54 protein-coding genes (2 of these 54 only partly in view) are annotated in these 55,634 nt (G+C 67.3%); 24 read left to right on the top strand and 30 right to left on the bottom strand.

The annotated features are described in order from the left end of the window. Positions 1–386, bottom strand: the beginning of a protein-coding gene (mqo, locus tag C1926_RS18255; RefSeq protein ID WP_079221030.1) for a malate dehydrogenase (quinone). The gene continues 1,303 nt to the left of window position 1, outside the view; 386 of the gene's 1,689 nt are visible here — the first part of the coding sequence; its start codon is at positions 384–386; its stop codon lies off the left edge, out of view. A 216-nt stretch (positions 387–602) separates the two neighbouring features. Here mqo and C1926_RS18250 point away from each other — a divergent pair, with 216 nt between their 5' ends. Both C1926_RS18250 and C1926_RS18245 read left to right on the top strand, forming a co-directional pair. Beyond that, a complete protein-coding gene (locus C1926_RS18250; protein WP_254057324.1) occupies positions 603–1,724 on the top strand; it encodes a PAAR domain-containing protein in 1,122 nt (373 codons plus the stop codon). A 62-nt stretch (positions 1,725–1,786) separates the two neighbouring features. Beyond that, the gene (locus tag C1926_RS18245; protein WP_159095150.1) at positions 1,787–2,209 is read left to right on the top strand and encodes a hypothetical protein; all 423 of its coding nucleotides are present in this window, start codon (positions 1,787–1,789) and stop codon (positions 2,207–2,209) included. 48 nt (positions 2,210–2,257) lie between these two features. On the opposite strand, the gene C1926_RS18240 is transcribed toward C1926_RS18245, so the two are convergent. From C1926_RS18240 to C1926_RS18225, 4 genes are all read right to left on the bottom strand, one after another. Then, positions 2,258–2,752 carry a hypothetical protein gene (locus tag C1926_RS18240; protein ID WP_108760169.1) on the bottom strand — a complete coding sequence of 165 codons (495 nt, stop codon included), beginning with the start codon at positions 2,750–2,752 and terminating at the stop codon, positions 2,258–2,260. A 61-nt stretch (positions 2,753–2,813) separates the two neighbouring features. Continuing rightward, entirely contained in the window at positions 2,814–3,260 is a 447-nt protein-coding gene (locus C1926_RS18235) for a GNAT family N-acetyltransferase (RefSeq protein ID WP_108760168.1), read from the bottom strand. Positions 3,261–3,303: 43 nt separating this feature from the next. Further along, positions 3,304–3,888 (bottom strand): hypothetical protein, encoded by a 585-nt coding sequence (locus C1926_RS18230; protein ID WP_079221035.1) that lies wholly within the window; start codon positions 3,886–3,888, stop codon positions 3,304–3,306. Between the two features lie 82 nt (positions 3,889–3,970). After that, positions 3,971–4,876: a LysR family transcriptional regulator ArgP gene (locus tag C1926_RS18225; RefSeq protein ID WP_079221036.1), complete on the bottom strand. Its 906-nt coding sequence runs from the start codon at positions 4,874–4,876 to the stop codon at positions 3,971–3,973. Positions 4,877–5,013: 137 nt separating this feature from the next. Here C1926_RS18225 and C1926_RS18220 point away from each other — a divergent pair, with 137 nt between their 5' ends. The 3 genes from C1926_RS18220 (at position 5,014) to C1926_RS18210 (ending at position 9,880) form a co-directional block, all read left to right on the top strand. Beyond that, a complete protein-coding gene (locus C1926_RS18220) occupies positions 5,014–5,649 on the top strand; it encodes a LysE family transporter (RefSeq protein WP_079221037.1) in 636 nt (211 codons plus the stop codon). 195 nt (positions 5,650–5,844) lie between these two features. Beyond that, entirely contained in the window at positions 5,845–7,821 is a 1,977-nt protein-coding gene (locus tag C1926_RS18215; protein ID WP_254057323.1) for a S9 family peptidase, read from the top strand. A gap of 70 nt (positions 7,822–7,891) precedes the next feature. Further along, positions 7,892–9,880, top strand: a complete 1,989-nt coding sequence (locus C1926_RS18210) for a prolyl oligopeptidase family serine peptidase (protein ID WP_108760166.1) — start codon at positions 7,892–7,894, stop codon at positions 9,878–9,880. Between the two features lie 21 nt (positions 9,881–9,901). On the opposite strand, the gene C1926_RS18205 is transcribed toward C1926_RS18210, so the two are convergent. The 3 genes from C1926_RS18205 to C1926_RS18195 form a co-directional block, all read right to left on the bottom strand. After that, positions 9,902–11,656 carry an oligopeptide:H+ symporter gene (locus C1926_RS18205; protein ID WP_079225133.1) on the bottom strand — a complete coding sequence of 585 codons (1,755 nt, stop codon included), beginning with the start codon at positions 11,654–11,656 and terminating at the stop codon, positions 9,902–9,904. A 158-nt stretch (positions 11,657–11,814) separates the two neighbouring features. Next, positions 11,815–12,963 (bottom strand): heparan-alpha-glucosaminide N-acetyltransferase domain-containing protein, encoded by a 1,149-nt coding sequence (locus C1926_RS18200; protein ID WP_108760165.1) that lies wholly within the window; start codon positions 12,961–12,963, stop codon positions 11,815–11,817. Between the two features lie 56 nt (positions 12,964–13,019). Further along, positions 13,020–13,535: a hypothetical protein gene (locus C1926_RS18195; RefSeq protein ID WP_108760164.1), complete on the bottom strand. Its 516-nt coding sequence runs from the start codon at positions 13,533–13,535 to the stop codon at positions 13,020–13,022. Positions 13,536–13,836: 301 nt separating this feature from the next. Here C1926_RS18195 and C1926_RS18190 point away from each other — a divergent pair, with 301 nt between their 5' ends. From C1926_RS18190 to C1926_RS18180, 3 genes are all read left to right on the top strand, one after another. After that, positions 13,837–15,801 carry an oligopeptide transporter, OPT family gene (locus tag C1926_RS18190; protein ID WP_108760163.1) on the top strand — a complete coding sequence of 655 codons (1,965 nt, stop codon included), beginning with the start codon at positions 13,837–13,839 and terminating at the stop codon, positions 15,799–15,801. A gap of 253 nt (positions 15,802–16,054) precedes the next feature. Next, positions 16,055–18,133 (top strand): S9 family peptidase, encoded by a 2,079-nt coding sequence (locus tag C1926_RS18185; protein WP_108760162.1) that lies wholly within the window; start codon positions 16,055–16,057, stop codon positions 18,131–18,133. A 132-nt stretch (positions 18,134–18,265) separates the two neighbouring features. Continuing rightward, on the top strand, positions 18,266–19,489 hold the full coding sequence (locus tag C1926_RS18180) for a DUF819 family protein (protein WP_108760161.1): 1,224 nt from the start codon (positions 18,266–18,268) through the stop codon (positions 19,487–19,489). Between the two features lie 92 nt (positions 19,490–19,581). Here C1926_RS18180 and C1926_RS18175 read toward each other — a convergent pair whose 3' ends face one another. Genes C1926_RS18175 through C1926_RS18155 form a run of 5 tightly spaced genes read right to left on the bottom strand, consistent with a single transcriptional unit; the run spans position 19,582 to position 22,613 of the window. Continuing rightward, complete coding sequence (locus C1926_RS18175) at positions 19,582–20,061, bottom strand: hypothetical protein (protein WP_108746172.1); 480 nt, start codon at positions 20,059–20,061, stop codon at positions 19,582–19,584. Between the two features lie 47 nt (positions 20,062–20,108). Next, positions 20,109–20,369 carry a cell division topological specificity factor MinE gene (gene minE / locus C1926_RS18170; RefSeq protein WP_079221044.1) on the bottom strand — a complete coding sequence of 87 codons (261 nt, stop codon included), beginning with the start codon at positions 20,367–20,369 and terminating at the stop codon, positions 20,109–20,111. A 2-nt stretch (positions 20,370–20,371) separates the two neighbouring features. After that, a complete protein-coding gene (minD, locus tag C1926_RS18165; protein WP_108760160.1) occupies positions 20,372–21,181 on the bottom strand; it encodes a septum site-determining protein MinD in 810 nt (269 codons plus the stop codon). 35 nt (positions 21,182–21,216) lie between these two features. Further along, positions 21,217–22,008: a septum site-determining protein MinC gene (minC, locus tag C1926_RS18160; protein ID WP_174214104.1), complete on the bottom strand. Its 792-nt coding sequence runs from the start codon at positions 22,006–22,008 to the stop codon at positions 21,217–21,219. An 8-nt stretch (positions 22,009–22,016) separates the two neighbouring features. After that, positions 22,017–22,613, bottom strand: a complete 597-nt coding sequence (locus C1926_RS18155) for a GNAT family N-acetyltransferase (RefSeq protein ID WP_079221046.1) — start codon at positions 22,611–22,613, stop codon at positions 22,017–22,019. Positions 22,614–22,764: 151 nt separating this feature from the next. Here C1926_RS18155 and C1926_RS18150 point away from each other — a divergent pair, with 151 nt between their 5' ends. The 4 genes from C1926_RS18150 (at position 22,765) to C1926_RS18135 (ending at position 26,378) form a co-directional block, all read left to right on the top strand. Continuing rightward, positions 22,765–23,958, top strand: coding sequence for a sensor histidine kinase (locus C1926_RS18150; protein ID WP_108760158.1), 1,194 nt, complete (start codon positions 22,765–22,767; stop codon positions 23,956–23,958). Further along, positions 23,958–24,599, top strand: a complete 642-nt coding sequence (locus C1926_RS18145) for a response regulator transcription factor (RefSeq protein WP_108746175.1) — start codon at positions 23,958–23,960, stop codon at positions 24,597–24,599. The genes C1926_RS18150 and C1926_RS18145 overlap by 1 nt, the downstream gene beginning before the upstream one ends. Positions 24,600–24,830: 231 nt before the next feature. Then, positions 24,831–25,904: an SRPBCC family protein gene (locus C1926_RS18140; RefSeq protein ID WP_108760157.1), complete on the top strand. Its 1,074-nt coding sequence runs from the start codon at positions 24,831–24,833 to the stop codon at positions 25,902–25,904. A gap of 102 nt (positions 25,905–26,006) precedes the next feature. Next, complete coding sequence (locus C1926_RS18135; RefSeq protein WP_108746176.1) at positions 26,007–26,378, top strand: DUF423 domain-containing protein; 372 nt, start codon at positions 26,007–26,009, stop codon at positions 26,376–26,378. A 92-nt stretch (positions 26,379–26,470) separates the two neighbouring features. Here C1926_RS18135 and C1926_RS18130 read toward each other — a convergent pair whose 3' ends face one another. The 6 genes from C1926_RS18130 to C1926_RS18105 are packed head-to-tail and all read right to left on the bottom strand — an operon-like array spanning position 26,471 to position 30,450. Then, entirely contained in the window at positions 26,471–27,280 is an 810-nt protein-coding gene (locus C1926_RS18130) for a M15 family metallopeptidase (RefSeq protein ID WP_108760156.1), read from the bottom strand. Between the two features lie 9 nt (positions 27,281–27,289). Continuing rightward, entirely contained in the window at positions 27,290–27,883 is a 594-nt protein-coding gene (locus C1926_RS18125) for a PH domain-containing protein (protein WP_108760155.1), read from the bottom strand. Beyond that, positions 27,880–29,169 (bottom strand): alpha/beta fold hydrolase, encoded by a 1,290-nt coding sequence (locus C1926_RS18120; protein WP_108760154.1) that lies wholly within the window; start codon positions 29,167–29,169, stop codon positions 27,880–27,882. The genes C1926_RS18125 and C1926_RS18120 overlap by 4 nt, the downstream gene beginning before the upstream one ends. A 2-nt stretch (positions 29,170–29,171) precedes the next feature. Next, the gene (locus C1926_RS18115; RefSeq protein ID WP_079221054.1) at positions 29,172–29,351 is read right to left on the bottom strand and encodes a DUF4177 domain-containing protein; all 180 of its coding nucleotides are present in this window, start codon (positions 29,349–29,351) and stop codon (positions 29,172–29,174) included. After that, complete coding sequence (locus C1926_RS18110) at positions 29,348–29,527, bottom strand: Arc family DNA binding domain-containing protein (protein WP_079221055.1); 180 nt, start codon at positions 29,525–29,527, stop codon at positions 29,348–29,350. The genes C1926_RS18115 and C1926_RS18110 overlap by 4 nt, the downstream gene beginning before the upstream one ends. A gap of 41 nt (positions 29,528–29,568) precedes the next feature. Then, the gene (locus tag C1926_RS18105) at positions 29,569–30,450 is read right to left on the bottom strand and encodes an SPFH domain-containing protein (protein WP_079221056.1); all 882 of its coding nucleotides are present in this window, start codon (positions 30,448–30,450) and stop codon (positions 29,569–29,571) included. 132 nt (positions 30,451–30,582) lie between these two features. Between C1926_RS18105 and purT the strand changes: the two genes are divergently transcribed. Beyond that, a complete protein-coding gene (purT, locus tag C1926_RS18100; protein WP_108760153.1) occupies positions 30,583–31,770 on the top strand; it encodes a formate-dependent phosphoribosylglycinamide formyltransferase in 1,188 nt (395 codons plus the stop codon). A 107-nt stretch (positions 31,771–31,877) separates the two neighbouring features. On the opposite strand, the gene C1926_RS18095 is transcribed toward purT, so the two are convergent. Together C1926_RS18095 and C1926_RS18090 are read right to left on the bottom strand one after the other, a co-directional pair. Continuing rightward, positions 31,878–33,092, bottom strand: a complete 1,215-nt coding sequence (locus C1926_RS18095) for an endonuclease/exonuclease/phosphatase family protein (RefSeq protein WP_108760152.1) — start codon at positions 33,090–33,092, stop codon at positions 31,878–31,880. Between the two features lie 38 nt (positions 33,093–33,130). After that, positions 33,131–33,886, bottom strand: coding sequence for an arginyltransferase (locus C1926_RS18090; RefSeq protein ID WP_079221059.1), 756 nt, complete (start codon positions 33,884–33,886; stop codon positions 33,131–33,133). Positions 33,887–34,049: 163 nt separating this feature from the next. Here C1926_RS18090 and C1926_RS18085 point away from each other — a divergent pair, with 163 nt between their 5' ends. Then, entirely contained in the window at positions 34,050–34,625 is a 576-nt protein-coding gene (locus tag C1926_RS18085; protein WP_108760151.1) for an EF-hand domain-containing protein, read from the top strand. Between the two features lie 59 nt (positions 34,626–34,684). Here the strand turns inward: C1926_RS18085 and C1926_RS18080 are convergent, their stop codons facing one another. From C1926_RS18080 to C1926_RS18065, 4 genes are all read right to left on the bottom strand, one after another. After that, positions 34,685–35,905 (bottom strand): sigma-70 family RNA polymerase sigma factor, encoded by a 1,221-nt coding sequence (locus C1926_RS18080; RefSeq protein WP_108760150.1) that lies wholly within the window; start codon positions 35,903–35,905, stop codon positions 34,685–34,687. A gap of 144 nt (positions 35,906–36,049) precedes the next feature. After that, positions 36,050–36,559: a pathogenicity-like protein gene (locus tag C1926_RS18075; protein ID WP_108760149.1), complete on the bottom strand. Its 510-nt coding sequence runs from the start codon at positions 36,557–36,559 to the stop codon at positions 36,050–36,052. A 3-nt stretch (positions 36,560–36,562) separates the two neighbouring features. Further along, the gene (gene tesB / locus C1926_RS18070; RefSeq protein ID WP_079221063.1) at positions 36,563–37,471 is read right to left on the bottom strand and encodes an acyl-CoA thioesterase II; all 909 of its coding nucleotides are present in this window, start codon (positions 37,469–37,471) and stop codon (positions 36,563–36,565) included. A gap of 162 nt (positions 37,472–37,633) precedes the next feature. Continuing rightward, positions 37,634–38,410: an enoyl-CoA hydratase/isomerase family protein gene (locus C1926_RS18065; protein WP_108746185.1), complete on the bottom strand. Its 777-nt coding sequence runs from the start codon at positions 38,408–38,410 to the stop codon at positions 37,634–37,636. Positions 38,411–38,444: 34 nt separating this feature from the next. Here C1926_RS18065 and C1926_RS18060 point away from each other — a divergent pair, with 34 nt between their 5' ends. Further along, the gene (locus C1926_RS18060; protein ID WP_108760148.1) at positions 38,445–38,891 is read left to right on the top strand and encodes a copper chaperone PCu(A)C; all 447 of its coding nucleotides are present in this window, start codon (positions 38,445–38,447) and stop codon (positions 38,889–38,891) included. 92 nt (positions 38,892–38,983) lie between these two features. Here C1926_RS18060 and C1926_RS18055 read toward each other — a convergent pair whose 3' ends face one another. The 4 genes from C1926_RS18055 to uvrA all read right to left on the bottom strand — a co-directional run bounded on the left by C1926_RS18055 (position 38,984) and on the right by uvrA (position 44,042). Continuing rightward, the gene (locus tag C1926_RS18055) at positions 38,984–39,733 is read right to left on the bottom strand and encodes an enolase (RefSeq protein ID WP_108760147.1); all 750 of its coding nucleotides are present in this window, start codon (positions 39,731–39,733) and stop codon (positions 38,984–38,986) included. A gap of 58 nt (positions 39,734–39,791) precedes the next feature. Then, positions 39,792–40,517 (bottom strand): enolase, encoded by a 726-nt coding sequence (locus tag C1926_RS18050; protein ID WP_108760146.1) that lies wholly within the window; start codon positions 40,515–40,517, stop codon positions 39,792–39,794. 124 nt (positions 40,518–40,641) lie between these two features. Next, positions 40,642–41,049, bottom strand: coding sequence for a thioesterase family protein (locus C1926_RS18045; protein ID WP_079221068.1), 408 nt, complete (start codon positions 41,047–41,049; stop codon positions 40,642–40,644). After that, positions 41,049–44,042: an excinuclease ABC subunit UvrA gene (uvrA, locus tag C1926_RS18040; protein ID WP_108760145.1), complete on the bottom strand. Its 2,994-nt coding sequence runs from the start codon at positions 44,040–44,042 to the stop codon at positions 41,049–41,051. Before uvrA ends, C1926_RS18045 begins: the two co-directional genes overlap by 1 nt. A gap of 310 nt (positions 44,043–44,352) precedes the next feature. On the opposite strand from uvrA, the gene rplU reads away from it, so the two are divergent. The 3 genes from rplU to cgtA all read left to right on the top strand — a co-directional run bounded on the left by rplU (position 44,353) and on the right by cgtA (position 46,172). Next, positions 44,353–44,670 (top strand): 50S ribosomal protein L21, encoded by a 318-nt coding sequence (rplU, locus tag C1926_RS18035; RefSeq protein WP_004148331.1) that lies wholly within the window; start codon positions 44,353–44,355, stop codon positions 44,668–44,670. An 11-nt stretch (positions 44,671–44,681) separates the two neighbouring features. Beyond that, positions 44,682–44,945 (top strand): 50S ribosomal protein L27, encoded by a 264-nt coding sequence (rpmA, locus tag C1926_RS18030; RefSeq protein WP_004148333.1) that lies wholly within the window; start codon positions 44,682–44,684, stop codon positions 44,943–44,945. 174 nt (positions 44,946–45,119) lie between these two features. Then, positions 45,120–46,172: an Obg family GTPase CgtA gene (cgtA, locus tag C1926_RS18025; RefSeq protein ID WP_079221070.1), complete on the top strand. Its 1,053-nt coding sequence runs from the start codon at positions 45,120–45,122 to the stop codon at positions 46,170–46,172. Between the two features lie 196 nt (positions 46,173–46,368). Here the strand turns inward: cgtA and rpsT are convergent, their stop codons facing one another. Then, positions 46,369–46,638 carry a 30S ribosomal protein S20 gene (gene rpsT / locus C1926_RS18020; protein WP_025873851.1) on the bottom strand — a complete coding sequence of 90 codons (270 nt, stop codon included), beginning with the start codon at positions 46,636–46,638 and terminating at the stop codon, positions 46,369–46,371. A gap of 117 nt (positions 46,639–46,755) precedes the next feature. Here rpsT and murJ point away from each other — a divergent pair, with 117 nt between their 5' ends. The 6 genes from murJ to C1926_RS17990 form a co-directional block, all read left to right on the top strand. Then, positions 46,756–48,360, top strand: a complete 1,605-nt coding sequence (gene murJ, locus C1926_RS18015; protein WP_108760144.1) for a murein biosynthesis integral membrane protein MurJ — start codon at positions 46,756–46,758, stop codon at positions 48,358–48,360. 75 nt (positions 48,361–48,435) lie between these two features. Next, positions 48,436–49,383 carry a bifunctional riboflavin kinase/FAD synthetase gene (locus C1926_RS18010; RefSeq protein WP_079221073.1) on the top strand — a complete coding sequence of 316 codons (948 nt, stop codon included), beginning with the start codon at positions 48,436–48,438 and terminating at the stop codon, positions 49,381–49,383. Continuing rightward, the gene (gene ileS, locus C1926_RS18005) at positions 49,380–52,211 is read left to right on the top strand and encodes an isoleucine--tRNA ligase (RefSeq protein ID WP_108760143.1); all 2,832 of its coding nucleotides are present in this window, start codon (positions 49,380–49,382) and stop codon (positions 52,209–52,211) included. Before C1926_RS18010 ends, ileS begins: the two co-directional genes overlap by 4 nt. Next, complete coding sequence (gene lspA, locus C1926_RS18000; RefSeq protein WP_108760142.1) at positions 52,211–52,735, top strand: signal peptidase II; 525 nt, start codon at positions 52,211–52,213, stop codon at positions 52,733–52,735. Before ileS ends, lspA begins: the two co-directional genes overlap by 1 nt. Positions 52,736–52,762: 27 nt before the next feature. Beyond that, positions 52,763–53,713, top strand: a complete 951-nt coding sequence (gene ispH, locus C1926_RS17995; RefSeq protein WP_108760141.1) for a 4-hydroxy-3-methylbut-2-enyl diphosphate reductase — start codon at positions 52,763–52,765, stop codon at positions 53,711–53,713. Positions 53,714–53,974: 261 nt separating this feature from the next. Beyond that, positions 53,975–55,634, top strand: the 5' portion of a protein-coding gene (locus tag C1926_RS17990) for a M61 family metallopeptidase (RefSeq protein ID WP_108760140.1). 224 nt of this gene lie beyond the right edge of the window; the window shows 1,660 of its 1,884 coding nt (coding positions 1–1,660); it begins with the start codon at positions 53,975–53,977; its stop codon lies off the right edge, out of view.

Here is a 55,634-nt window from a genome sequence, read left to right as displayed (position 1 = left end):
GACCAGAACTGGCGCGAGACCTCGAACGATTCGGCGATGCCGACCGCGCGCTTGGTCTCGATGCTGCCGTCGGGCAGTTCCGGGGTGTAGTTCAGTTCGGCGAATGCCGAGTGGCCGGTACCGGCGTTGTTCCAGCCGTCCGAGCTTTCGCCGGCGACCGTGTCCAGCCGCTCGTAGACCTGGATGTTCCAGTCCGGCTGCAGTTCCTGCAGGTAGGTGGCCAGGGTGACGCTCATGATGCCGGCGCCGACCAGGACGACGTCGACCGGCTTGTCGTTGCTGGCGGCGGGCACCGAGCGCTGGGTCAGCGGCCAGTACAGGAACAGCGCGGCGGCCAGCAACAGCAGCACGAGCAGGGCGATAAGAGCCTTGCCAAATTTCTTCATGGGAATGACTTGGGCGTGGGGAAGGGGGCAGGATGCGCGCCGTGACGGCAAATGGCGTGAAGAAACAATGCCTTGCAGCAACCTGTCGGGATTTTAACCCTTTCTGGTCTTGTTTTGGTGCGATGCAGCATCCCGCTCATCGGGCCACCGCGTTACACTAGGCGGCTGATACCCCGCAACGACCGGCCACGGAGGGGCCGCGCACCGATGTCACGGATGCTGATCGTAGTTGGCGACGCCCTGCAGACGGGCGGCTCGGTCCTTTCAGGGTCGCCCCATACCGATGTCGAAGGCCGCGCGGTTGCCCGCGTCGGGGACCGGGTGATCTGTGCCCGCCACGGGCCGGGTTCCATCGTCAGTGGCGATGCGAGCCTGGTGATCGACGGCCAGCCGGTGGCGCGCGATGGCGACAAGGCCAGTTGTGGCTGCGCCCTGGTGGCGGGCCAGCAGCAGCGCGCGCATGTCGTTGCCGGCGGTGGTGGTGGTGGTGGTGGCAGTTCCGCGCTGGGCACCCTGGCCAAGGTGGCAGGCATCGTGGCGCCGCTGCTGAAGACGTTGCCGTTGCAGACCCCGCCGTTCGCGCCTCCGGGTACGGCCGCGCCGGAAGCGCCGGTCGCACCGCAGTGCTGGGTGAAGGACCATTCCACCCAGGTGTCGCAGTCGCCGGATGGACGTTACTTCGAGGCCTATGCGCCCGATGGCGCGCAATATGACTATCAGCTGCACGCCAGCTTCCGCGTCGATGTTCCTCTCAAGAGCGGGGGCGACATCGTGGTGACCAGCCGCTTCCGGGTGACCACCCATGGGCGCGTGAGTGCCGCCCAGGTGACCGAAGCAAAGCAGCGCCTGCGTGACGGAATCAACAGGCACTGGAACAACCAGTTCACCATCACCGTGGCCGATCCCCAGTGCGGCACGCGAACTTTCCCCGTCCGCTATGACATCGATTTCGTCGACAGCGGGCAGGACTATTCGGTCCTGCTGCACGATGTCTACGAACGTGAGATGGTCAGCGGCAGCGTCATCCATGCATCGGTGGACACTACGCCGTGGACCTATGCGCACGAGTACGGACACTGCCTGGGCCTGCCTGACGAGTACGATGATGCCGCCGTGGAAAGCGATGCCGTTGTGAAGTTCTTCCTGCCCAGCGGTACGCTGGACACCGAAGAGGTGCATGCGCCGGAATTCCGCGAGGACAGTGATCCGCTGGCGACCATCATGTCCAGCGTGGACTGCAGCGTGACCCGGCCGCGCCACTGTTACAACATCGGACGCGAGGTACAGGAACTGCTGACCCGCGAGATCGCCCGGGAGATCACATGCACCGTCTCATGATGTCATTCGCTCTCATGATTGCCGCCATGCCTTTCACCGCATCCAGCCAGGAAACGCCCGCCATGATCGAACTCCACGTGCGTTGCATCGACAATGCTCCCTGCCACTTCCTCGGTGAGGACATCCGCGTGGAACTGGAACTGCGCAATGCCGGCAGCGAGGACGTGCAGGTGCCGGCCGAGTTCTACCGCCGTCGCGGGCCCAGCGTGAAGCTGGTGGACCGCCACTCGGGCAAGGAAACGTCGCTGGCCATCAATCCGCCCGACGCGCGCCTGCTCAAGTCACCGCAGACGCTGCGGCCGGGGCAGTCCTTCCGGTTCCCCTGGCGCATCCTGCCAACGGAAATCAGCCATTTCGCGCTGCGCCCGATCGACGTGTCGGCGGTGTTCAGCGTCAACCTGACGCCGGGTGTACGCGGTGGGCAGGCCCGCATCGTCAGCAGCGAGCTGCGCATCACCGACCCGGCTGGCAGCGCGTCGCGCTGAGCCGGACTGCTTACCCGGCAGCGCGCGCAGGTTGGGGCCGCGCGGACATCATTCCGCCGGTTCAGCGTCGACCACTTTCAACTGCGCCTGGACCCGTTGCGCATCGGCGCCGTGTGCGCCGGGCGTCAGGTTGACCGAGAACTGCAGCGTCACGTCCATCGGGCGCAGGGCAAATCGTGTCAGCTCCTGCGGCTTGATCGGGAAGCCGATGCGCAGGGACTGGCCCGCACGCAGCTCCTGCATCTGGTCCCGCAACGCAGCGGCGGCCATGCCGCTGTGCAGGGATGCCAACTTCCCGGAAGCATTGTCTTTCACCTTGACCGAGGGGCCGCGGCTGCGAATGTATTCCAAGGGCAGCGTCACGGACTCGCTGCCTGCATTGCGCAGTTCCAGTTCCACATTGAGCGTGTCGCCACGGAAACGGCACCGCGCATCATCGACGCAGCGCGCAAGAAGTTCGATCCCGGGAAGAGCTTCTTTGCTGTAAGCAGGCGGCGTAGTGGCAGCAAGGATGGCGATCAGCGAGATCACGCGGCGGTCCATTTTGTCTCCTTGGCGATCTTGAGGCCTAGCAGCCCCAGCGATAGCGTCAACTCGCCAGGCGTCAGCCCAGTTCAAGGATCTCGTCACCGGCCTCGTCCACCTCGCCGGTGGGGCGCCAGCCCAGGTAGCGATAGAAACCGTGCGAGCGGGACCGCGGATCGGCCGAGCAGGCGAGGAACAGGCGCGAATGCCCGGCTGCATGGGCAAGCTCGACCACCTCCTGCAACAGCCGCTTGCCGATGCCCCGGCGCTCGTAGTCCGGCAGCAGGGCCAATACCAGCACTTCGCCACTGTCGCGGTCGGCGAAGCCGTAGCCGACCACGGTGCCGTTGTCTTCGGCGATGCGGCCGATGAAGTCACCCTCGGCGATGCCGGCGGCCCAGCTGTCCAAGGTGATGCCCCGTTCGGCCAGCTGTGCGGCGCTGAAGGCGTTCTCGCGGGTACGCCCGCGCAGGTCGATGCAGGCGGCCGCATCATCGGGTCGTGCAGGGCGGTAGTGGATCGGCATCCGTGCTCCTTCGGTGGCGCCGGGCGATGCCGGGCGCGGGTGTTCAATCACTGCCAATGGTGAAGTATTCCGCGGCGAAATAGCCAATCTGGTAGGCCAGTGCCACCCCCGCCAGCACCATCTGCGCGCGCGCCGTGCGCAGGTTCCAGCCCAGCACGCAGACCACCAGCATCAGCGCCGTGTGCAACGGATACGCCTCGCCCAGCAGCCGCCAGCGACTCTGCCCCTTGATCGCGGTATCCACAAGATCCAAAAGCGACAGCGTGGCGATCACGCTGAAGATCCAGCGCCGGCGGTGCATGAGGTAGGTGCCGTAGCTGCCGTATTCGCGCAGGTCATCGGGAAACAGCAGGGCGCACAGCAGGAACCAGGTGGCGCTGTAGCCGATCACGAACAGGTAGGTCTCGAACGTCCAGCGGTGCACCTCGATCAGGCGGAATTCCCACCACCAGAAGGTGACCAGCGAGACCAGCGTCCACGCGACCCAACACAGGTGCAGGGCAGAGCAGCCACGCCGCTGCGGGTGCTCGATGATCTGCGCAAGGCCCTTCAGCAGCGTGGTGATCGACAGGCCCAGGATGATGCCCATCACCACGCGGATATGCAGGAATACAGGTTCGGTCTGCATCACCCAGCTCCCTCGTCGGTTGCGGTGATGCTGGCACAGAAACGGGGTCAGAGTCCGTTGCGCAGCAACGGGATCCGACCCCTCACCGCTTGCGCCGGACCAGCGTGCTCGATGCCTCCAGCACCGCCTGGGTCAGCAGGGCCATCGTCTGCACATCGCCCTTCCAGTGCTGCCAGTACAGCGGCACGTCCTCCCACGCGCGCTGCCGCACATAGACCAGGCGCCCGGCATCCAGGTGGCGCTTGACCAGCGGCAGCGGGTTCATCGTCCAGCCCAGCCCACCCAGGTTGGCCTGGACGAAGGCCCGGGTGGACGGAATCCACCACGTCGGCGCCGTGCTGGGCAGCTCATCGCCGGCCATCCGCCGGGCGAAGCGCGACTGCATGTCGTCCTTGCGGTTGAACACCAGCACCGGGGCCTGCGCCAGCGCCTGCGCGGTCACGCCCTTGGCGAAATGGCGCTCGCGGAACTCCGGCGTGCAGGTGGCGGCGTAGCGGATGCTGCCCAGCGCATGGATCTGGCAGCCCTGCACCGGCTCGTCCAGCGTGGTCACTGCGCCCAGCACCGTGCCCTGGCGCAGCAGCTCCACCGTGTGGTCCTGGTCCTCCACGCGCAGGTCGAGGGTGGTGCCGGTGCGCTGCGCGAACTGCTGCGCGGCCTGCGGGAACCAGGTTTCCAGGCTGTCGTGGTTCACCGCCACCGGGATGCTGGCCTGCGGCAGGTCCTCGTCGGCCAGGCCCATGCGGTGCAGGGCGTCGTGCTCCAGCAGCGCGGTCTGTTCAGCCAGCTGCACCAGCAGCTGGCCCTCGGCAGTGGCGGTGGCCGGCGTGCCGCGCTTCACCAGCAGGCGGCCGATCCGGTCTTCCAGCGCTTTCACCCGCTGCGAGATGGCTGATGGGGTGACATTGAGCGACTGCGCGGCGCGGTCGAAGCTGCCTTCGCGGATGACCGCGGCCAGGGCCCGCAGCTGGGCATGGTCGATGCGCATCGAATTAAGCTCCGCTAATGTTGGTTTAGTAAGTTTAGCTCGTCTTTTAAATGTTGCGGCGCGACAATGGCGCCCGTTCCGGTGCTGTCCGCCTCCGCGAGGCACCGTCCCCCCAGCAAGACAAGGCAGTGAATCCCATGTTCTCGGTCATCTCCGCCAGCACCGGCCTCGGTGCCTGGTTCTCTGGTGCAGCTACCGGCGTCGGCCTGTTCGCCGTGGTCGGTGCCCAGAGCGCCTTCATCCTGCGCCAGGGCATCCTGCGCAAGCACATCGTGCCGGTGGTCGCCACCTGTGCGGCCATCGATGCGATCTTCATCTTCGCCAGCGTGGCCGGCCTGCGCACGCTCACCTCGGCGCTGCCGTGGCTGACCAGTGCCGTGCTGTGGACCGGCGTGGCCTTCCTGGCCTGGTATGCGGTCAAGTCCGCGCGGCGTGCCTTCGCCGGTGGTGGTGGCATGGGCGAGGCCGACAGTGATGACGGCAGCCGCCGCGCGGTGCTGCTGGCCGCGGTCGGCTTCTCGCTCATCAACCCGCATTTCTGGCTGGACATGATGGTGATCGGCTCGATTGCCGAGAACTTCGGCAATGCGCGCATGGCGTTCGCCGCTGGCGTGGTCACTGCCAGCTGCCTGTGGCTGACCGCGCAGGGCCTGGGTGCCCGCCTGCTGGCACCGCTGTTCACCAAGCCCAGCACCTGGCGCGTGCTCGACGGCACCATCGCCGTCATCCTCAGCATCCTGGCCCTCACCCTGGCGGTGCGCGGGGTCCACTGACCCCGGCGCAGGCCATCCCGAACCCCACGTCCTTACTCTCTCTCCAAGGTAGTGGCAGCGACGGCACCGGCAACGGTGCCGTCGTTTTTTCTGCCGTTGCTGCACCGCCACTGGCGGCCGCGGCCGCCACCTGCCTAGAATCGCGGAGGCTGGACAGGGTGTCCGGCAGCAACAGGGGGAAGGATGCGCAGGATGATGAGTGCCGTGCTGTTGTGCGCGGTGGCTGGTGGGGTATCGGCCGGTAGCGGCGGGGTGGACCTGGACCGGTACCTGAAGCAGGAATCGTTCACCGATGTAAAACTGTCACCCGGGGGTGACTATCTGGCCGCGACGGTGCCGCTGGAAGATGCGACCGCGCTGGTGATCCTGCGTACTTCCGACCGCAAGCCGGCAGGCGTGTTCCGGCCCCAGGCGAAGAACCATGCCTACAGCTTCGACTGGGTGAGCAACGACCGCGTGCTGGTCGGCCTGGCCGAAAAATGGGGCGCGCTGGACCAGCCGCGGCCCACCGGCGAACTGTATGCGGTCAACGCCGACGGCAACCGCGGCGAGCTGCTGGTCGGCTACCGCGTGCAGGGCCGCGGCCTCGGTACGCGCATCCAGCCCAAGAAGGTCGAGGATGTCGCGGCCTTCCTCACCGACGATCTGCCCGGTGACGACCGCAACGTCCTCATCGCCGTGTGGCCGTTTTCCGATGAGCCCTATACCCGTGTCGAGCGGCTGGACGTACAGACCGGGCAGCGCGTGCGCATCTCTGGCTCGCCCGTGAAGCGTGCCGATTTCAGCACCGATGCGCAGGGCAACGTACGCTTCGCCCACGGTGCCGCATCGGACAACATCAGCAAGCTCTATTACCGCGCCAGCAATGGCGCGCAGTGGGAGCTGATCAACGATGAAGGCCTGACCCACCGGGTCGATACCCCGATCGGCTTTTCCGCCGATGGCTCGCTGGCCTACCTGCAGGTGCAGCAGCCGCAGGGCCCCGATGCGATCGTCAGCTGGAACCCGCAGACCCGCGAGCGCGTGCAGGTGCTGCGCGACGAGCAGTTCGATCCTTCCCAGGTGATCTACCAGCCCGGCACCCGTGTCCCGGTCGGTGCCCTGATCCTGGGCGACACCCCGCGCACCCGTTTCTTTGACGAGCAGGGCCCGGACGCGCGGCAGTACCGCAGCCTGGAAGCCGCCTTCGGTGGTCCGGTGTTCATCACGTCCAGCACCCGCGATGGCAGCAAGGTGGTGGTCCAGACGTGGTCGGGCAGCATCCCGGGCGAGTTCTACCTGTACGACACCAAGGCGAAGAACGCCGAGTTCCTCATCAGCCGCAGTGAGTGGATCGACCCCAAGGCTGCCGCCAGCGTGCGTCCGTTCTCGCTGAAGTCGCGCGACGGGCTGACCCTGCATGGCTTCCTGACCCTGCCGCACGGCAGTGACGGCCGCAACCTGCCGATGGTGGTGGTGCCACACGGCGGGCCGATCAGCGTCTTCGACGACGGCAGCTACGATCCGGAAACGCAGCTGCTGGCGGATGCCGGCTACGCCGTGCTGCAGGTCAACTTCCGCGGCTCGGGCAACCAGGGGCGCGCGTTCAAGCAATTGGCGGCCGAGCAGTGGGGCAGGACCATGCAGGACGATGTGACCGACGCGACCCGCTGGGCCATCGCCGAAGGCATCGCCAACAAGGACCGCATCTGCATCTACGGTGCCAGCTACGGCGGCTATGCGGCGCTGATGGGTCCCATCCGCGAGCCGGGGCTGTACCAGTGCGCGGCGGGCTACGTCGGCATCTACGACCTGCCACTGCGCTTCACCAAGGGCGCGGCGCAGTCGGCCGACTGGAGCATGACCTGGTTGCGCGACTGGATGGGTGATCCCAAGACCCTTGGCGCCTATTCGCCAACGACGCTGGCCGCGCAGGTGAAGGTGCCGGTGTTCCTGGCCGCCGGCGGCGAAGACCAGAACGCCCCCATCGAGCACACCAAGCGCATGGAGGCGGCACTGAAGAAGGTCGGTTCGCCGGTCGAGGCGCTGTACTACAGCACCGAAGGGCATGGCTTCTACCGCCCCGAGCACCGCCGCGAATACTACACCCGCCTGCTGGCATTCCTGTCCAACAGCCTGGGTGGGGCCACTGCCAGTGCGGCCACGCCGACGGGCAGCGGCAAGGCTCCGTAAGTCCAACCGCGCACGCCGCGCGTGCGCTTCAGCATGCCGGGCAGCCACGGCTGCCCGGCCAGGGGACACCATGAAACCTTCTTTCCTGCTGGCCGGGATGCTGGCGCTGTGCGGCGCCGGCCAGGCCCGTTCGGCCGAGCTCGCGCTGGACGACTACCTGCGCCGCGCCGAGTTCAATGACATCCAGCTCTCGCCCACCGGCGAGTACCTGGCGATGACCCTGCCGCTGGAAGATGCGACCGCCGTCGCCATCCTGCGCACCAGCACCATGGAACTGGTCGGCAACTTCCGGCCGCCGCGCAACAACCACGCCGACAGCGTCGACTGGGTCAGTGACAACCGCCTGCTGATCGGCCTGGCCGAGAAGTGGGGCGCGCTGGACGCGCCGCGGCCCACCGGCGAGCTGTATGCCATGGATGCCAACGGCAAGCGCGGTGACCTGCTGGTCGGCTATCGCGCACGCCCGGACGAGCCGGGCCTGGTCAGCGGCCGCAGGGTGGAGCCGGTGGCGGCCTTCCTCGCCGACCCGTTGCAGGGCGATGACCGCAACGTGCTGATCTCGCTGTGGCCGTTTGCCAATGACACCAGTGCACGGCTGGAACGGTTGGATGTGGTCACCGGCCGCCGCGTGCTGGTCTCGCGCTCGCCGGTGCAGCGGGCCACGTTCACCACCGACAACGCGGGCGTGCTGCGCTTCGCCCGTGGCGCTGGCGAAGACAACGTCAACAAGCTGTATTACCGCCAGGATGATGGGCGCTGGACGCTGCTCAACGATGAAGACAGCAGCTACCGCATCGAACGTCCGATCGGTTTTTCCGCCGACAACCAGCTGGCCTACCTGGTGGTGCAGCAGGCCAGCGGGCCCGATGTGGTGGTCAGCTGGAATCCGCAGACCAACGAGCGCCGCACCCTGCTGCAGGATGCAGCGGTCGATCCGACCTACATCATCCACCAGCCGGGCACGCGGGTGCCGGTCGGTGTGCAGTTCGTGGGTGCGGCGCCGCGCAGCGCGTTCTTCGACGAGCAGTCGCCCACCGCGCGCATCCAGCGCATGCTGGAAAAAGCCTTCCCTGGCCACGTGGTCAGCCTGTTGTCGGCCACCCGTGACAATGCGCGCATCCTGGTCAAGGTCGACTCGGGACACAATCCCGGTGACTGGTTCCTGTTCAATACGGCCACCCGCGAAGCGGCGTTCCTGACCGCGCGCAACCGCTGGTTCGACCGCGACGGCGGTGCCAGCGTGCGTCCTGTCACCCTGGCCGCACGCGATGGCATGCTGTTGCACGGCTTCCTTACCGTGCCCCACGGCAGCGATGGCCGCGGGCTGCCGATGGTGGTGAAGCCGCATGGAGGCCCCATCGGCGAGTTCGACGACGGCAGCTTCGAGCGCGACAACCAGTTGCTGGCGGCGGCCGGCTATGCGGTGCTGCAGGTCAACTTCCGGGGCTCGGGCAATCATGGCCGCGCACACACCCAGGCCGCCGCGAAACAATGGGGCCGCGCCATGCAGGACGATGTCACCGATGCCACGCGCTGGGCCATCGCCGAAGGCATCGCCGATGCACGGCGCATCTGCATCTACGGCGCCAGCTACGGCGCGTACTCCGCGCTGATGGGGGTCGCCCGCGAGCCGGCGCTGTACCGCTGCGCGGCGGGCTATGTGGGCGTGTACGACCTGCCGCTGATGTTCAAGCGCGGCGACGTGCAGGACCGCACCTCGGGCGTGAACTACCTGCGCGACTGGCTGGGCGAGCCGGCAACGCTGGCGGAGGTTTCGCCGGTGAACCTGGCGGCCCGGATCAAGGTGCCGGTGCTGCTGGCGGCGGGGCGCGAAGACCAGCGTGCGCCGGTGCAGCACACCGAGCGCATGGAAGCGGCGTTGAAGCAGGCCGGGGTGCCGGTGGAAGCGGCCTACTACGCGCGCGAAGGGCATGGCCTGTACGGCGAGTCCAACCGGCGCGACTACTACACCCGGCTGCTGGCGTTCCTCGCACGCAGCCTGGGGGGCGCCACCGCCGCAACAGCACCTGCAGCGGCGGGCAAGGCCAAGGCGCCCTGAGCGGGCGCCGGTGCACGGGGTCTACTTGACTCCGTGCATCATCCGCTTCAGCAGTGGCGCGGCGATGAAGGCCAGCACCGCACAGCCCAGGCCGATCCACATCAGCAGCCAGAACAGGTGCGCATAGGCGCCTGCAGCCGCCACCATGTCCAGTGATTCGCCTTCGGGCACCTCGATCGCTGCCAGCTTGCCGAACAGTGCGGCCAGCGTTTCGGAGAACGCGGTCGCCAGGAACCAGGTGCCCATCATCAGGCTCATCACCCGCGGCACGGCCAGCTGGGTCACCGCCGACAGGCCGACCGGCGACAGGCACATTTCACCGCTGGCCAGCAGGAAGTAGGCCAGCACCAGCCACCACACACTGGCCATTTCGCCGGTGGCGCCCACCTGCTGCGCGGCCAGCGCCAGCGGCACGAAGGACAGCGCACCGATCACCAGGCCCCAGGCCGACTTCACCGGCTTGCCCGGCTCCCAGCCGCGGCGGTCCATCCAGGTCCATAGCGCAGCGAAGGCCGGGGCCAGCAGCACCAGGAACAGCCCGCCCAGATAGGTCAGCGAGCCGGCGGTCTGCGGAATCACCAGGCAGTCGCGTACCAGCAGCACCAGCATCAGCGCCACGATGGCGATGAAGAACGCGCGCGGCGCGTTCGAACCCGGGCGACGCTCGGACAGGCGCGCGCTGACCACGAAGCCCAGCGGTGCCAGCAGCAGCGAAACGATCGACCACGGCAGCGGGGTGCCACCGGTGATGACCAGCGCCGGCACGATGTCCTTGGTCAGCAGGCGGTCGGTGAAGGTGACCCACGAGCCGTAGGACTGCTCGTACATCGTGAAGAACACCAGCGCCATGAAGATCAGCACCATCAGCGCGATCATCTGCTGGCGCTGCACCGGGGTGCACTTGCTGCCGGTGAACCAGGCAAACCAGACCAGCACGCCGCCCAGCACCACCAGCATCAGCATCAGTGCCAGGCTGATTTCACCGCCCAAGGCGAAGGCGCCATTGCCGGCCGCCCACATCAGCCACGCCACCGGCAGCACGCCGATCACGGCGCACAGGTAGATCAGCCATTCGCGCGGCAGGCCCAGCACCTTCTGCTTCAGTGCGGCCGGCTGCGGCGGTTCGGCGTGGCCCTGCAGGTACTTCTGGCCCCACAGGAACATGGCCAGGCCGGCCAGCATGCCGATGCCGGCCGCGCCGAAGCCGTACTTCCAGCCATAGGCCTCGCCGAGGAAGCCGCAGACCAGCGAGGAGAACAGCGCGCCGAGGTTGATGCCAGCGTAGAACAGCGAGAAGCCCGAATCGCGGCGCGGGTCGTCCTGCGGGTAGAGCTTGCCGACGATGGTGGAGATGTTCGGCTTGAGGAAGCCGACGCCCATGATGATCAGTGCCAGCGACAGGTAGGTCACGGCCAGCGCCGAGGTATCGCGCACCACCTCACCGTTGACCCGGTACGCCGCGTGGCCCTCGAAGGCCATGCCCAGGTGGCCCAGCACCAGCAGGATGCCGCCGAACAGCACCGCCCGGCGCATGCCCAGCCAGCGGTCGGCGAGCATGCCGCCGAACACGGGAATGCAGTAGACCAGGCCGCCATAGGCACCGAGCAGGTCCAGGCCGGCCTTGTCGCCGAACAGGTGGTACTTGGTGAGGTAGAGCAGCAGCAGCGCCTTCATCCCGTAGAAGGAGAAGCGCTCCCACATTTCGGTGAAGAAGCAGACGTAGACGCCTTTCGGGTGGCCGAGGAAGTCGTCGGAAGCGATAGCGGCAGAATTCATCGGCGGATTATAGGCGCGCGCCGGGTAGCGCCGGGCCATGCCCGGCGACCCTTTACAGCGCCGGGCCACGCCCGGCGACCCTACGCAACGCCGGGCATGGCCCGGCGACCCCAGTAGATCCACGCCATGCGTGGATGGGGCTCATCACGCGCGGTCGATTACAGGTAGCGCAGCCAGGCCAGGTCGCGGCGGCGCGCCTTGAACCGGCCGAACAGCAGCGTCGGCGGGTACATCGCCACCGCCAGCGCGCAGGCCACCAGCAGCAGGCCGGCCACCGAATCCAGCGCGTACAGGCTGCCGTGGGTGGGCCCCCAGATGGCCAGCGCGGCCACGTACAGCAGCTTCAGCACGTACAGGTGCAGCAGGTAGAAGAACATCGGCGCCGCACCGATGTCGGCCAGCGGGCGCAGGGCGCGGGCCACCGGCGGCCATTCGTACAGGCGCAGCAGCAACAGGCCCACGCCCAGGGTCAGCAGCAGGAACTGCAGCGACGGCGGGTACTTGGTCACGTTGAACACGCTCATCCAGGTGCGCAGGGCGCTGTCCTGGTGCTGCCACGGCGCTTCGCCGTAACCGTTGGCCAGGCGCAGCAGGGCGAAGGCCGCCAGTGCGCCCAGCCCGGCCCACAGCAGCCAGCGCTGGCGCTGCACCGGGTCGCGGTCGCGGGCGAACCACGGCCCCATCAGGTAGCCCAGCACGATCACGCCGATCCACGGCAGTACCGGGTAGGACGTGCGCAGGCGCAGCACGCCGGTCTCGATCCAGTCGCGCTGGTGCAGCACTTTCCACAGCACGGCCAGCACGCCGTTGCCGTCCACGCGCACGCCATCGAACAGGTTGTGGCCGGCCACCAGCAGCACGCCCAGCCCCAGCAGCGCTGGGCGCGGCAGCCACAGCAGGCCGGCCAGCGCGATCATGCTCAGGCCGATGGCCCAGATCACCTGCAGGTACAGCGTGTCCGGCGGGAACTGGAAGGTCCAGGCGAAGTTGACCAGGGTCAGTTCCAGCACGACCAGGAACAGGCCGCGCTTGAGCAGGAAGGCGGCGATGGCGCGGCGCGGGTCGGCCTGGCGCTGGCCGTACAGCCACGCCGACAGGCCGGTGAGCAGCACGAACACGGGGGCGCACAGATGCGCCAGCAGGCGGCAGGCAAACAGGGCAGGGGACACGCTGGCCGCATCCATCGGGTCGCCGACCTGGTGCTGCAGGAAGAAGGTCTCGCGCACGTGGTCAAGCAGCATCAGCAGCATCACGGTGCCGCGCAGCTGGTCGATGGAGGCCAGCCGTGGGGAGGGGGAAGGGGGCACGCGAGATGCTCGACCGGCGTGACAGGATATAACATAACTTTTCGTGGTGCAGTCGTTCAGGACCGGCAGGCCTCCGCGGTCCAGCCCTTATGTTCGTCGTGGTGGACGGGGATCACCCGGGTTGATCCGTCAGGCTGGGCCTTCAGGCAGAACGTTGCGGTGTAGCCAGCGATCGGGCCGATCCGGCGTACGTTGAGGAATACCCCATACAGCGCTCCAGGAATCAATGGCTGTGGAACGTCAAGCAACGTGGCCGACGCAGGAATCTCCCCATACACAATGCACTGCCCCGGTTTCAATAATGCGGCCGGGCTGGGGTGATACATGAACGACCACGTGTTCTCGGTGCCATGGCGATGCACGGTCAGTGCTTGCAGCAGGCGGGGTGAGCGGAGCGATTCGAATGCTCTTGTTGGCAGCCCGAAACAAGGCTTCCCGTTTCTGTCCTCGACGACGGCGGTGCCAAAACCGCTGTAGGCCTCGGCACTGCCGATGCCCAGCAATGCACACATCCCGGCGCCCACTACGATGGTGGAAGCCCGCTTTGCCAGTCGGATGCGGTATGTCGTCATTCTGCTCCGTGCGGGTGGTCGCTGCGGTGGCGGCACGGTGTGGGAAGTCGGGTGATGCCACAAGCGCGTGCCGTGGCGGAGGGCGGGTCCCGTTGCGCAGAGCGCCGCTACTCAAGGCTGGTGGCCTCAGGTAGTCGTTCTGGAGCCGCTGCTGCACTGTGCACAATATGGCCAGATACGACACGCTGCGCGGGGTGTGGGCTGCCCGACAGGCATCCCGGGCTGACCGGTACCAACCGCACTGGACTTGCCGCCCCCTGAACGCTAGCGTGCAAGGGATTTTTTGCCAGCAGGGGCTTCCATGAACCATGACGCTGCGCCCAAGCAGCTCACCTTCCGCGCAGTGGCCCTGGCCATCGTGCTGGCGGTGGTGCTGTCGGCGGCCAACGCCTATCTCGGTCTGTTCGCAGGCCTGACCATCGCCACCGCCATTCCCGCGGCGGTCATTTCCATGGGCGTGCTGCGCCTGCTGGGCGGTGGTTCCATCCTCGAAAACAACATCGTCCAGACCGGCGCTTCGGCCGGTTCGTCCATCGCCGCCGGTGTCATCTTCACCATCCCGGCGCTGGTCATCATGGGCTACTGGCCGGACTTCAAGTACTGGTGGGTGCTGGGCATCGCCGGCCTGGGCGGCCTGCTGGGCGTGCTGTTCTCGGTGCCGCTGCGCCGTTCGATGATCGTCGAAGACCCGCTGCCCTTCCCGGAAGGCAAGGCTGCGGCCGAAGTGCTCAAGGCCGGTGAGAACCCCGGCCCGGGCCTGAAGATCCTCGGCCTGTCGGCCGTGATCGGTGCCTTCGTCAAGCTGGCCGCCGAAAGCGGCCTGCGCCTGATCCCCGATGCCTGGTCGACCTCGGCCTACGTCGGCAGCTCCAAGATCACCGCCTTCATCGGCACCAACCTGTCGCCGGCCCTGCTGGGCGTGGGCTACATCGTTGGCCTGAACGTCGGCATCGTGGTCGTGTCCGGCTCGATCCTGACCTGGCACATCGCCATCCCGATCTACCAGGCGTTCTTCATGAACACCGATCCGGCCCTGGCCGCGTCGGTCGCCGCCGCCTCGTCCACCGAGGCCGCGTTCGCCATCTGGGGCGCGAAGATGCGTTACCTCGGCGTCGGCGCGATGCTGATCGGCGGCATCTGGACCCTGATCTCGCTGCGCAAGTCGCTGCTGAACGGCGTCAAGAGCGGCTTTGCCGCCGCGCGCAAGAGTGGCGGCCCCGTGCTGGCCCACACCGAACGCGACCTGCCGATGAAGTGGATGCTGGTGGCCCTGGTGGTCTTCGTGCTGCCGCTGCTGGCCCTGTACCAGGCCATCGTCGGCCAGTGGCACGTGTCGATCCCGATGACCATCATCATGATCGTCGCCGGCTTCCTGTTCGTGTCGGTCTCGGCTTACCTGGCCGGCCTGATCGGTTCGTCCAACAACCCGGTCTCGGGCATCACCATCTCCACCATCCTGTTCGCTTCGGCCGTGCTGGTGGTGCTGCTGGGCGCCGACGGCCTCAAGCCGGTCGGTGCCGGCGGTGCGCCGCTGGGTGCGGTGGCCGCCATCATGATCGGCGCGGTGGTCTGCTGCGCCGCCGCGGTGGGCGGTGACAACCTGCAGGACCTCAAGGCCGGCTACATCGTCGGTGCCACCCCGTGGAAGCAGCAGCTGATGCTGGGCATCGGCGCGTTCTCGTGCGCGCTGATCATGGCCCCGGTGCTGAACCTGCTGGCGACCGCCTACGGCATCGGCGTGAAGTCCGAGCTGCACCCGAACGCGCTGGCCGCCCCGCAGGCGAACCTGATGGCGTCGGTGGCCAAGGGCCTGTTCGGTGGCGAACTGCCGTGGACCTTCATCGGCATCGGTGCCGTGGTCGGTGCGGTCATCATCGCCTTCGACAGCTGGCTGAAGTCGCGCAATTCGCGCTTCCGCGTGCCGGTGCTGGCCGCCGCCATCGGTATCTACCTGCCGCTGGAACTGATGGTGCCGATCTTCCTGGGTGGCCTGATCGCCTACCTGGTCGAGCGCTTCCACAAGGTGCGTGGCGATGACGAAGAAGGCCGCGACCGCGTGCACAAGCCGGGCGTGCTGTTCGCCGCCGGCCTGATCACCGGCGAGGCCCTGATGGGTATCGCCATTGCCGTGCCGATCGTGGTCAGCAGCCGCGCCGACGTGCTGGCCCTGCCGTTCCACCTGCCGGCCGCGCAGTGGTTCGGCCTGGCCGTGCTGTTCCTGGTGGGCTGGCTGATCTACCGCACCGGCAAGCGCGCCATGGCGTAAGAGCAAGGGGTCGGATCCCTTCCCGGCGGGAAGGGCTCTGACCCCGGTTCGCCGCTGACAGCCGGGCAGGGGTCAGAGCCGATTCCTGCGGAATCGGATCCGACCCCGACGCAGCCCCCGCAAACCCCGCTCCGGCGGGGTTTGCTCGTTCTGGCGGCGCGGCAACCCCGGCCGGGCGGCCATGACCGATGGCCTTGGCAGCCCCGCCCGCACGGGCCTACCATCGGTTTTTTGCCGTCCTGCGGAGACCCCGATGAAACTGCGTCATGCCCTGCTGCCACTGAGCCTGCTGGCCGCCCTGCCCAGCGTCGCCGCTGCCCGTGGCCTGGAAGTCCGCGACATGGTGGCCATGGATCGTGTCTCCGCCCCGGTCCTGACTGCCGACGGCGGCACCGTGGTGTTTGCCAAGCGCAGCACCGATGCCAACCTCAAGTCCAGCACCGCGCTGTTCGCGCGCAACCTGCGCACCCGCGATGCGGCACCGCCGAAGCAGATCACCCCGGCCGGCTGGAACGTCAACTCGGCTTCGCTCTCGGCCGACGGCCAGACCGTGTACTTCCTCAGCGCCAAGAACGGCAGCCAGCAGCTGTACGCGCAGGCCATCAGCGGTGGTACCCCGCGCCAGCTGACCGATTTCGCGGTGGACGTGGACAGCTACCACGTCTCGCCGCAGGACGACCGCGTGCTGTTCAGCGCCGGCGTGTTCCAGGCCTGTGCCTCGGACCTGGCCTGCACCGAGAAGAAGCTCAAGGATGTGGCCGATGCCAAGGCCAGCGGCAAGGTCTTCGATTCGCTGTTCGTGCGCCATTGGGACACCTGGAACGATGGCCGCCGCAACACCCTGTTCGTGGCCCCGCTGCCGGCGGCCAAGGCCGGCCCGGTGAAGGGCGCCTCGGCGCTGAGCGCGACCATCGACGGCGACGCACCGTCCAAGCCGTTCGGCGGCAATGACGATTTCACTTGGTCGCCGGACGGCGCCAGCGTGGTCGCCAGCATCCGCGTGGCCGGCAAGCAGGAACCGTGGTCGACCAACTTCGACCTGTACCGCTTCGATGCCGCCGGCAAGCAGGCGCCGGTCAACCTGACCGCCGCCAACCCCGCCTGGGATGCCGGCCCGGTGTTCAGCGCCGATGGCAAGACCCTGTTCTACCGCGCCATGAAGCGCCCGGGCTTCGAAGCCGACCGCTTCGGCCTGATGGCGATGGACGTGGCCAGCGGCAAGACCCGCGAGATCGCCCCGCAGTGGGATCGTTCGGCCGGTGAGATCAACCTCTCCGCCGATGGCGCCAGCATCTACACCACCACCGACGACCTGGGCGAGCACCCGCTGTTCCAGATCGACGTGGCCAGCGGCAAGGCCACCAAGGTCATCGGCGATGGCACCGTGTCTGCGGTCAGCGTGGCCGGCAACAGCGTGGCCATCACCCGCAACAGCCTGAAGAGCAATGACCAGGTGCTGGTCGGCATGCTGCCGGCTGCCGGCCAGCCGATCGGCGAACTGCGCGCGCTGACCCCGGCCGCCGGCGACGTGCTGAAGGACGTCAACTTCGGCGACTTCGAACAGTTCGAGTTCAAGGGCTGGAACAACGACACCGTGCACGGCTACGTGGTCAAGCCGCACAACTACCAGGAAGGCAAGTCCTACCCGGTCGCGTTCCTCATCCACGGCGGCCCGCAGGGCAGCTTCGGCAACGGCTGGAGCTACCGCTGGAACCCGCAGACCTACACCGGCCAGGGCTACGCCGTGGTCATGATCGATTTCCACGGTTCCACCGGCTACGGCCAGGCCTTCACCGATGCGATCAGCCAGCACTGGGGCGACCGCCCGCTGGAAGACCTGCAGAAGGGCTGGAACGCCGCGCTGAAGCAGTATTCCTTCCTCAACGGTGACAAGGCCTGCGCACTGGGCGCCAGCTACGGCGGCTTCATGGTCAACTGGATCGCCGGCAACTGGAACAGCCCGTTCAAGTGCCTGGTCAACCACGACGGCGTGTTCGACCAGCGCATGATGGGTTATGCCACCGAAGAACTGTGGTTCACCGAGTGGGAGCAGGGCGGCACGCCGTACGAGAAGGCGGCCAACTTCGAGAAGTTCAACCCGGTCAACCACGTGGCCGACTGGAAGAAGCCGATCCTGGTCATCCACGGCCAGCAGGACTTCCGCATTCCGGTCGAGCAGGGCCTGGCTGCGTTCACCGCCGCCCAGCGCCAGGGCATCGAATCGAAGTTCCTGTACTTCCCGGACGAGAACCACTGGGTGCTGAAGCCGAACAACAGCATCCTGTGGCATGACACCGTCAACGCCTGGCTGAAGCAGCACATCGGCGAATAAGCCGGTCCAGCGCCTAGGGGGGCGGATCCCTTCCGCACCGCGGAAGGGCTTCGACCCCGTCATTGACCGCCCCTGGGGTCAGAGCCCTTTCGCGTGGCGAAAGGGATCCGACCCCGCACCCAGAGCGCCTGCATGATCCAGAACGACATCGTCGTCTTCGGCTTGATCGCCGCCACTCTCGGCGCCGTGTTCTGGACCGCCTCGCGCGAACAGGGTGCGTGGAAGCGCTTCTACACCTTCGTGCCAGCGCTGCTGCTGTGCTACCTCATTCCCGGCATCTACAACACCGTTGGCCTCATCGACGGGCAGAACACCAAGCTCTACAACCCGATCGCGCGCGACATCCTGCTGCCGGCAGCGCTGATCCTGCTCACCCTTGCGGTGGACATCAAGGGCATCCTGCGGCTGGGCCCGAAGCTGGTGCTGATGTACCTGGGCGCCTCGGCCAGCATCATGCTCGGCGCGGTGGTGGCCTTCCTGGTGATGCGCGCGATCCATCCCGAAACCGTGGCCGGCGATACCTGGGCCGGCATGGCCGCACTGGCCGGCAGCTGGATCGGCGGTGGCGCCAACATGCTGGCCATGCGCGAAGTGTTCGACGTCAACGCGACCACCTTCGGCCAGTTCGCGGTGGTCGATGTCGGCGTGGGCTATGTGTGGATGGCCGCGCTGATCTTCCTGGCCGGGCGCGCGGCGAAGATCGATGCGCGCAGTGGCGCAGACACCTCGGCCATCGATGAACTGAAGGAACGCATCGCGCGCTTCCAGGCCGAGCACGAGCGCATTCCCAGCCTCACCGACCTGATGCTGATCGTCGCGGTGGCCTTCGGCGGCGTCGGTCTGTCACACGCCGTCGGCGCGCCGCTGGCGGCGTGGTTCAAGGTGCATGTCAGCTGGGCGTCGCAGTTCAGCCTGGATGCGCCGTTCGTCTGGGTGGTGGTGCTGTCCACCACCCTGGGCCTGAGCCTGAGCTTCACCCGTGCGCGCACCCTGGAAGGGGCCGGTGCCTCGCGCCTAGGCTCGCTGCTGTTGTATTTCCTGATTGCCTGCATCGGCATGCAGATGGACCTGCTGGCGCTGCTGGATCGCCCGTGGCTGTTCCTGCTGGGCCTCATCTGGATCGCCGTGCACATCGCCCTGCTGTGGTGCCTGGGCCAGGTGCTGAAGGTGCCGTTCTTCTATTTCGCCATCGGTTCGCAGTCGAACATCGGCGGCCCGGCCTCGGCGCCGGTGGTGGCCGCGGCGTTCCACCCGGCGCTGGCGCCGGTGGGCGTGCTGCTGGGCACGATGGGCTATGCCACCGGCACGTACCTGGCCTACATCGTCGGCATCACCCTGCGCGCGCTGGCCGCGTAGAGTCGAGCTTGCTCGACTGCTTCTGGTTTCGGGGTGATGGGGTCAGATCCCTTTTGCGCAGCAAAAGGGATCTGACCCCGGTTCACGGTGCGTCACGCCACCGGCAACCCGCGTTCGATCAACCACGCACGCGCGTCTTCCGCATCCTGCTCGAACCACGCCTTCGTGGACCCCAGCCGGTACGTGTATCCCCACGCATCCATGTCGGCCATCAGCCGCTCGCTGCCCACGCCGGGCAGCTGGCCGGCCAGCACGATCTGCAGGTAGCAGGTGGCGTCTTCCTCCGGCACCGAATCGGTGGCGTCGGTATGCACCTGCGCGCGCCGCTCCGGGGGCAGCACGATCAGGTGGCAGGCCTCATGCAGCATCGAATGCACCGGCGTGTCGTCGCGCACGTAGACGTCGCTGGCGATGATGCCGGCTTCGGGTTCGCCCCAGTAGCTGCCGGGAATGGGCTCGCCGGCCGCGACGTGGTGCAGGCGCAGGTCATGCGCGGCCAGCAGGCGCTGCGCATCGGCGAAGGCGATATCGCCGACGCGGGTCACGTTCGGTTCGGGTGCGGTGTCGGTCATGCGGGGTCACGCGGCCCCGCCCATGCAGGCACGGGCGGGGCAGGGGGTCAGGGTTTTTCCGGGCCTTCAGGCAGCGCCACGGAGATGTCCAGTACGTCGTGCTGGCCATCCTTCACCAGGTCGACCTTCACCGCGTCGACGTCGATGTTGACGTACTTCTTGATCACTTCCAGCAGCTCGCGCTGCAGCAGCGGCAGGTAATCGGGGCCACCGCGGTTGCTGCGTTCCTGCGCGATGATGATCTGCAGGCGGTTCTTCGCGGTTTCGGCGGTGGTCTTCTTCGCTTTGAGGAAATCGAACAGGCCCATGCTTACCCTCCGAACAGCTTGCTGAAGAAGCCCTTCTTCTCCACGGTGGTGAAGCGCATCGGGCGCTCTTCGCCGAGGATGCGTGCAACGGCATCGTCGTAGGCCTGGCCGGCCGCCGATTCACCGTCCAGGATGACCGGCTCGCCCTTGTTGGAGGCATTGAGCACGTCGCCCGATTCGGGGATCACGCCGATGGCCTTCAGGCCCAGCACTTCCTCGACGTCGGCGATGCTCAGCATCTCGCCGCTTTCCACGCGCACCGGGGTGTAGCGGGTCAGCAGCAGGAAGGCCGGCACGTTCTGGCCCGATTCGGCCTTGTGGGTCTTCGAATCCAGCAGGCCGATGATGCGGTCCGAGTCGCGCACCGAGGACACTTCCGGGTTCACCACCACCACGGCGCGGTCGGCGAAGTACATCGCCAGGAAGGCGCCCTTCTCGATGCCGGCCGGGGAGTCGCAGATGATGTACTCGAAGCCGTCGGCGGCCAGGTCCTTCAGGACCTTGCCCACGCCTTCCTGGGTCAGCGCATCCTTGTCGCGGGTCTGCGAGGCAGCCAGCACGTACAGGTTGTCGAAGCGCTTGTCCTTGATGAGGGCCTGCTTGAGGGTCGCTTCGCCGTGCACGACGTTGACGAAGTCGTACACCACGCGGCGCTCGCAACCCATGATCAGGTCGAGGTTGCGCAGGCCGACGTCGAAGTCGATCACGGCCACCTTCTTGCCGCGGCGCGCCAGGCCGCAGGCCAGGCTCGCGCTGGAAGTGGTCTTGCCGACGCCGCCCTTGCCGGAGGTGACTACGATGATTTCAGCCAAAGGACTTCTCCTGATGATTCTGTTTGGGGGCTGCGTCAGTCCAGCGCAGCGATCTTGATCTGGTCCTGTTCCAGCCACACCTGCACGGCCTTGCCGCGCAGGTTGTCCGGCACATCGTCCAGTACCTTGTAATGGCCTGCAATGGCGACCAGTTCCGCATGGAAATCGCGGCAGAAAATACGCGCCGCGGTGTTGCCCTGGGCCCCTGCCAGCGCGCGGCCGCGCAGGGTCCCGTAGATATGGATGCTGCCGTCGGCGATGACCTCGGCGCCTGCGCCGACGGTGGCCATCACGGTCAGGTCGCAGTTTTCCGCGTACAGCTGCTGGCCCGAGCGTACGTTGCCCAGCTGCATGCGGCCCGGCTGCGGCGCGGCCGCATCGGCGGCGTTGCCCACCGGGGCGACCGGAGCCGGTGCCGGTTCGGCCTTGGCGGCACGACGCGGTTCGGCGGCAGGCGGCGCGGGCGGCGGCGGGGCCGGTTCGGCCTCGGCGCGCTCGTACTGGGCGCGGAACTTGGCCAGCAGGGGCAGGCCAAGCTGCTGCGAGAGCAGGTCGACCGCCGTGGTGCCATAGGCCAGTGCCACCGGCAGCACGCCGGCGCTGCGCAGCCCATCCACCAGCGCCTGCGCGGTGGCCGCGTCGGGCACCTGGCTCAGGCCGCCGAAATCGAGGATGACCGCCGCGCGGCCGAACAGCTTCGGCGCACGGTTCACGCGTTCCTGCATTTCCTGCACGAGGCGTTCGACATCAAGGGTACGGATGCGCAGGTTGGCAATGCCCACCTGGCCGATCTTCAGTTCACCGGCCTGTTCGTAATCGAAATTCACCGCCACGCTCAGGTCCCCGTCGGCCGCTGTGCCTGCACCGGCAGCTGCCGGTCACGCGCCCATGCCACATCCGGCAGCTTGCCGCCGTAGGTCTCCTGGACCCACGGGTAGCTGCACAGTTCCTTGGCCAGCATGCTGGCGCGCACGTCGACATGCGGCATGGTGTTCTGGCCCAGCTCGCGGAAGCCGAAGCTGCCGTGGAAGAGCAGGGCGGCATCGGCGCCGTGGTCCAGGAACACCTCGCAGGTCATCTGCGGGTAGCGCAGCTCGGCAAAGCTCTGCGCATCGGCATAGAACGCACGGCCGACGCCACCACCGCGACGGCGGCTGGCGACCACGATGCGGTCGATATAGAAGAAGGGGGTGGCCAGCTGCTGCTTGAACCAGGCGAAGTTGCTGCTGTCGTGCTGGCTGTCGCTGCCGAAGCCGATCAGGAAGCCGGCCAGGTTGCCGTCGCGCTCGGCGACGCGGAAATACTCAGCGGTATCGTAGAACAGGTGCAGGCGTGCGGCATCCAGCGGAAGGATGGCCAGGCCAGCATTGTTGTTCAAAGCCAGGACGGAATCGAGCTCGTGCTCGCGCACGTCGCGGATGACAATCGACATTGTGACTCCGTGGGGTAACGCGGTTGGTCCATCAACGGACCCTGCGCACGATTATTGCATGCCCGGGGCGGGCTGCGGCATGAACAGGGGGAAGGGCAGGCATGACTTCCGCCAGAGTGCAGCGGACGGGGTTCAACCGTAGAGTGCTGGCATGTTGGGAGTCCTCAGCCATACACGTGTCCTGCGACTGGCCGGCCTGTTTACCTGGGTCATGGTCGGCCTGCCCCTGGCCTATTCGCAGTTCGAGAACCTGCATGCCCGTGCCGACATGGGAGGCTGGGCCGTGCTGCTGTTCCTGGCCTACCTGTCCTTCGGTGCGGCCTATTTCCGGCTGACCCGCTCGCTGCGCAGCGACAGCCACACCACCTGGCTGGACCGCGGCCTGCTGCTGCTGCTCACCGTCTCGGCGCTTGGCGTCAGCTTCCTCAGCGGCTCGGGCCTGGGCAGCATCCTGATGATGGTGGCCGCCGGCGTCATCCCGTGGATGCTCTCGGTGCGGCTGGGCGTGCTGTGGCTGCTGGTCAGCCAGCTGGCGGTGGCGCCGGTCTACTACATGCTGCTGCGCTTCCCGCTGTTCGAGGCGGTGATGCAGTCGCTGCTGTACGGCGGCTTCTCCATGTTCATCTTCGTGACCAGCCTGGTGGCGCGGCAGCAGACCGAGGCCCGCGACGAGCAGCGCCGGCTGAACGCCGAGCTGCGCGCGACCCGGGCCCTGCTGGCCGAGAGCGCGCGGGTCAACGAGCGCACCCGCATCTCGCGCGAACTGCACGACGTGCTGGGCCACCAGCTGACCGCGCTGACCCTGAACCTGGAAGTGGCCGGGCATCTGGCCGAGGGCCAGGCACTGGAACACGTCAAGCGCTCGCATACCCTGGCCAAGCTGCTGCTGGGCAACGTGCGCGAGGTGGTCAGCCAGCTGCGCGAGACCGGTGCCATCGACCTGGCCGCCGCGCTGCGCCCGCTCACCGAGAACGTGCCCTCGCTGGACATCGTGCTGGACGTGGAGGAGCCGCTGAACGTGGAAGACCCGCAGCGCGCCCACGTGCTGCTGCGCTGCACCCAGGAGATCATCACCAACGCGGTGCGCCACGCCCAGGCACGCCACCTGTGGATCCGGGTGTACCGTGAGGCGCCGGGCCTGGTGGTGGTGGAGGCCAGCGACGACGGCGTCGGCGCGGCAATGGTCAATGCGGGCAATGGCTTGCGCGGCATGCGCGAACGCCTGCAACAATGTGGCGGCCAGCTGCAGGTGGATACCCACCCCGGCGAAGGCTTCCGCCTGCGGGCCACGGTACCGGCAACGGTGCTGGCGGCCCTCACCGAGGTTCCTGAAGGAGTGCGTTGATGATTCGCGTCTGCCTGGTCGATGACCAAACCCTGGTGCGGCAGGGAATCCGCTCCCTGCTGGCGCTCGACGACGGCATCGAGGTGGTGGCCGAGGCCGCCGATGGCCGCCAGGCCGTCGAGCTGGTACCGCAGGTGCGTCCGGACGTGGTCCTGATGGACATGCGCATGCCGGTGATGTCCGGGCTGGAGGCGCTGCAGGTGCTGTCGCGCCAGGAGCAGCTGCCGCCGACCATCATCCTCACCACCTTCGACGACGACCAGCTGGTGCTGGCCGGGCTGAAGGCCGGTGCCAAGGGCTACCTGCTCAAGGACGTCACCCTGGCGCAGCTGGTCGGTGCCATCCGCACCGTGGCCGACGGCGGCTCGCTGGTGCAGCCGGCGGTGACCCAGCGCCTGCTGTCGGGCCTGGAGCACATGCGCAACGATTTCGTCAGCCTGGACCGCCCGGACCCGCTGACCGACCGCGAAACGGAGATCCTGCGGCTGATGGCCAGCGGTTTCTCCAACAAGGAGATCGCCAATTCGCTGGGGGTCGCCGAAGGGACCATCAAGAACCACGTGTCCAACATCCTGTCCAAGCTGGGGGTGCGCGACCGCACCCGCGCCGTGCTGAAGGCGTTCGAACTCCAGCTGGTCTGAAAAAAGCCTTTTACGACAAAGGTTTGGGCGAAATTCCGAGTGCCGGGCCAGAATGCCCCCCTACATCCAGGGGGGCCGGATGCGTTACTCTTCAAAATCTTTGTCCATACAAATACGCAGCCGGCACGGAAACCGGTGCGCCAATCCGATAACAATGCCTGCGAAGCCTGCTAGGATTGGCGCTTCGCTTCAATCAACCCGGCCGTGGGATCGGCCCCGGAGACTCTCTGAATGACCCGTATTATCGAGTTCCTGATCGCCTTGGGGATCGTGGCTGGCCTGTTCGTCATTATTGGCGTCTGTCTGCCGGGCGAGCGTCACATCACCGAAAGCATCGAGACCAACCGCAAGATGACGATCGTGTACGACACGGTCAACAGCCTGCGCCGCTTCAAGGACTGGAACCCGCTGGTTCTGCGCGATCCCGCCGTTGATCTGAAGCTGTCCGGCCCGGCCTCCGGCAAGGGTGCCACGCTCGACTTCTCCTCCAAGGACCTGGGCAACGGTTCCTGGAAGATCACCGAGTCGGAAGAAAACAAGCGCGTTGTGATCGCCGTCGAAGACCCGACCAAGGGCCACGACAAGGTCACCACCTTCACCCTGGAGCCGACCGGCAAGGGTGGCCGTAACGTCAAGATCACCCAGGATTACTCGGTGAAGTACGGCTTCGACCTGTTCGGCCGCTACGCAGGCCTGTATGTCAGCCGCCAGATCGGCGACGACATCAAGATGGGTCTGTCGCGCATGGCGAACATGCTGGCCACCGTGCCGAACGTCGACTACCGCACTGCCGAAGCCCCGCTGACCGATCTGGCCATCGTGGAAGTGCCGGCCGAGGACCTGCTGGTCGTCAACGCCGGTAACGTCGATCGCGGCCAGGAGACGATCACCAAGTCCATCAAGGACAACGAAGAGTGGATCAAGCGCGTGATGGATGCCAATGGCCTCGAAGCCGCTGGCCCGTTCCGCATCATCACCACCGATTTCGGTGCTGAGAAGTACGCCTTCGACATCGCCCAGCCGGTGAAGAAGAAGGGTACCGAAGGCACTGGCGCTGAAGAACTGAGCGTCAAGATCGACGGTGGCGCACCGGTCAAGTACCAGCGCGTTGCTGCGCACCGTTCGGCCCACGCGGCCTACACCGGCCACATGGCTGGCCTGGACGTTGCCCGCAACGCCCTGCGTGCCTGGGCTGTGACCAACGGTTCGGAAGTGATCGATCGCCCGTACGAAACCTGGAAGGACGGTCTGGACAAGTCGTTCACCCCGGAAGGCACCTACGACATCTACTGGGCCGTCAAGTAAGCTTCGGCTGACCCATGTAATGTTGGATACGAAAACGCGCCGCTTCCTGCGGCGCGTTTTTTTTTCATCTGCGCCCGGTGGGGCGCTGCGCAAGGAGCAGTGATGTTCAATCCGGAACGACGCGCGCGTAAGCCTTCCCTGCTGGCCTGCCTGGGCGCGCTGCTGGCGGCGGCCTCGATCGGCCTGTCCGCCTACGCCTCGCACGGCGTGGCCGAGCCGCTGGCCCAGCAGCATCTGAACATGGCCGCGCTGTATGCCTTTGCCCATGGTGCGGTGCTGCTGGCGCTGGGCCCGCGCGCACAGGGGGCAATCGCCCACCTGGGGCTGTATGCGCTGCTGCTGGGCGTGCTGCTGTTCTCCGGCAGCCTGGCCGGTGCGGCGCTGTGGCAGTGGCCGACGCGGCTGGCACCGGTAGGTGGCACCACGTTGATGGCGGGCTGGGTGCTGCTGGCGTTCAATGCGCTGAGGCGCTGACGGCCGTTGCGACTGCGACCGCCTTGTAGAGCCGAGCCCACGCTCGGCTGCCTTTGATCGGGTCGGCGCAGCAGCCGAGCATGGGCTCGGCTCTACAGTGATCCGTTCCAGCACCAGTGCCACGGCTCGTAGACGATGCCGTGCGGGTTGTCGCGCGGGTAGCTCAGGCTGAAGCCATGGGTGCCGGCGTGCGCCTGCAGCCAGGCAAACGCGTCCGTCGCCTCGAAGGTTTCCTCGGCCGGCGCGTCGCCCGGCGTGCCGATGTCCAGCGCATGGCCGCTGTGATGTTCGCTGAAACCCGGTGCCGCGTTGACCTTGAGGATGTCGGCCACGCCAAGGCCACGGGCCAGCTTCCGTTCGAAGATGCCCAGCTGGTAGGCGTGGCTGCGGAAGCCGGAGATCGCGTCCAGTGCCACGCCGCCGCGCGCGGCGTGCAGGCGCATGCGCCGCCAGCCCTGCGCGGCGCCACGGCGCAGCCACAGCGGGCGGCCGAAGCGGTCACGACCGGCGAAATGCAGCACACAGGGTTCGGCCTCCAGGGCCAGGCCGCTGTCCTGCGCATACTGCCCTGCATCCAGCCCCAACTGCTGCAGGCGCTGCTGCAGGCCGGCCAGCGGCAGCCACTGCGCCTCCAGGTGCGCCGCAAACGGGCGCGCCCTGGCGCCGCCCTCCAGCAGCGCCAGCGCTTCGTCCACGCCGGGTTCGCGCGGCAGGTGCGGCACCAGTGAGTGCACGCCCTGTGGCAGCACCGCGGCCAGGTAACGGCCATCGCGCTTGCGCCGCAGCACCCAGCGCGCACGCGCCAGCAGGCGCGCATCCAGGTTGCTGCGCGCGCGCAGCAGGGCGGCCGGCCACAGTTCCACGGCCTCGGTGTTGATCAGCAGGGGGGCGCGACGGTGCATGCCCGCAGCTTACTGCGGTGGCGCGGTCGCAGCCACCTTGCGCAGTGCGTCCAGCAGGGCCTGCGGCCGGTCCAGGCTGAGCAGCAGCGTGCTGCCGCCGCGCACCGGAATCACCAGCGTGTGCTGGCGGTCGGTGACCAGGGCAAAGCCCTTGCTGCCACCCTGCAGGCGGAAGTGCCCCGAATAGAAGCCCGGCATCGAGTAGCCGTTGGTCTTCAGGCGCAGGCCATAGCGGCGGTCACGGCTGAGGTCGACCACTTCGGCCTGGTCCAGCTGCATCTGCGCGACCGGCGTGCGACGCCGGTACAGCGTCGAGCGCACGTCGAGCACATCACCGTCCAGGCTGACCCGGCGGCGGAAGAACGTGGCGCCCAGCCCGGCGCCGATCAGCACCAGCGTTGCCAGGCTCCAGGCGGCGCTGCCCCACATCCGGAAGAACGGCGGCGACAGGGTGATCTCCATCCACCGTGCATCGGCGGGTGCGTCCTTCAGTTCGGCCCAGACACAGAGGGCAAAGACCACCAGCACCGGACCGAGGATCCACAGCACGCGCAGCGGCGAACTCTCGGCAACGTCAAACGTGCGTGGGTCGCTGCCGCTCATCGCTGCGCCTCCACCCAGCGCGCCACGTCGGCAATCAGGGTCGTGTCGACGTGCCCCGGCTGCGCGTATTCCTTCAGCGAGCTGGGGCCACTGCCGGCCACGCCGATATGGTTCAGGGCCGGGTAGGCCTGCCACTGCACATCCCTGCGGCCCTGCAGCGCCTGCTTCCACAGCTGCCAATCGGCGTCGGGCACCTGGAAATCGCGACCGCCGTGCAGCATCAGCAGGGGCTTGTGCAGCGCCTTGGCATCGCCACGTGCGTCGACTGCTTCGATGCTTTTCCAGAACGTCTGCGGCACGCCCAGCGGCAGTTCGCTGGCGGCGACCGGGGCGCTGCCACGGGCAGCGGCGATCTGCGCGTCGAGCCGGTCCAGGAATGCCTGTTCCGGCGCGCTGATGTCACCGTCCAGGCCGAGCAGATAGCGGTTCTGCTCGGGCAGCAGTTCCAGCAGGGTGCGTGCCGGTGCCGCCCACAGGATCGCGCCACGCGCCTGCGGCCAGCGGCTGGCGATGCGCGGGGCGAGCATGCCGCCCTGGCTGTGGCCGAGGACGAAGACACGGCGGCCATCGATGCGCGGATCGGCGGCGAGTGCGGCAAGGGCCGCGACGGCGTCGTCGGTGGTTTCATCATCGACGGTGAAGCTGCCGCCGCGGAAATCCTGCGGGCGGGCAAAGGTGCGCTTGTCGTAGCGCAGGACGGCGATGCCCTGCGCGGCCAGGCCGCGGGCGATGTCCAGGAACGGGCGGCTGGCACCGATGGTTTCGTCACGGTCCTGCGGGCCCGAGCCATGCACCAGTACCACGGCCGGGAACGGGCCCTTGCCCTTGGGCAGGGCCAGCGTGCCCGGCAACGCGCCGCGCGCCTGCGGCACGCTGAAATCCGCCTCGCTGTAGTTCGCGTCGGCCGGTGGCGGCGCGGCCTTGGCTGCCGGGGCAGGGCGCAGCAGCAGGCCGGCCACCTTGTCCTGCGCGTCCACCGCCACCTGCGCGATCACTGCGCCGCTGGCGAACTGCAGCGGCACTTCCACCAGGTGCATGCCCTGCTGCTCGCTGCTGTGGGCGGTGCCACGCTGCTTCAGTTCACCCAGCGACTGCCACAGCCCCTGCAGCTTTTCGGCCGGCACGGCGCTGGCCATCTTCGCGGTGAACATCGCTTCGGCCTCGGCGATGCGCCCGGCCTGCAGGTGGTCCAGCAGCTGCGTGGCGACCTGCTGCGGCTCGGCGGCCAGGGCACCGCCGCTGAAGGCGGCCAGTGCGACGGCGAACAGGGTGGGGCGCAGGCGCATGGTCACTGCTCCTTCTTGAAGACCAGCATGGCTGGGCGCATCGGCGCCGGGATGATGATGTTGACCAGTTCCCAGCCGAGCTGGCCCTGGCGGTTCAGCTCAGCCTGGATGTCCTCCGGCTTCTGCAGGCCCATCAGCGACGTTTTGACTTCGACAGTCAGGTAGCTCCAACGCTTGCTCATTCCTTGTCCTCCGACGATGGCTTGGGTTTCGGCAGGCGTCCTGCCTTGCGCAGGGCGTCGCGCAGCACGTATTCGATCTGCGCGTTGAGGCTGCGCAACTCGTCGTCAGCCCAGCGCTGCGCGGCGGCCAGGACATCGGCGTTGATACGCAGCGGATAGGCTTTCTTCTCACTCATGCAAGCTCCTGGCGGGGCGGTGGGGCGCCCCGTTGCGAGGTTCAGTACAGCGAACCAGCGTTGACGATCGGCTGGGTGCCACGGTCCGAGCACAGCACGGTCAACAGGTTGCTGACCATGTGTGCCTTGCGCTCCTCATCCAGCTGCACCACGCCGTTCTTCTGCAGTTCGGCCAGGGCCATTTCGACCATGCCCACCGCGCCGGCGACGATGCGGGTGCGGGCGGCGATCACCGCGTTGGCCTGCTGGCGCTGCAGCATCGCCTGGGCGATTTCGGCGGCGTAGGCGAGGTGGCTGATGCGCGCGTCGATCACCTGCACGCCGGCATCGGCCAGGCGCTCGGCCAGCTCGTTCTTCAGGTGCAGGGAAATCTCGCTGGCGTGGCTGCGCAGGGCCAGCTGTCCTTCTTCATGCTGGTCGTAGGGATAGCTGGTGGCCATCGCGCGCAGCGCCGATTCGGACTGGATGTGCACGAAGCTCTCGTAGTCGTCCACGTTGTAGACCGCCTCGGAGGCATCGATCACCTGCCAGACGATCACCGCAGCGATCTCGATCGGGCTGCCATCGAGCTCGTTGACCTTCAGCTTGCCGCTTTCGAAGTTGCGCACGCGCTGGCTGACCCGGCGCTTGCTGTAGAAGGGGTTGTTCCAGCGCAGGCCGTTGTCCTTGACGGTACCCACGTACTTGCCGAACAGGCTCAGCACGGCGGCCTGGTTGGGCTGCACGGTGTACAGGCCGGCCATGGCGAACAGCGCCAGCGCGCCGATCAGCAGCCCGCCGAACAGCATCACCAGGTTGGGCGAGCCGGTGCTGGCCTTGGCCGCGATGCCGAGCACGAACAGCGCGCCGCCTGCCAGTACGACCAGCAGGGCGAGGGCCAGCATGCCCAGGCCGTTGGGGGAGGAGAGCGACTTCTCTTTCATGGCGGTACGTCCTTGAGGGTTCTATGAAAAGATATCAAATTGATATCAATCCGCAAGTGCCGTTCGTCGGCTGGCCGGGGGTAGACCGGCTAGAATGCCCACCCGCCTTCACATCGCTGCCGGACCCCCGCCATGGCCAAGCTTGGAACCCCGTTGTCCCCCTCCGCTACCCGCGTGCTGCTGCTGGGTTCGGGCGAACTTGGCAAGGAAGTGGCCATCGAACTGCAGCGCCTGGGCGTGGAAGTGATTGCCGCCGACCGCTATGCCGATGCGCCGGCGATGCAGGTCGCGCACCGCTCGCACGTGATCGACATGCTCGATGCGATGGCACTGCGCGCGCTGATCGCCCAGGAGCAGCCGCACCTGGTGGTGCCGGAAATCGAAGCCATCCACACCGAGACCCTGGTCCAGCTGGAACAGGAGCAGGGCCTGCGGGTGATCCCGACCGCGCGCGCTGCACGCCTGACCATGGACCGTGAAGGCATCCGCCGCCTGGCCGCCGAAACCCTGGGCCTGCCGACCTCGCCGTACCGCTTCGTCGATACCGAAGCCGAATACCGTGCCGCCGTGGCCGCCATCGGCCTGCCGTGCGTGGTCAAGCCGGTCATGTCCTCCTCGGGCAAGGGCCAGAGCACCCTGCGCAGCGAGGCGGACATCGCCCCGGCGTGGGACTACGCGCAGACCGGTGGCCGCGCCGGTGCCGGCCGCTGCATCGTCGAAGGCTTCATCGACTTCGATTACGAGATCACCCTGCTGACCGTGCGCCACGCAGGCGGCACCTCATTCTGCGCGCCGATCGGCCATCTGCAGAAGGACGGCGACTACCGCGAAAGCTGGCAGCCGCAGCCGATGTCCAGCGCGGCGCTGGCGCGTGCCGAAGAGATTTCGCGCGCGATCACTGACGACCTCGGTGGCTGGGGCCTGTTCGGCGTCGAGCTGTTCGTGAAGGGCGACGAGGTGTGGTTCAGCGAAGTGTCGCCGCGCCCGCACGACACCGGCCTGGTCACCCTGGTCTCGCAGGAACTGAGCGAATTCGCCCTGCATGCGCGCGCCATCCTTGGCCTGCCGATTCCGGTGATCCGCCAGAGCGGCCCGTCGGCCTCGTGCGCGCTGCTGGCGCATGGCGAGGGCGTGCCGTACTTCAACAACGTGGCCGCCGCGTTGCAGGTGCCGGATACCGCCGTGCGCCTGTTCGGCAAGCCAAGCGTGCATGGCCACCGCCGCGTGGGCGTGACCCTGGCGCGCGCGGAAACCATCGACGAAGCGCGTTCGATCGCGCGTGATGCCGCCGAAGCCATCGGCGTCGAGCTGCGCCCGTAAAACGGTAGCGCCGGGCCATGCCCGGCGGCCGCATCCCGGTGGGTACCGACCGTTGGTCGGTACTCTCGATCCCGGTAGGTACCGACCGTTGGTCGGTACGTTTTCCGCTACCGCACGTCCACCCACACCAGGTGGTGGTCGCTGCCGTCGGCGATCTTCGCTTCCGGGCTTTCATTGGCCGGCCAGAACACGCCGCTGCCGACGTACTCGAAGCCGGTCGAGGGCAGCACGTAGTCCAGGCGCATCGTGCCGGACTTCGGGCCGAAATCGCCGGTGGCATGGAACGGCGCACCCTTGCGCACGATGCCCTTGGCCGCATAGGCCAGGCTGGTCTGCTCGCCGCCGACGCTGCGCGGGGTGGGGTAGCGCAGCACGCGCGCATTCTCGATCAGGTTGACGATGGCGTCGTGGCGGCCATCACCATCCACCGGATCGTTGTTCAGATCGCCGAAGATCACGAACCGCGCATCCTGGGCCAGGCCGCCGCAGTGGCCCTTGTCATCGCACAGCCAGGGCTTGTCGCCGGCCGACAGGTATTCCTGCCACAGGCGCAGTTCGTCGTGGTTGCGCGCGGCATTGCGCTTTTCCGGGCCATCGAACACCGGCGGGGTCGGGTGCGAGACCAGGGCGTGGACCACGCCGGCCGGGGTCTTCACCGGCACGTCCCAATGCGACTTCGAGGACAGGCGCAGCTGCGACCACACCTGGTCGTTGTAGAAGCTCTTGCCGGTGCGCGGGTCGACCGGACGGATCGCGCCGGGCATCGTGCTCCACTTCAGCAGCTGGAAGCTGCGCACCTTGGCTTCGTCGATCGGGTAGCGCGACAGCACCAGCATGCCGTACTGGCCCGGGTGCAGGCCGTAGCCCCAGGCATCGTTGCCACGGCTGCGGCCTTCGCCGCCCACCACGCCGTTGCCGTCCAGGTCCAGGCCGCTGGGCACGCCGGTGTTGACCGGCGCCAGGTAGCGGTAGGCGAAGTGCAGCGGCTTGCCGCCACCGGGCTGGGCCACTTCCAGGTAGCGCTTCTGGAAGAGGTCGGCGGCGCGGTGCGCGTCGTCGAAGTCGAACTCGTTCAGCAGCACCAGGTCCGGGCGCACCTGCTGCAGCACCGCAGCGATCTTGCGCGCATGCTCGCTGTCGCCTTCCAGTTCCTTGACCAGGCCGCCGGCATCATCCGAATACAGCGAGGTGTTGTAGGTGGCCAGGCGCAGCGTCGAGGACGGCTTTTCGGTCATCGCAGGGGACTTGGCGTAGGCGGGGGCGCTGGCGCCGCAGAGCAGGGCCAGGGCGAGGATCAGGGGATGGCGGCGGGTGATGTTCATGGGCCGTATTGTGCACCCGGCCCGGTGTCAGCGGTTTGTCAGCGTCCGTCCAGTTCGCTGTCGAAATCATGCCAGCGGCGGCCGTCGTAGGCCTCCAGCGGACGGTAGCGGCGCTTGTAGTCCATCTTCTGGTGGTCGCGGATCCAGTAGCCGAGGTAGAGGTGCGGCAGGCCCTCGCGGCGGGCCCACTCGATCTGCTGCAGGATCGCAAAGGTGCCCAGGCCGCGGGCGGCATGGTCCGGGTCGAAGAAGGTGTAGACCGCCGACAGGCCGTGCTCGGTCACGTCGGTGACCGCCACCCCCAGCAGCTGGCTGGGCTGGCCGTCGTGGCCGGGCAGGCGCATTTCCAGGAAGCGGGTATGCGACCAGCTGCCGATCAGGAACTGCTCGAACTCGTGCGGACCGTGGTCATCCATGCCGCCGTTGGCATGGCGGTGGGTCAGGTAGCGGTGGTAGAGGTCGAACAGGTCCTGGCGCGGCATGGCGGCGGTGATGCGCACCTCCAGGTCGGCATTGCGCGCGGCGCAGCGGCGCTGGCTGCGGTCGGCGGCAAAGCGCGCCACCGGGATGCGCACGGCCACGCAGGCATGGCACTGCGCGCAGTGCGGGCGGTAGACCAGGTCACCACTGCGGCGGAAGCCCCAGCTCAGGGCCAGCGGGTACAGCCCGCCCAGGCGGCGATCCTGCGGATCCAGCACCAGATCGCGCGCAACGCGGTCCGACCAGTACCCGCAGGGGTGCTCGCCGGTCTGGAACAGTCTCAGTTCGTCGTCTCTGTCGCCGTGGATCGCCATGGGCACAGCATAGCCCCAGCGTGTCGCAATGGCCGCGACTGTCCGCCGGATGAACGGAACCGGCGTCTGCGTCAACCGATGTCGCGACCAGGCGTTGTTGTCCCCCGAGGGTGAAGTGATCGCCTCGACGCAATACCGCAATCCCCCTACCAGGAGTGACTCCATGATCCGTACCCCCCTGCTGCTGGCCCTGCTGCTGGGCACCTCCGCCACCGGCATCGCCCTGGCTGCCGATACCCCGGCCCCGGCCGCGGCCAATGCCCCGGCGCAGCGCCATGCCAAGCTGGACACCAATGGCGATGGCGTCATCGACCGCAGCGAAGCCGCCGCCAACCCGCGCCTGGCCGCGAAGTTCGACGCGCTGGACAAGAACAAGGATGGCAAGCTGTCGCGTGACGAGCTGCCGCGCTGGAAGCATGGCCGTCGCGGTGGCCATGGCGCCTGGATGGCCAAGCTGGACGTGAACAAGGACGGCCGCATCAGCCGCGAGGAAGCCAAGGCCGACCCGCGCCTGGCGGCGCGTTTCGACCAGATGGACGTCAACAAGGACGGCTACCTGGACAAGGCCGACCGCGAGCTGCGCATGAAGCAGCACCGTGATGCCTGGTTCGCTGCCGCCGATACCAACAAGGATGGCCAGCTGAGCAAGGCCGAGTTCGATGCCGCCAAGGGCCCGATGCATGGCGGCCCGCGCCACGGTGGCCCGCGTGATGGCAACGCACCGAAGCCGCCGCGCTGAACCCTGCGGTAGTGAACAACGACAACGCCGGCGCTCTGCCGGCGTTGTCCGTTGATGGATCAGCCGAATGATTCCAGCCAGTGCAGGCCGATGATGGCGAGCAGCAGGACGACGCAGCAACCGAGGATCGCCGTCCGCCCGTACATGGATTCGTACACCCAGTTGCGGCCCGTGCGTCCGCGTCGCGCGTTGTCGCGGGCGATCAGTGGCGCCATGATCCGCTGCAGCGGCCCCAGGCACTGGTAGCTGACCACGCCCATGCCCAGCATCAGCGACGAGGTCATCACCCACGTCGGCGCCTTCAGCACTTCGCCGATCAGCACCGCCAGGCAGGTGCCCATCGCGGTGAAGGTGCTGTAGCGAACGAAGCGCATGATCTGCGCCTGTTCGATCGCCGTTTCGGTGAAGCGCAGCAGGTAGCGCCCGCCGAGATAGCAGCCGACGAAGCCGCCGATCACCCCGCCGACCACCAGGCCAGCGTTGAAGCCGCTGCCGACCAGCGGGCTCTCGCCGATGGCGGCCGTCAGCGAGCCCAGCGCGGTACCACCGGCGGCGCTGACGCCGCCCAGGCCCAGCTTGCTGCCACCCACGCCCACGCCGGTACCCAGCAGTATCGCCGCGCTGGCCGTACCGGGCGCGGCGATCAGCACCATCGACACCACCGTCGTCGCGAAGGCGGCGCTCGGCGCACTGCTGCGGGCGAATTCGCCGAAACGCTGCAACAGGCCGTCGCGTACCTGTGCGCGGGCACGCGACAGGCGCTTGCGCACGGCCGCATCGCTCAGGCCCAGCAGGTCGGCCACCTGCTGCGAACGCTGGCCCTCGCGGTAATAGAGCAGCAGCACTTCGCGGCTGTCGGTGGGCAGGGCGGAGATGATGTCCTCGGCGGCCACTTCTTCTTCCAGCCGCTGCAGGCGGTCGGCGGCGCCGGGCGAGGGGTCGGCGGCCATGCCCAGGGCCACGTCGGCGGCGTCGCCGGTCAGCGGGCGGCCGCGCTGCGCGCGCAGCCAGTCGCGGGCCAGGTTGCGGGTGATCTGCCGCAGCCACGGCAGGAAGCTGGTGGAACTGCGCAGCCGGTGCAGCTGCTGCCAGCCTTTGACGAAGGCCTCCTGGGCGATGTCCTCGCTGGCGTGGCGGTCGCGGGTGATCGCCAGGGCGATGGCGGTCACCGTGTTCTGGCAGGCCAGCACGATGCGCCCATACGCCTGCTGGCAGCCATCACTGGCAGCAGGCAGTTCGCGTTCCAGCGTCTCGTCGATCGTTGCAGCGAAGGTCGTCATGGCGGCAGCTCCTGCTGGGATTGTGTCCCAAGACGGCGCTGCGTGCAGTTTGTGACCGGTCCACTTCCCGGTAGCGCCGGGCCATGCCCCGCGGCTTGTCTGTCCGCTGCGCTCGCCGGGCATGGCCCGGCGCTACCGGCGTCGTCAGGTCGACGGCTGGATGCGGACGCGGATTTCTTCTTCTTCCGGTTCAGCCTGCGGGGCGGTGGGTGCCGGCTGTGGCTGCACCTGTGGGGCCGGGGCCGGGGCGGCCGGGGCCGGGGCGCCGCGGTGGCGCAGGCCGATCACCAGCGCCACGCCGGCGATCACCACCAGCAGGGCGATGCGGATGCGCCATGCCCAGCCGCGGCCACTGCCCGAGGTCTCGGCGGTATCGCGGAAGGCGAACTCGGCCGTGGGGTGGTCGCGGCGGGTGGTGTCGAGCAGGCGTGCGTCGCGCAGGATCTCGCGTGCACGCGGCTGGTCATCGGCACGCACGATCCACACCGCCGGATAGCCCTGGCTGTTGCCCAGGTCGGTATAGCTGAACTGGCCACGGCGGCGGGTCTTGTACGAGCGGCCGTTGGTCACCTTCACTTCGATGTCGTGGCTGCGCAGCAGCTCGGCCACGCCCTCGACGGTTTCCACGCGTTGGCTGCTGAAAATCTGGCGCATTGCTTACTCCTTGGCCGGCACGGCGGCGGCGGCATCCTGGTCCGGCACCACGCGGATCAGGCCTTCCTGGGCGGTGCTGGCCACCAGCACGCCGTCACGGGTGAAGAACTGGCCGCGGGCCAGGCCGCGCGAATCCTGCGCGCTGGGGCTGTCCAGCGAATACAGCAGCCAGTCGTCGGCGCGGAACGGGCGGTGGAACCAGATCGCGTGGTCGAGCGAGGCCATCTGCACGTGCGGGTGGTAGTAGCTGATGCCGTGCGGGAAGGTGGCCGTGCCCAGCAGGTGGAAATCCGAGGCATAGGCCAGCAGGGCCTGGTGCAGCTCGGGCGCATCACCCACCGGTTCGCTCAGGCGCAGCCAGACCTGGTGGTAAGGCGGGCGCTTGGGCGGGTTCAGTTCGTCGCGCGGGTACACGTGGCGGAACTCGAACGGGCCACCACGCGAGAGCCAGCGCTGCACCTTGATCGGCAGCCGCTCCAGCACCTCGGCCGGCAGCGGGCGGTTCGGCTCGATGTCTTCCGGCTGCGGCACCTCGGGCATCTTGTGCTGGTGCTGGGCACCGGTTTCGGCCTGCTGGAACGAGGCCGCGCAGAAGAAGATCACCTTGCCGTGCTGGATCGCGGTGACCCGGCGCACGGAGAAGCTGCCGCCATCACGGGTGCGGTCCACGTCATAGACGATCGGGTGGTCGATGTTGCCGGCACGCAGGAAATAGGCGTGCAGCGAATGCACGTGGCGACCGTTGTCGACCGTGGCCTGTGCCGCCGCCAGCGCCTGGCCCAGCACCTGGCCGCCAAACACGTACTTGGTGCCGATGTCGCGGCTCTGCCCGCGGAACAGGTTGTCCTCCAGCCGCTCCAGGGTGAGCAGGTCGATCAGCTCGGAGACGACGGGTTCGGGCGTGTCGTTCAAGGGGGCGGCCACAGCAATGAAGAAGGCTCGATTATACCGGTCAGGGGTCGGATCCCTTTCGCTTTGCGAAAGGGCTCTGACCCCGGCGGGCGGAGGGATCCAGCGAGGGGTCAGAGCCCTTTCGCGCTGCGAAAGGTATCTGACCCCGGGAAGGCGCGGCGGTTACTTGCCCAGCCGGGCCACCAGCGCCTGCAGGGCGTTCTGCGCATCCGGTGCGAACCAGGCTTCGACGAAGCGGTCCAGCTGGATCAGGTCCGGGTGCAGCGCCTCGTGCAGGTCGGCACGGGCGATGGCGCGGGTCAGCAGCATCGGCTGGCGCGGCTGCTTGAGCAGGTTCTGCAGCCACGCGATGGCGCGTGCCACCACCAGGTCGCCCTCGGCCAGTTCATCCACCAGACCGATCTGCAGCGCCTGTTCGGCCGGCACCAGCGCGCCGGTGCTGAGCAGGATGCCGGAGCGGTGCACGCCCACGGCGCGGCGCAGCAGGCGCTGGATGCCTTCCGGCGCCACCAGGCCCACCTGCACCTCGTTCAGGCCGATGGCATACGGGCGGGCCGGGTCGGCGCTGCGCGCCATCACCCGGTAATCGCAGCACAGCGCCAGCACGCAGCCGCCGGCCGGCGCATGGCCGGTGAGGGCCGCCACCACCGGGATGCGGCTCTCGGCCACGGTACGCACCGCGCCGAAAAAGGCGTTCCAGCTGTCCAGCAGCTTGTGCTTGTCATCGCCGTGGGAGAGCAGGTGCGGCACGTCCATGCCGCCGGTGAAGATACGCTCGCTGCCCGACAGCACGATGCCGTGCACGTCCTCGGCCATGGCCAGTTCGACGGCGTGGATCAGCTGGCGGCACAGTTCGGTGTCCAGTGCGTTGACCGGTGGCCGCGCCAGGCGCAGTTCGCGGATGGGGCCATGGTTGATCACCTCGATGAGCGTCGTCATGCTGCGGTCTCGTTGCGGACAGGAATCTGAGGCGATGATAACCAAACCATTCGTTGGCGTATTGTGGCTGCTGTGTGCGGGCGCAGCATCGGCGGCGACCGCCGCGCCGGCCTGCGTCACCGTGCAGCAGGGCTGGGCACGCCTGCCACCCAACCCGGCCATGCCGATGACCGCCGGCTACGGCGTGATCCACAACGGCTGCGCGAAAGCGGTGGCCATCACCGGTGCACGCAGTGCCCGCTTTGCTGACGTGTCGCTGCACGAAACCACGATCGTCGATGGGGTCAGCCGCATGCGCGCGGTCGAGCGCCTGCCGCTGGCGCCGGGCGCCCGCGCCGAGCTCAAGCCCGGCGGCCTGCACCTGATGCTGATGGAGGGCAAGGGTGCGTTGAAGGAAGGCGAGGCCGTGCCGCTGCAGCTGCAGCTGGAGGGCGGTGGCGAGGCCAGCGCGACGTTGGCGGTGCGCAAGGCCGCGCCGTAACACGTCGCTCGTTTCGCCGGGCATGGCCCGGCGCTACCGGTGATGGTCCGGCGATCATGCCTGGGTAGCGCCGGGCCATGCCCGGCGGGGGTTTACGACCAGTCGAACGTAAACAGGACCGTGCGGCTGGCCGGTTCGTAGAACATCACGATCGCATCGGCACCGGCCGCGACCCAGTGGCTGGCCGGTACGCTGGCCACATGGAAGAACGCATGGCCGTCGCGGGTCAGTTGCAGGCCATCGTCAGGCAGGTGGCTGCTGTCATTGCGGAACCGCAGGCTGCCACGCTGCCGGTAGCCCGCCAGATCCTGCAGCTGGAATGCCGCAGGCAGCGGGGCGTAGTCGGACCAGTTGCCAAACCAGATCGGGCCGCCCAGTTGCTGCAGCCATGCCTGTTCGTCCAGTTCGCCCTCGCCGTAGCGCGAGCAGCTGGCCAGGCGCCCATGCTGCAGGAAATGCGCACGCGCCTTGGCATGGCTCTCGCGCATTTCGACGATGTGGGCGCGGGCCTCTTCTCCCTCCACCGCCTCGCCCAGGAAATAGTCCTGCGTGCCCAGGAAACGCATTTCGTTGGCCGCGGTCAGCTCGAAGGCGATCCAGTTGATGCCGGTGAACGCGTTGTGGTGCGCGGTGGTGTCGTCACCGATACAGCCTTCATAGGGTTCGATCGGGCACAGCAGGGTGGCCATCTGGCCGGCCAGCTCCGGGCGCAGCTCGCCCAGGTCGATCTTCAGCAGCGGCAGCAGGTGCTGGCCGAGCCAGGCCTGGTCGGCGGGGAAGACGTCGGTGGGGAAGGGGACCATGCCGGGCAGCAGGTCGCGCAGTTCGGTGCGGTGGATCATGTCAGTCCCTTGGAACGGGTCGGCAATGCCGGCCAGCGGCCGGCACTACCAGGCTGGCTTACGACCAGTCGTACGAGAACAGCACCGTGCGGCTTACCGGCTCGTACAGCATCACGATGGCATCGGCGCCGGTGGCGCACCAGTTGTAGCCGGCCACTTCGGCGACGGCGAAGAAGCGGTGGCCATCACGGGAGATGAGTACCCGCTCGGCCTCGTCCGGGGCATGGCGGTCGTAGGCGGCGGAGGTGAACTCCAGCGCGAATGCCGCGGGAATGGGCGAGGTTTCGACCCAGTTGCCGGTGGAAATCTGACCACCCAGCGTATCCAGGTAATCGCGCTCGCTGGGCTCGCCCTTGCCGAAGCGCGAGTAGCAGGCCAGCCGGCCATGGGCGGCGTGGTAGTCACGCGCCTTGGCATAGCTGTCGCGCATCTGTGCGATGTGCTCCTGCGCATGCTTGTCATTGCCCGGGTCGCCGATGAAATAGCCCTCGTTGCCGAGGAAGCGCATCTGGTTGTCGGCGCTCAGCTCGAAGGCGATCCAGTTGATGCCGGTGAACGCGTTGTGGTGCGCGGTGGTGTCGTCACCGATACAGCCTTCATAGGGTTCGATCGGGCACAGCAGGGTTGCCATCTGGCCGGCCAGCTCCGGGCGCAGCACGCCCAGGTCGATCTTCAGCAGCGGCAGCAGGTGCTGGCCGAGCCAGGCCTGGTCGGCGGGGAAGACGTCGGTGGGGAAGGGGACCATGCCGGGCAGCAGGTCGCGCAGTTCGATGCGGTGGATCATCTCAGTCCTTTGAACAGAGCGGGTAGAGTCGAGCTTGCTCGACTGATCCGGCAAACAGCAGTCGAGCAAGCTCGACTCTACGAGGTGCAGGGTCAGGCATGCCGGCCAGCGGCCGGCACTACCTTCAGGTAGAGGCGCTGCGGATCGCGTCCGGCAGTGGCGCGCTCTTGCCGGTCTGGGTGTCCATCCAGACCACCACCACGTTGCCATCCGAGTACAGCTTCGCATCATCCTGCTGGTCGACGATGCGGTGGCCGATGGTCACGCTGCTGTTGCCCAGGCGCTCGACGAACAGCTCGACCAGGATGTCGTTGGGCCACACGATCGGCAGGCGGTAGTTGACGTTGGTCGCGGCCACCACTGGCGCGATGCGGTCGGTCATCGACACGCCTTCCACGCCCAGCATCCAGCGCACGCGCGCTTCTTCCAGGTAGGAAATGTACTTGGCGTTGTTGACGTGGCCCATGCTGTCCATGTCACGCCAGCGCACGCTGATCGGGATGCGGGCCAGGATCTTGTGTTCGCTGCTCATCAGGCGTCCTTCTTCTTCGTCGTGCTCTTGCTGGCCTTGCCGGTGCTCTTGGCGGCCACGGCCTTCTTCGCCACCTTGGCGGGCTTTTCAGGCTTCACCTTGCGCGGCGGGCGGGCGTCGGGCTTGTTGGCCACGGCGGCCGGTCGTTCCGGGCGCGCGCTGGTGGAGGGCAGCATGCGGGCCAGGAACTGGCCGGTGTACGACTGCGGGCAGGCCGCCACGTCTTCCGGCGTGCCGGTCACCAGGATGGTGCCACCGCGGTGGCCGCCTTCCGGGCCCAGGTCGACGATCCAGTCGGCGGTCTTGATGACGTCCAGGTTGTGCTCGATCACCACCACCGTGTTGCCTTCGTCGCGCAGCTTGTGCAGCACGCCCAGCAGCGCTTCGATGTCGTGGAAGTGCAGGCCGGTGGTCGGCTCGTCGAGGATGTACAGGGTGCGGCCGGTATCGCGACGCGACAGTTCCTTGGACAGCTTCACGCGCTGCGCCTCACCACCGGACAGCGTGGTCGCGCTCTGGCCCAGCTTGATGTAGCTCAGGCCCACGTCCACCAGCGTTTCCAGCTTGCGGGCGATGGACGGCACCGGCTCGAACAGCTTCAGTGCATCTTCGACGGTCATTTCCAGCACGTCGTTGATGTTGTAGCCCTTGTACAGGATCTCCAGCGTCTCGCGGTTGTAGCGCTTGCCGTGGCAGACGTCGCAGGGCACGTACACATCCGGCAGGAAGTGCATCTCGACCTTGATCAGGCCATCGCCCTGGCACGCCTCGCAGCGCCCACCGCGCACGTTGAAGCTGAAGCGGCCCGGCGAATAGCCGCGCGCACGTGCTTCGGGCACCTGCGCGAACAGCTCGCGCAGCGGCGTGAACAGGCCGGTGTAGGTGGCCGGGTTCGAGCGCGGCGTGCGACCGATCGGCGACTGGTCGATGTCCACCACCTTGTCGAACAGGTCCAGGCCGTCGATCTCCTTGTACGGGGCGATCGGGTGCGAGGAACCGTTGATCTCGTTGGCGGCCAGCGAGAACAGGGTGTCGTTGATCAGGGTCGACTTGCCCGAGCCGGACACGCCGGTCACGCAGGTCAGCAGGCCCGACGGAATCGCCAGGTCCACGCCCTTCAGGTTGTTGCCGCTGGCGCCGCGCAGGTGCAGGGTCATCTTCGGGTTCGGCTTGTGCCGGCGCGCCGGGATCTCGATCGCGCGCTTGCCCGACAGGTACTGGCCGGTCAGCGAGCGCGGTGCATCCAGGATGTCCTGCAGGGTGCCCTGGCCGACGATCTCGCCGCCATGCACGCCCGCGCCCGGGCCGATGTCCAGCACGTAGTCGGCCAGGCGGATCGCATCCTCGTCATGCTCGACCACGATGACCGTGTTGCCGAGGTCACGCAGGCGGGTGAGGGTGCCCAGCAGGCGTTCGTTGTCGCGCTGGTGCAGGCCGATGGACGGCTCGTCGAGCACGTACATCACGCCGACCAGGCCGGCGCCGATCTGGCTGGCCAGGCGGATGCGCTGTGCTTCGCCACCGGACAGCGTGTCGGCCTTGCGCTCCAGGGTCAGGTAATCCAGGCCGACGTCGACCAGGAAACCCAGGCGCTCGCCGATCTCCTTGACGATCTTCGAGGCGATCTCGCCGCGCCAGCCCGGCAGGCTCAGTTCGCTGAAGAACTTCAGTGCTTCGTCGATCGGCAGCACCACCAGGTCCGGCAGCGGGCGGTCGGCCACGAACACGTTGCGCGCGGCCTTGTTCAGGCGCGCACCCTTGCATTCGGGGCAGGCGTGTTCGCTGATGTACTTGCCCAGTTCTTCCTGCACCGCCGCCGATTCGGTTTCCTTGTAGCGGCGTTCCAGGTTGGGAATGATGCCCTCGAAGCGGTGCTTGCGCTGGGTGCGGCCACCGGCCTCGGTGAAGTAGGTGAAGGTGATCGCATCATCGCCGCTGCCGTACAGCACGGCCTGCTGCACGTTGGCCGGCAGCGAGTTCCACGACGCATCGACGTCGAACTTGTAGTGCTTGGCCAGCGAGGCGATCAGCTGGAAGTAGTAGGCATTGCGACGGTCCCAGCCGCGCACCGCACCCGCGGCCAGCGACAGTTCCGGGTGCACCACCACGCGCGCCGGGTCGAAGAATTCGGCCATGCCCAGGCCATCGCAGCCGGGGCAGGCGCCCATCGGCGCGTTGAAGGAGAACAGGCGCGGTTCCAGCTCGGGCAGCGAGTAATCGCAGACCGGGCAGGAATACTTGGAGGAGAACAGGGTCGGCGCGGTTTCGGCGTTGTCCAGGCTCTGCACCGAGGCCATGCCGTCGCCCAGCTTCAGCGCGGTCTCGAAGCTCTCGGCCAGGCGTTGCTTGATGTCCTCGCGCGGGCGGAAACGGTCGATCACCGCTTCAATGGTGTGCTTCTGGCGCAGCGCCAGCGGCGGCACCGCGTCGATTTCATACAGCTCGCCGTCCACGCGCACGCGCACGAAGCCCTGCGCACGCAGCTGGTCGAAGACCTGCGCATGCTCGCCCTTGCGGTCGCGGATGACCGGGGCCAGCAGCATGTAGCGCTGTTCCGGGTCCAGGGTCAGCACCTGGTCGACCATCTGGCTGACGGTCTGTGCTTCCAGCGGGTAGCCGTGGTCCGGGCAGCGCGGGGTGCCGACGCGGGCGTACAGCAGGCGCAGGTAGTCGTAGATCTCGGTGATCGTGCCGACGGTCGAACGCGGGTTGTGCGAGGTCGACTTCTGCTCGATCGAGATGGCCGGGGACAGGCCCTCGATGTGGTCCAGGTCCGGCTTTTCCATCACGCTCAGGAACTGCCGCGCATAGGCCGACAGCGACTCGACGTAGCGGCGCTGGCCTTCTGCATAGATGGTGTCAAACGCCAGCGAGGACTTGCCCGAGCCGGACAGGCCGGTGATCACGATCAGCTTGTCGCGGGGCAGGTCGAGGTCGATGTTCTTGAGGTTGTGCGTCCGCGCGCCGCGGATGCGGATGAAATCCATCGCCATGGGGGATCCGGTTATGGGGGGCGTTGGCTGGGTGCCGGGCCAGCAGGGGGACGGCAATCGGTCAGCCTACCGAGGTGACCAGATGGGGGCAATGGGCGACAATGCCAGCCCGGTGTCTCACCTTGTGAGACAAGGCTTTATGAAGGGGTCAGATCCCTTTTCACGCCGTGAAAAGGGATCTGACCCCGTTCCACCGGGGCAGGCAGGGGTTGACTTGACCCCGCCGCATTGATCTGCGTACAATCCCGCTCCTGTCCGCCCTCGATGGCGACAGTCCATAGACCACAATAACTACAGAGGAAGTCTGGTCATGTACGCAGTACTGGTCACCGGCGGTAAGCAATACCGCGTGGCGCAGGGCGAAAAGCTCCGCATTGAAAAGCTCGAAGTCGAAGTCGGCAGCGAGATCAAGTTCGACAACATCCTGCTGCTCGGCGACAGCGATGGCATCAAGATCGGCGACGCCCTGAGCGGCGCAGCGGTCACCGCCACCGTCCTGTCCCAGGGTCGTGCTGACAAGGTCCGGATCATCAAGTTCCGTCGCCGCAAGCACCACATGAAGCGTCAGGGTCACCGTCAGTACTACACCGAAATCGAGATCACCGGCATTGCCGGTGGCAGCAAGTAAGGAGATAGGTCATGGCACATAAAAAAGGCGTAGGCTCTTCGCGCAACGGTCGCGACTCCAACCCGAAGTACCTGGGCGTCAAGATCTTCGGTGGCCAGGCCATTGAAGCCGGCAACATCATCGTGCGCCAGCGCGGCACCCAGTTCCACCCGGGTTCGGGCGTCGGCCTCGGCCGCGACCACACCCTGTTCGCCCTCGTGGACGGCAAGGTGGAGTTCTCGGTGAAGGGCGCCAAGAAGCGCCGCACCGTCAGCGTCGTGTCGGTCGAAGCCTGATAAGGCTTGGCTGGCGGCCATGCCCCGGCATGGCCTTGCTGGTCGAATCGCACGCTGCATGAAGAGCCCCGCTTCGGCGGGGCTTTTCGTTGGAATCAGTGGTACAACGGGCACGGCCCGACATTCAAGCAAGGCGGCGGCACGCAGGCCGCGCCCATCGCAGGCATCGAAACAATGAAACTGGTAGACGAAGCAGAAATCGAAGTGTTCGCCGGCAACGGCGGCAACGGCTGCATTGGCTTCCGTCGCGAGAAGTTCATTCCGCTCGGCGGCCCGGACGGCGGCGACGGCGGTGCGGGCGGCAGCGTGTACATCCGCGCCGACGAAAACCTGAACACCCTGGTCGACTTCCGCCATGACCGCATCTTCAAGGCGCAGCGCGGCGAGAACGGCATGGGCCGCCAGGCCTATGGCAAGGGCGGCGAAGACCTGACCATCACCGTGCCGGTCGGCACCGTGATCATCAACGTGGCCACCGACGAAATCATCGGCGACCTGACCCAGCATGGCGACCGCCTGCTGGTGGCACAGGGTGGCCGTGGTGGCCTGGGCAACATGCACTTCAAGAGCTCGACCAACCGCTCGCCGCGCCAGGCGCTGCCGGGCGAGCCGGGCGAAGAGCGCACGCTGAAGCTGGAGCTGAAGCTGCTGGCCGACGTCGGTCTGCTGGGCTTCCCCAACGCCGGCAAGAGCACCCTGATCCGTGCCGTTTCGGCGGCAACGCCTAAGGTGGCCGATTACCCGTTCACCACGCTGTACCCGAACCTGGGTGTGGTGAAGGTGGAAAACTACCGCAGCTTCGTCATCGCCGATATTCCGGGTCTGATCGAGGGCGCGGCCGACGGTGCCGGCCTGGGCGCGCAGTTCCTGCGCCACCTGCAGCGCACCCGCCTGCTGCTGCACCTGGTGGATATCTCCCCCATGGAAGGTGGCGTGGAAGGCATTTCGCCGGTAGAGCAGGTGCGTGCCATCGAGCGCGAACTGGAAAAGCACGACCCGGAGCTGCTGCAGAAGCCGCGCTGGCTGGTGCTGAACAAGGCCGACCTGATGTTCGAGGACGAGGCCAAGGCCGCGGCCGAGCAGATCGTCGCCGAGCTGGGCTGGAAGGAGCCGTGGTTCCTGGTGTCGGCGCTGGGCCGCGAAGGCACCTTCCCGATCATGAGCCGGGTCATGGCGTTCTTCGATCGCCAGAAGGAAGACGAACTGGAAGCCCGCAACGCGCTGTAATGGTGTTGTGGTTCCACACGAAAAACCCGGCTTCGGCCGGGTTTTTCATTTTCCGGTAGCGCCGGCCGCTGGCCGGCAATTTACTGGGGTTGCCGGCCAGCGGCCGGCACTACCAAATCGCGGGCAACAAAAAACCCGGCCGGGGCCGGGCTTTTGTCTGCTGCCCGGCCCCGAAGGGCAGGGCGGCAACGCCGGATCAGGCGGCCTGCAGGGCCTTGATACGGTCGTTCAGGCGGCTCTTGTGGCGAGCAGCCTTGTTCTTGTGGATCAGGCCACGCGCGCTGAAACGATCCAGGATCGGCTGGGCAACGGCGAAGGCGGCTTGGGCGCCGGCGGCATCGTTGGCGTCCAGCGCCTTGATCACTTTCTTGACAGCGGTGCGCAGCATCGAGCGCTGAGCCACGTTGCGCGCGTTGCGCACGACGGTCTGCTTGGCGCGCTTCTTGGCGGACTTGATATTGGCCACGGTGGTGGTTTCCTGAAAAAATCGGTGTTATGGGAACAGCAAGCTAGCTAGTATGATGGCGTAAGAAATGCACGTCAAGTCGATTGTCAAGAGGGACGCTGAGTGAGTTCACCCAAGTTGTTGCGGGGCCTGCTGTCGTTCAGTAGCATGACCATGGTCTCGCGCGTTCTCGGACTTGTCCGGGACTTCGTGGTGACCACCACGTTCGGCACCAACGCCATCACTGATGCTTTCTGGGTCGCCTTCAGGGTACCCAATTTCCTGCGCCGTTTGTTCGCCGAGGGCTCGTTCGCGACCGCTTTCGTGCCGGTGTTCACGGAAGTGAAAGAGACCCGCAGCCACGCCGAACTGCGCGAACTGATGGCGCGCACGGCCGGCACCCTGGGCGGCATCCTGATGCTGGTGACCGCCGTGGCGCTGATCTTCGCGCCGCAGCTGGCCTCGGTCTTCTCAAGCGGCGTTGATACCGACCCGGTCAAGCAGGGCCTGCTGGTCGACCTGTTCCGCCTGACCTTCCCGTTCCTGCTGTTCGTCTCGCTCACCGCCCTGGCCGGTGGCGCGCTCAACAGCTTCCAGCGCTTCGCCATGCCGGCGCTGACCCCGGTCATCCTCAACCTGTGCATGATCGCCGGCGCGCTGTGGCTGGCGCCGCGGCTGGGCGGCACCCCGGAAAAGCAGATCCTGGCGCTGGGCTGGGCGGTACTGGCCGCCGGCATCCTGCAGCTGCTGTTCCAGCTGCCCTCGCTGAAGGGCATCAACCTGCTGACCCTGCCCCGCTGGGGCTGGCACCACCCGGGCGTGCGCAAGGTGATGACGCTGATGGTGCCGACCCTGTTCGGCTCGTCGGTGGCGCAGATCAACCTGCTGCTGGATACGGTCATCGCCGCCAAGCTGACCGATGGCTCGCAGTCGTGGCTGTCGCTGGCCGACCGCTTCCTGGAGCTGCCGCTGGGCGTGTTCGGCGTGGCCCTGGGCACGGTCATCCTGCCGGCGCTGGCCCGCCACCACGTCAGTACCGACCGTGAGGGCTTCTCGCGCTCGCTGGACTGGGGCCTGCGGATGACCCTGCTGATTTCGGTGCCGGCCATGCTGGGGCTGCTGTTCCTGGCCGAGCCGCTGATCGCCACCATTTTCCAGCACGGCCAGTTCAGCGCCTTCGATACCCGCATGACCGCGCTGTCGGTGTACGGCCTGAGCTTCGGCCTGCCGGCATTCGCCCTGTTGAAGGTGGTGCTGCCGGCGTTCTATGCCCGCCAGGACACCAGGACCCCGGTACGCGCGGGTGTGGCTGCGCTGGTGGCCAACATGGTGTTCAACTTCGCCCTGCTGGCCGTGCTGTACCAGGTGATGGTGCCCGACGAGCTGAAGGCGCAGGGCGTGATGGCGGCCATCGGCAAGCAGCCGGGCCTGCATCTGGCACTGGGCATTGCCAGCGCGCTGTCCAGCTACCTGAACCTGGGCCTGCTCTGGTACTGGCTGGGCAAGACCGATGTCTACCAGCGCCGGCCGGGCTGGGGCGGCTACCTGGTGCGCCTGCTGGTGGCCTGCGTGGCCATGGTCGGCGTGCTGCTGGCCCTGCTGCACTGGCTGCCGGCCTTCTCGGCCATGGGCGTGTGGGAGCGGATCGGCGCCCTGGCGCTGCTGGTCGGCGGCGGCGGCGCCACCTACGGGGTGGCCATGGTGGCGATGGGCTTCCGCCCCCGCGACCTGCGCGGGCATTGATCGTGGCCCACGGCGGCTATACTTCAGGGTTACACCATTGAAGCGGCGGCCCCGGGTGGGCCGGAACGAGAGTTGATGAGCAGGCTGTTCAGAAGCGTCGAGGGCGGGGAGCTGTTCCCCAACGGAAGCGTGGTCTGTATCGGTGCATTCGACGGCCTCCACCTGGGGCATCGTGCGCTGGTCCGCCACGCGGTCGCCCGCGCGCGCGCCTTGGGCGTGGCCGCGGTGGCCGTGGCGTTCGAGCCGCTGCCGCGTGAATTCTTTGCCCAGGGCACGCCGCCGCCGCGGCTGACCCTGGCCCGCAGCAAGGTCGAGATCCTGCGCGAACTGGGCGTGGATGCGATCGGCCTGCTGCGTTTCGACGCGGCGATGGCCGCCATGCCGGCCGAAGACTTCGTTCATAAGCTGCTGGCGCAGCGCCTGGGCGCGCGCGAAGTATGGATCGGCCCGGAGTTCTGCTTCGGCAACCGCCGCCGCGGCGACCTGGCCCTGCTGCAGGCAATGGGCGGCGAGCTCGGCTTCACCGCCGGCGAGATCGAAGCCGTCGACCTGCACGGCGAGCGCATTTCCAGCACCCGCATCCGCCAGCTGCTGCAGGCGGGCGATTTCACCCATGCCAACGATCTGCTCGGCCGCCCCTATGCGATCAGCGGGCGGGTGGTGCGTGGGCGCCAGCTCGGCCGCACGCTGGGCTTCCCCACCGCCAACCTGCGCTTCCCGAAGACGCCGGCGCTGTCGGGTATCTACGCCACCTGGGTGCACGGGGTGTTCGACCAGCCGTGGCCCTCGGTGTCCAGCTTCGGCACGCGGCCGACGGTGGACGGCGTGGAACCGCTGCTGGAAGCCCACCTGTTCGATTTCCAGGGCGACCTGTACGGTCGGCACATCGACGTGGAATTCGTCGCCAAGCTGCGTGACGAAGAAAAATTCAATGATCTGGCGGCACTGACCGACCAGATGCACCGCGACGCCGACCAGGCGCGCACCATCCTTTCCGAACATAGATTGCGAGCCACTGCGTGAGCCAGGACTACAAGACCACCCTGAACCTGCCAGCCACCGAATTCCCGATGCGCGGCGACCTGCCCAAGCGCGAGCCGGGCATTCTGGCGCGGTGGGAAGAGCAGGGGCTCTACCAGCAGCTGCGTGACAACGCCGCCGGCCGCCCGCTGTTCGTGCTGCACGACGGCCCGCCGTACGCCAACGGCCGCATCCACCTGGGCCACGCGGTCAACAAGATCCTCAAGGACATCATCGTCAAGTCGCGCTACCTGGCCGGCTTCGATGCGCCCTACGTGCCGGGCTGGGATTGCCATGGCCTGCCGATCGAGATCGCGGTGGAAAAGAAGTGGGGCAAGGTCGGCGTGAAGCTCGACGCCGTCGAGTTCCGGCAGAAGTGCCGCGAGTTCGCCGAAGAGCAGATCAACATCCAACGCGCCGATTTCAAGCGCCTGGGCGTGACCGGTGACTGGGACAACCCGTACAAGACCCTGAGCTTCGATTTCGAAGCCAACGAGATCCGTGCGCTGGCCAAGGTCGTGGCCAACGGCCACCTGGTGCGTGGCGCCAAGCCGGTCTACTGGTGCTTCGACTGTGGTTCGGCGCTGGCCGAGGCGGAAATCGAATACCAGGAAAAGGAATCGCCGGCGATCGACGTGGCCTACGCCGCGCGCGATGCGCAGGCCGTGGCCCAGGCCTTCGGCGTGAGCCTGCCGGGCGACGTCGAAGTGGCCGTGCCGATCTGGACCACCACCCCGTGGACGCTGCCGGCTTCGCTGGCCGTGTCGCTGGGCGCGGAGATCCGCTACGTGCTGGCCGAAGGCCCCGCGCACAACGGCAAGCGCCGTTGGCTGGTGCTGGCCGCCGCCCTGGCCGAGCGCGCGCTGCAGCGCTATGGCGTCGAAAACGTGGTGCTGCACGGTGAAACCACCGGCGCGGCGCTGGAAAACCAGCTGCTGGCGCACCCGTTCTACCCGGAGCGCGAGATCCTGGTGCTCAACGGCGAGCACGTGTCCGACGAGGACGGTACCGGTGCGGTGCACACTGCCCCCGGCCACGGCCAGGAAGACTACGTGGTCAGCCAGAAGTACGGCCTGCTGGACAAGTACAACGCCGGCCAGGTGACCCCGATTGACGGCCGTGGCGTGTACCTGGAATCGACCCCGCCGGCCGGTGACGTGGTGCTGGCTGGCCAGCACCTGTGGAAGGCGCAGGACGCCATCGTCGGCGTGCTGCGCGAGAACGGTTCGCTGCTGGCCTTCCACCCGATCCGCCACAGCTACCCGCACTGCTGGCGCCACAAAACGCCGGTGGTGTTCCGCGCCACCCCGCAGTGGTTCATCTCGATGGACAAGGCCAACCTGCGCAATGATGCGCTGGCCGCCATCGATACCGTGGGCTGGTTCCCGAGCTGGGGCAAGGCGCGCATCCAGAGCATGGTCGACGGCCGCCCGGACTGGACCATCTCGCGCCAGCGCACCTGGGGCGTGCCGATCGCACTGTTCACCCATCGCCAGACCGGCGAGATCCACCCGCGCACGGTGGAGCTGATGCAGCAGGTCGCCGACCGCGTCGAAGCCGAGGGCATCGACGTGTGGTACTCGCTGGACGCCGCAGAACTGCTGGGCGCCGAAGCGGCCGACTACGAGAAGGTCACCGACATCCTCGACGTCTGGTTCGATTCGGGCGTCACCCATGAAGGCGTGCTGGCCGCGCGTGGCTTCGGCAAGCCGGCCGACCTGTACCTGGAAGGTTCGGACCAGCACCGTGGCTGGTTCCAGTCCTCGCTGCTGACCGGCGTGGCCATCGACCAGCGCGCGCCGTACAAGCAGTGCCTCACCCACGGCTTCACCGTGGACGAGCACGGCCGCAAGATGTCCAAGTCGCTGGGCAACGGCATCGAGCCGCAGGACATCATGAACAAGCTGGGCGCGGACATCCTGCGCCTGTGGATCGCCTCGGCCGACTACAGCAACGAAATGTCGCTGTCGCAGGAAATCCTCAAGCGCAACGCCGATGCCTACCGCCGCCTGCGCAACACCGCGCGCTTCCTGCTGGGCAACCTGGACGGTTTCGATCCGGCCCAGCACCTGCGCCCGCTGAATGAGATGGTCGCGCTGGACCGCTGGATCGTGCACCGCGCCTGGGAACTGCAGGAAAAGATCAAGGCTGCGTTCGACAGCTACAACATGGCCGAGATCGTCCAGCTGCTGCTGAACTTCTGCAGCGTGGACCTGGGTTCGCTGTACCTGGACGTGACCAAGGACCGCCTGTACACGATGCCGACCGATTCGCACGGTCGTCGTTCGGCACAGAGCGCGATGTACCACATCGCCGAAGCGTTCACCCGCTGGATCGCGCCGATCCTGACCTTCACCGCCGACGAGCTGTGGGGTTACCTGCCGGGCGAGCGCGCCGGGCACGTGCTGTTCACCACCTGGTACGACGGCCTGGCGCCGCTGCCGGCCGATGCCCAGCTCAACGCCGCTGATTTCGACCAGCTGCTGGCCGTGCGCGAGCAGGTGGCCAAGGTGCTCGAGCCGATGCGCGCCAACGGTGCCATCGGTGCCGCGCTGGAAGCGGAGATCACCATTGCCGCCAGCGAAGAGCAGGCCGCGAAGTGGCAGCCGCTGGCCGATGAACTGCGTTTCCTGTTCATCAGCGGCGACGTGCAGGTGCGCCCGGCGACCACCGACGAGGTGTTCGTCAGCGCCCAGCCGACCCAGAAGACCAAGTGCGTGCGCTGCTGGCACCACCGCGCCGACGTCGGCAGCAACGCCGACCACCCGGAACTGTGCGGCCGCTGCGCCGGCAACATCACCGGTGCCGGTGAAGTGCGGAGCTGGTTCTGATGGCCGCGCCCCGTCCGCATCCGAATGCACTCATCTGGCTGCTGCTGTCGGCCGCCATCATCGGCCTGGACCAGTGGTCCAAGGCCTGGGTGCTGTCGAGCCTGCCGGAGTTCCAGCCGGTGGTGGTCATCGACGGCTTCTGGAACTGGTACCGCACCTACAACACCGGTGCGGCGTTCAGTTTCCTGAGCGACGCAGGCGGCTGGCAGAAGCACTTCTTCACCGTGCTGGCGATCGCCATCAGCGCGCTGATGGCGTGGTGGCTGCGTGCCACCGCCCGCGGCAACTGGAAGGCGGCGGTGCCGTACGCGCTGATCATCGGTGGTGCCATCGGCAACGTGATCGACCGCCAGGTGCACGGTCACGTGGTCGATTTCATCCAGTGGTATATCGGTGACCACGTCTGGCCGGCGTTCAACGTGGCCGATTCGGCCATCGTGGTCGGTGCCGTGGGCATCGCCCTGTTTGGCCTGTTCGACGGCAAGTCCGCCAAAAAGGCGGATAATGCCTCCCCGAAACCGTAAGCCGGCCGCTGCCGGGAGACTGAACTGATGGATGTGCTGCTCGCCAACCCGCGTGGTTTCTGTGCCGGTGTCGATCGTGCGATCGAGATCGTCAAGCGCGCGATCGAAACGCTGGGCGCGCCCATCTATGTCCGCCATGAAGTGGTGCACAACCGCTTCGTGGTCGACGACCTGAAGCAGCGGGGCGCGATCTTCGTCGAAGAACTCGATGAAGTGCCGGACAACAACACGGTCATCTTCAGCGCGCACGGCGTCTCCCAGGCCGTGCGCCAGGAAGCTGATCGCCGTGGCCTGAAGGTGTTCGACGCCACCTGCCCGCTGGTGACCAAGGTCCACTTCGAAGTGGCCCGCCACTGCCGTGCCGGCCGTGACGTGGTGCTGATCGGCCACGCCGGCCATCCCGAAGTGGAAGGCACGATGGGCCAGTGGAACCGCGAAGCCGGTGTCGGCCAGATCTACCTGGTCGAGGACGTGGAGCAGGTTGCCACGCTGGTGATCAACCAGCCGACGAACTTCGCCTACACCACCCAGACCACGCTGTCGGTGGATGACACGCGCGGCATCATCGATGCACTGCGCGAGCGGTTCCCGGAGATGCAGGGCCCGAAGAACGACGACATCTGCTACGCCACGCAGAACCGCCAGGACGCCGTGCGCGACCTGGCCAAGCGCTGCGACCTGGTGCTGGTGGTGGGTTCGCCGAACAGCTCCAATTCCAACCGCCTGAGTGAGCTGGCCCGCCGCGAAGGCGTGGAGAGCTACCTGATCGACGGCGCGCACGAGATCGACCCGCGCTGGGTGGAAGGCAAGCAGCACATCGGCGTGACTGCCGGTGCCTCGGCACCGCAGGTGCTGGTGGATGGCGTGCTGGCCCGCCTGGCCGAGCTCGGCGCCAACGGCGTCGGCGAGCTGGACGGCGAGCCGGAATCGATGGTGTTCGCGCTGCCGAAGGAACTGCGCCTGCGCCTGGTCGACTGACCGGGCAGGGCGTTCGCCGGGCGTGGCCCGGCGCTACCGGGTGTGTGTCATCCACGCATGGCGTGGATCTACCGCATCCAGCCGGGGCATCGCATCGCGTCATCCACGCATGGCGTGGATCTACCCGCCACGATCGGCACATCGCATCCCCGGTAGATCCACGCCATGCGTGGATAGGCGCGCGTCCATGACCTTTGGCCATGGGGCCACGCACCACACAGGCCTAGCATCGAAGGTTCTACCGCTGCTGGAACCTGCCTGATGAAGACCCGTGCCCTGGTGATGTCCGTGCTGTTCGCGCTGGCTGCCACGCCCGCGCTGGCGCAGACCTCGCCGCCGGGCGATGCCGCGGCCCCCGGCCTGCTGCGCATCGATGTGGATGCGCGCGACCTGGCTCGTCGCATCTTCAAGGTGACCGCCACCGTGCCGGTCAAGCCCGGTCCGGTCACGCTGCTATACCCGCAGTGGATTCCCGGCAACCATTCGCCCACCGGCCCGATCGACAAGCTGGCCGGCCTGCGCGTCACCGCCAATGGCAAGCCGCTGGCGTGGCAGCGCGACCAGTTCAACGTCTACGCATTCAAGGTCGACGTGCCCGAAGGTGTCAGCGAGATCGTCGCCCACTTCGATTTCCTGTCCTCGCAGGGCGGCAGCCAGGGCCGGGTGGTGATGACCCCGGAAATGCTCAACCTGCAGTGGAACGCCAATTCGCTGTACCCGGCCGGCGTCGACGCGCGCAACCTGCAGGCGCAGGCCAGCGTCACCCTCCCCAAGGGCTGGGGCTACGCCACCGCACTGGAAACGGCGCGCCGCGACGGCGATACCGTGGTGTTCAAGCCCATCTCCTACGACCACCTGGTCGACTCGCCGCTGTTTGCCGGTGAGCACCACCAGCGCATCGACCTCGACCCGGGCGCGAAAGTGCCGGTGCACCTCAACGTGTTTGCCGACGATGCCAAGTCGCTGAAGCCGACCGACGCGCAGATCAAGCTGCACCGTGCGCTGGTGCAGCAGGCCGACAAGCTGTACGGCGCGCGCCACTATGACCATTACGAATTCCTGCTGGCGCTGACCGATCGTCTCGGCGGCATCGGCCTGGAGCACCATCGCTCCAGCGAGAACAGCGCCGCGCCCGGCTATTTCACCGAGTGGGACAGCAACGCGTGGATGCGCGATCTGCTGCCGCACGAGTACACCCATTCCTGGAACGGCAAGTACCGCCGCGGCGCGGACCTGGCCACCGCCAATTTCAACGTGCCGATGGGCGACAGCCTGCTGTGGGTGTACGAGGGCCAGACCCAGTTCTGGGGCCAGGTGCTGGCCGCGCGCTCGGGCCTGTGGTCGGCCGAGCAGACCCGCGACACGCTGGCCAATGTGGCGGCCACCTATGACCGGGGCCGCCCCGGCCTGGCCTGGCGCGCGCTGCAGGACACCACCAACGATCCCACCATCGCGCAGCGCCGCGGGCTGGCCTACCGCAACTACCAGATGAGCGAGGACTACTACTCCGGCGGGCAGATGCTGTGGCTGGAAGTGGAAGGCAAGCTGCGCGACCTGAGCGGCAACCGCCGCAGCCTGGATGATTTCGCGCGCGCGTTCTTCGGCGTCGGCAATGGCGACTGGAACGTCAAGCCGTATACCTTCGAGGACGTGGTGGCGACCCTCAACGGCATCGCCCCGTATGACTGGGCCAGCTTCCTGCGTCAGCGCCTGGACGGCCACGGCTCGCTGACCGGTGGCCTGGAACTGGCCGGCTGGAAGCTGGCCTACCGCGATACGCCCAACGAGGCCTACAAGGCGCAGGAAAAGCGCGCCAAGGCGGCCCTGCTGGCGTATTCGCTGGGTGCCACCGTGCTCGACACCGGCGTGGTTGGTGATGTGATCTGGGACAGCCCGGCCTTCAACGCGGGCCTGGCACCGG

The organism is Stenotrophomonas sp. ZAC14A_NAIMI4_1, from assembly GCF_003086915.1.
GTDB lineage: Bacteria > Pseudomonadota > Gammaproteobacteria > Xanthomonadales > Xanthomonadaceae > Stenotrophomonas.
The sequence above is the reverse complement of the archived record's forward strand: the minus strand, read 5'-3'. Positions and strand labels throughout refer to the sequence as shown.

What these genes read in the sequence shown, in the direction of transcription:
- C1926_RS18145 (WP_108746175.1), top strand. Translation starts at nt 23,958, where the DNA reads ATGATTCGCGTCTGCCTGGTCGATGACCAAACCCTGGTGCGGCAGGGA.
- C1926_RS18090 (WP_079221059.1), bottom strand. Translation starts at nt 33,886, where the DNA reads ATGGCGATCCACGGCGACAGAGACGACGAACTGAGACTGTTCCAGACC.
- C1926_RS18135 (WP_108746176.1), top strand. Translation starts at nt 26,007, where the DNA reads ATGTTCAATCCGGAACGACGCGCGCGTAAGCCTTCCCTGCTGGCCTGC.
- C1926_RS18085 (WP_108760151.1), top strand. Translation starts at nt 34,050, where the DNA reads ATGATCCGTACCCCCCTGCTGCTGGCCCTGCTGCTGGGCACCTCCGCC.
- rplU (WP_004148331.1), top strand. Translation starts at nt 44,353, where the DNA reads ATGTACGCAGTACTGGTCACCGGCGGTAAGCAATACCGCGTGGCGCAG.
- C1926_RS18140 (WP_108760157.1), top strand. Translation starts at nt 24,831, where the DNA reads ATGACCCGTATTATCGAGTTCCTGATCGCCTTGGGGATCGTGGCTGGC.
- rpmA (WP_004148333.1), top strand. Translation starts at nt 44,682, where the DNA reads ATGGCACATAAAAAAGGCGTAGGCTCTTCGCGCAACGGTCGCGACTCC.
- C1926_RS18205 (WP_079225133.1), bottom strand. Translation starts at nt 11,656, where the DNA reads ATGAATTCTGCCGCTATCGCTTCCGACGACTTCCTCGGCCACCCGAAA.
- C1926_RS18195 (WP_108760164.1), bottom strand. Translation starts at nt 13,535, where the DNA reads ATGACGACATACCGCATCCGACTGGCAAAGCGGGCTTCCACCATCGTA.
- C1926_RS18250 (WP_254057324.1), top strand. Translation starts at nt 603, where the DNA reads ATGCTGATCGTAGTTGGCGACGCCCTGCAGACGGGCGGCTCGGTCCTT.
- C1926_RS18180 (WP_108760161.1), top strand. Translation starts at nt 18,266, where the DNA reads ATGATCCAGAACGACATCGTCGTCTTCGGCTTGATCGCCGCCACTCTC.
- C1926_RS18150 (WP_108760158.1), top strand. Translation starts at nt 22,765, where the DNA reads ATGTTGGGAGTCCTCAGCCATACACGTGTCCTGCGACTGGCCGGCCTG.
- lspA (WP_108760142.1), top strand. Translation starts at nt 52,211, where the DNA reads ATGGCCGCGCCCCGTCCGCATCCGAATGCACTCATCTGGCTGCTGCTG.
- C1926_RS18105 (WP_079221056.1), bottom strand. Translation starts at nt 30,450, where the DNA reads ATGAAAGAGAAGTCGCTCTCCTCCCCCAACGGCCTGGGCATGCTGGCC.
- C1926_RS18185 (WP_108760162.1), top strand. Translation starts at nt 16,055, where the DNA reads ATGAAACTGCGTCATGCCCTGCTGCCACTGAGCCTGCTGGCCGCCCTG.
- C1926_RS18110 (WP_079221055.1), bottom strand. Translation starts at nt 29,527, where the DNA reads ATGAGTGAGAAGAAAGCCTATCCGCTGCGTATCAACGCCGATGTCCTG.
- C1926_RS18210 (WP_108760166.1), top strand. Translation starts at nt 7,892, where the DNA reads ATGAAACCTTCTTTCCTGCTGGCCGGGATGCTGGCGCTGTGCGGCGCC.
- C1926_RS18095 (WP_108760152.1), bottom strand. Translation starts at nt 33,092, where the DNA reads ATGAACATCACCCGCCGCCATCCCCTGATCCTCGCCCTGGCCCTGCTC.
- purT (WP_108760153.1), top strand. Translation starts at nt 30,583, where the DNA reads ATGGCCAAGCTTGGAACCCCGTTGTCCCCCTCCGCTACCCGCGTGCTG.
- C1926_RS18245 (WP_159095150.1), top strand. Translation starts at nt 1,787, where the DNA reads ATGATCGAACTCCACGTGCGTTGCATCGACAATGCTCCCTGCCACTTC.
- C1926_RS18215 (WP_254057323.1), top strand. Translation starts at nt 5,845, where the DNA reads ATGAGTGCCGTGCTGTTGTGCGCGGTGGCTGGTGGGGTATCGGCCGGT.
- C1926_RS18125 (WP_108760155.1), bottom strand. Translation starts at nt 27,883, where the DNA reads ATGAGCGGCAGCGACCCACGCACGTTTGACGTTGCCGAGAGTTCGCCG.
- C1926_RS18220 (WP_079221037.1), top strand. Translation starts at nt 5,014, where the DNA reads ATGTTCTCGGTCATCTCCGCCAGCACCGGCCTCGGTGCCTGGTTCTCT.
- C1926_RS18155 (WP_079221046.1), bottom strand. Translation starts at nt 22,613, where the DNA reads ATGTCGATTGTCATCCGCGACGTGCGCGAGCACGAGCTCGATTCCGTC.
- C1926_RS18060 (WP_108760148.1), top strand. Translation starts at nt 38,445, where the DNA reads ATGATAACCAAACCATTCGTTGGCGTATTGTGGCTGCTGTGTGCGGGC.
- cgtA (WP_079221070.1), top strand. Translation starts at nt 45,120, where the DNA reads ATGAAACTGGTAGACGAAGCAGAAATCGAAGTGTTCGCCGGCAACGGC.
- ispH (WP_108760141.1), top strand. Translation starts at nt 52,763, where the DNA reads ATGGATGTGCTGCTCGCCAACCCGCGTGGTTTCTGTGCCGGTGTCGAT.
- C1926_RS18080 (WP_108760150.1), bottom strand. Translation starts at nt 35,905, where the DNA reads ATGACGACCTTCGCTGCAACGATCGACGAGACGCTGGAACGCGAACTG.
- C1926_RS18115 (WP_079221054.1), bottom strand. Translation starts at nt 29,351, where the DNA reads ATGAGCAAGCGTTGGAGCTACCTGACTGTCGAAGTCAAAACGTCGCTG.
- C1926_RS18045 (WP_079221068.1), bottom strand. Translation starts at nt 41,049, where the DNA reads ATGAGCAGCGAACACAAGATCCTGGCCCGCATCCCGATCAGCGTGCGC.
- C1926_RS18055 (WP_108760147.1), bottom strand. Translation starts at nt 39,733, where the DNA reads ATGATCCACCGCACCGAACTGCGCGACCTGCTGCCCGGCATGGTCCCC.
- C1926_RS18230 (WP_079221035.1), bottom strand. Translation starts at nt 3,888, where the DNA reads ATGCAGACCGAACCTGTATTCCTGCATATCCGCGTGGTGATGGGCATC.
- uvrA (WP_108760145.1), bottom strand. Translation starts at nt 44,042, where the DNA reads ATGGCGATGGATTTCATCCGCATCCGCGGCGCGCGGACGCACAACCTC.
- C1926_RS18190 (WP_108760163.1), top strand. Translation starts at nt 13,837, where the DNA reads ATGAACCATGACGCTGCGCCCAAGCAGCTCACCTTCCGCGCAGTGGCC.
- C1926_RS18010 (WP_079221073.1), top strand. Translation starts at nt 48,436, where the DNA reads ATGAGCAGGCTGTTCAGAAGCGTCGAGGGCGGGGAGCTGTTCCCCAAC.
- minE (WP_079221044.1), bottom strand. Translation starts at nt 20,369, where the DNA reads ATGGGCCTGTTCGATTTCCTCAAAGCGAAGAAGACCACCGCCGAAACC.
- C1926_RS18235 (WP_108760168.1), bottom strand. Translation starts at nt 3,260, where the DNA reads ATGCCGATCCACTACCGCCCTGCACGACCCGATGATGCGGCCGCCTGC.
- C1926_RS18065 (WP_108746185.1), bottom strand. Translation starts at nt 38,410, where the DNA reads ATGACGACGCTCATCGAGGTGATCAACCATGGCCCCATCCGCGAACTG.
- C1926_RS18130 (WP_108760156.1), bottom strand. Translation starts at nt 27,280, where the DNA reads ATGCACCGTCGCGCCCCCCTGCTGATCAACACCGAGGCCGTGGAACTG.
- C1926_RS18225 (WP_079221036.1), bottom strand. Translation starts at nt 4,876, where the DNA reads ATGCGCATCGACCATGCCCAGCTGCGGGCCCTGGCCGCGGTCATCCGC.
- C1926_RS18075 (WP_108760149.1), bottom strand. Translation starts at nt 36,559, where the DNA reads ATGCGCCAGATTTTCAGCAGCCAACGCGTGGAAACCGTCGAGGGCGTG.
- C1926_RS18050 (WP_108760146.1), bottom strand. Translation starts at nt 40,517, where the DNA reads ATGATCCACCGCATCGAACTGCGCGACCTGCTGCCCGGCATGGTCCCC.
- C1926_RS18120 (WP_108760154.1), bottom strand. Translation starts at nt 29,169, where the DNA reads ATGCGCCTGCGCCCCACCCTGTTCGCCGTCGCACTGGCCGCCTTCAGC.
- C1926_RS18240 (WP_108760169.1), bottom strand. Translation starts at nt 2,752, where the DNA reads ATGGACCGCCGCGTGATCTCGCTGATCGCCATCCTTGCTGCCACTACG.
- C1926_RS18175 (WP_108746172.1), bottom strand. Translation starts at nt 20,061, where the DNA reads ATGACCGACACCGCACCCGAACCGAACGTGACCCGCGTCGGCGATATC.